The following is a 57,671-nucleotide window of genomic DNA, read 5'->3' on the forward strand; positions in this document are numbered from 1 at the left end:
CCACCTCCGTTGGGCAGCATCACCGGTCACCGGCCACGGATCAACCCGCCACCCCGAGCGGTTACCGCATCAACCTTTCCGGACGCGGCACTAGTTCATCCGATGACTTCCCGGACAAACCGGGCGGTCGCGGGCTATCGTTTTCAGTCAACCGTTCAGCTGATGGTTCCGACTTTTGTTCATATTTTTCCTGCCGAGCATGAGGGGCTCGGCATTTTTTCCTGCGTTTCCACCGAGTAACCGTATTGATACATGTGAAGTGAAAATGGCTCGGAATGGTGATAAATCGGCCGAGAGCCGCTAACCTCCGACCGTTAGCCACGGAATTGAACCGGGAGAGAGCGTTGAGATTCATCAGAGCGACCGCGCTGGTTGCGGCAGGACTGGCGGCCACGAGCCTCAGTCTTACCGCGTGCTCGTCCGATGACAGTGCTGATTCCAGCATCGTCACCACGAATGCGGGCGAGCCGCAGAACCCGTTGGTACCCAGTAATACCAACGAGAACATGGGCGGACGAGTTGTCGACCGTTTGTTCGCCGGGCTGAAGTACTACGACGCCAACGGCGAAGCCCACGACGAGATGGCCGAGAAGATCGAGACGACCGATCGCAAGTCGTACAAGATCACCATCAAGCCGAACTGGAAGTTCACCGACGGCACCACGGTGACGTCGAAGTCCTTCGTCGACGCGTGGAACTACGGCGCACTGGCCGACAACGCGCAGCTGCAGAGCTACGCGTACAGCCCCATTGCCGGGTTCGACGAAGTCAGCGCCGAGAAGCCGACGGCCAAGACGATGTCGGGCCTGAAGGTCGTCGACGATCGCACCTTCACCGTCGACCTCAAGGCACCCTCGATCGACTTCGAGAGCGCCCTGGGTTACACGCCGTTCTATCCGCTGCCCGAGGCGGCATTCAAGGATATGAAGGCGTTCGGTGAGAAGCCGATCGGCAACGGCCCCTACGCATTCCAGACGTGGGAACACAACGTCAAGATCGATCTGACGCCCAACCCGGATTACCCCGGTAACCGCAAGCCCAAGAACAAGGGCATCAGTTTCGTGATGTACCAGTCCTACGACACCGCGTACGCGGATCTGCAGGCCGGTAACCTCGACGCGCTGGACACCATTCCCGACAGTGCGCTCACCAGCTACAAGAGCGATCTGGGCGACCGCGCGATCACCAAGCCGACCGCGCAGAACCAGCACATCGGTATCCAGACCAACGTGCCGCACTTCGCCGGCGAAGAAGGCATTCTGCGGCGCAAGGCCATCTCGATGGCCATCAACCGCCCGCAGATCGCGGACAAGATCTTCAACGGTCTGCGCAACCCGGCCAAGGACTTCACCGCGTCCACGCTGCCGGGCTTCAACGCCAAGCTGCCGGGTTCGGAATGGCTGGACTACAACCCCGAAGAAGCCAAGAAGCTGTGGGCACAGGCCGACGCGATCTCGCCGTGGGCGGGGAGCAAGTACTCGATCACCTACAACAGCGACGGCGGCCACCAGGCCTGGGTCGAGGCTGTGGCCAACAGTGTGAAGAACACGCTGGGTATCGACGCGGTCGCCAACCCGATGCCCACGTTCAAGAACATCCGTGACGCGGTCACCGACGAAACCATCGGCACCGCTTTCCGTTACGGCTGGCAGGGTGACTACCCGACGATGATGCAGTTCCTCGGATCGCAGTACTACAGCTACTCCGAGACCAACAACGTCAACTTCAACAACCCTGAGGTCGACCGTCTCTTCGACGCCGCGCTGGCCGCGCCGACGAACGAGGCTTCCTACAAGCTGATCGAGCAGGCTCAGACGATCATGCTGAAGGAAATGGTCGACATCCCGGTGTTCGACTATGTCGCCGCCGCGGGTATCTCCGACAAGGTCAGCAAGGCCGAGCTCGGCTGGAACGGCTTGTTCGACTTCGAGAACATCGAGAAGTAGAACTCGACAGTGGGCCGAGTCACGCGAATGTGACTCGGCCCCTTTCGTTTTCGGAGGAAATGATGGCTTGGTACATTCTTCGGCGTCTGCTCCAGATGATCCCGGTATTCCTGGGCGCGACGCTACTCATCTACGCGATGGTATTTCTGATTCCGGGTGACCCGATCAAGGCGCTGGCGGGCGAGAAACAGCTCACGCCGGCGGCCGAGGCGGTGCTGCGTGCGCGCTACCACCTCGATCAACCTTTCATCATGCAATATCTGCATTACCTGAAAGGCATTCTCACACTGGACTTCGGCACCTCGTTCTCGGGGCGCCCGGTGCGTGACGAACTCGTGCGCGCGTTCCCGATCACCATCAAGCTCGCGTTTCTCGCGGTGCTGATCGAGGGCTTCTTCGGGATCGTGTTCGGTCTGATCGCGGGATTGCGCAAGGGCAAGCTGTTCGATTCGACCATGCTGATCGCGAGTTTGGTGATCATCGCGATGCCGGTGTTCGTGGTCGGCTATCTCGCGCAGTTCCTGCTCGGTGTGAAGTGGGGGATCGCCCCGGTCACCGTCACGGGCAAAGCCAGTCTGGGTGAGCTGATCGTACCCGCGTTCGTGTTGGGTTCGCTGTCTTTCGCGTATGTCTTGCGATTGACCCGAAACTCGGTGGCGGAGAACAAGTCCGCCGATTTCGTGCGCACCGCCACCGCGAAGGGTCTCAGCCGCCGCCGGGTGGTGAACGTGCACATTCTGCGCAACTCGATGATCCCGGTGGTCACCTTCCTCGGCGCCGATTTCGGCTCGCTGATGGCGGGCGCGATCGTCACCGAGGGCATCTTCAACATTCCCGGCGTCGGCGGCACCATGTACCAGGCGATCATCCGCGGCGAACCGCCCACGGTGGTGTCGTTCGTGACGGTGTTGGTGGTGCTGTTCCTGCTGATGAACCTGCTCATCGACCTGCTCTACGCCGCGCTGGACCCGAGGATTCGTTATGCATGACAAACAACAGCATTTCGTAGCCGCCGCCGACGAGGTGGAGGTGCTGGCCACCGACCGGGTGGTGGACAAGGGCACGCCGACCAGCATCTGGGGCGACGCGTGGCGCAGGCTGCGCCGCAACCCGGTGTTCCTGGTCTCGGTCGTGCTGATCACGTTCGTCATGCTCGTGGTGGTGTGGCCGTCGCTGTTCACCAGCCAGGACCCGCGCGCGTGTTTCGGCGAGTTCGGCATGGACGGCCCGCGTGAGGGTCACCCGTTCGGTTTCGACAAGCAGGGCTGTGATGTGTTCGCGCGCACCATCTATGGCGCGCGAGCGTCGGTGACGGTCGGCATCGGATCGGCCTTCCTGTTCCTGATCGTGGGCGGCCTGCTGGGCGCGATCTCCGGTTTCTACGGCGGCTTCCTCGACACGATCGTGTCGCGTATCGCCGAGATCTTCTACGCCATCCCGATGGTGCTGGCCGCGATCGTGCTGCTGCAGCTGCTGCGGCCCGCGGGGATCATGACCGTGATCGGAATCCTGGTCGCGTTCACCTGGCCGCAAGCCGCGCGTATCACCCGTGGTGCGGTGATCGAAGCCAAGAACGGTGAATATGTCACCGCGGCAAAGGCATTGGGCGTATCTCGGATCGGCACACTGATGCGGCACGTGCTGCCCAACTCGGCGAGTCCGCTGATCGTGGTCGCCACGATCTGGCTCGGTGTCTTCATCGTCACCGAGGCGACGCTGTCGTTCCTGGGCGTCGGTCTACCGCCCGACATCGTGGCGTGGGGCGCCGACATCAGTCGCGCCAAGAACGAGATCCGAACCTCGCCGATCCTGTTCTATCCGGCGACCGCGCTGGCCATCACGGTGCTGAGCTTCATCCTGCTCGGTGACGCGGTGCGCGACGCGCTCGATCCGAAGGAGCGCACCCGATGACTGTCGACAAATCCGTACCGTTGCTCGAAATCCGTGACCTGGACGTCAGTTTCACCTCCGACGGCAAGAACGTGCCCGCCGTGTGCGGCGTGAACCTGACCGTCTACCCGGGTCAGACCGTGGCGATCGTGGGCGAGTCCGGTTCGGGCAAATCCACGACCGCGCACGCGATCATCGACCTGCTGCCCGGCACCGGCAAGGTGACCGGCGGCTCGATCATGTTCGACGGCAAGGACCTGACCACGGCGTCGGAGAAGGAGATCGTCGCGGTTCGCGGCAACGGCATCGGCCTGGTTCCGCAGGACCCGATGTCGAACCTGAACCCGGTGTGGAAGATCGGCTTCCAGATCCGGGAAACGTTGGTGGCCAACGGTGTCTGCACCGGCGCCGAGGCCCGCAAACGGTCGGTGGAGTTGCTCGCCGAGGCGGGCATGTCCGATGTCGAACGTCGCGTGAACCAGTACCCGCACGAGTTCTCCGGCGGTATGCGTCAGCGTGCGCTGATCGCGATGGGGCTGTCGTGCAGGCCGAAACTGCTGATCGCCGACGAGCCGACCTCGGCGTTGGACGTGACTGTCCAGCGCCAGATCCTGGGGCATCTGGAAAAGCTCACCACCGAGCTGGGCACCGCGGTGCTGCTGATCACCCACGATCTGGGTCTGGCCGCCGAACGGGCCGAGCACCTGGTGGTGATGTATCGCGGCAAGGTGGTGGAATCCGGTCCGGCGCTGCAGATTCTGCGCGATCCGCAGCACGCGTACACCAAGAAGTTGGTGAATTCCGCACCGTCGCTCGCGGCTTCGCGGATGTCGTCGTCGCGGCAGCGGGCGCAGGTGCGCGCTGCGGCGGTCGAGGTCGCGGAGAAGGCGTCCGATGATCTGTCCGACACCGTGTTGGATGTGCGAAACCTGTCCAAGGCGTTCAAGATTCGCGGCAAGCGGCCGTGGCAGTCCACGGACTTCATCGCCGTGGACGACGTGAGTTTCACGGTCGAACGCGGCACCACCACCGCGATCGTGGGCGAATCGGGCTCGGGCAAGTCGACCATCGCGCAGATGGCGCTGGGCCTGCTCGAACCGACCTCGGGCAGCGTCTGCTTCGACGGCAAAGACGTGGCGAAGCTGGACAGCAAGGGCGCCTTCGCCTTCCGGCGCCGGGTACAGCCGATCTTCCAGAACCCCTACGGTTCACTGGATCCGATGTACTCGATCTTCCGCACGATCGAGGAACCGCTGCGGGTCCACAAGATCGGCACACCCGCCGAACGGGAAGCGACCGTGCGCGACCTGCTCGACAAGGTCTCGCTGCCCACCTCGGTGATGCGGCGCTACCCCAACGAGCTGTCGGGCGGTCAACGCCAACGCGTGGCGATCGCCCGCGCGCTGGCACTGTCCCCGGAAATGGTGGTCTGCGACGAGGCGGTCTCGGCCCTGGACGTCCTGGTCCAAGCCCAGATCCTGACCCTGCTCAACGACCTGCAAGCGGAGTTGGGCCTGACGTACCTGTTCATCACCCACGACCTGGCTGTTGTCCGGCAGATCGCGGACAATGTGCTGGTCATGCGTGAGGGCAAGGTGGTGGAAGCGGCTACGACGGACGAGGTGTTCGCGTCGCCGCGTGAGGAGTACACGCGGGCGTTGCTCGAGGCGATTCCTGGTCGGGAGTTGCTCACGGGGTAGGTCGGGGCGCGCGTCACGGGGGAGGCGTGGCGCGCGCTCGGGGTGGATGTGACGGTGGGGCCCGCGCTGTCCGGGCGGTAACCTGCTTGCCGTGACTGATCCGCTGCAGCCCCTGGTCGACCTGCCCGGCGTGCGTGAAGCCGCCGACAAGGCGCGCGACGCGCTCGCGGCCGTGCACCGGCACAAGTCGAACCGGCGCGGCTGGGCGACCACCGCCGCCGAAGCCGCCGTGCGTGCGGCTCGTTCCTCCGCGGCCATCGAAGGCGCGAGCACCGAGCTGCCCGCCGACGGCCAGGTCACCGACCCGGTGTTGGCCGGCGCCTTGCGGGTGGGCCAGGCCCTCGACGGCGACGCCCTCAACAACCTCGTCGGCACCTGGCGACGTGCCCCCCTGCAGGCCCTGGCCCGCCTGCACCTGCTCGCCGCCGCCGACCTGGTCACCGACGAACAGGACCTGGGCCGCCCCCGCTCCGCCCCCGGCGTGGCCGAACGCCTCGACCTACTCGCGCAAACCATCCACACCAGCAAGGCCCCCGCCCCCGTGATCGCGGCCATCGTGCACGGCGAACTGCTGTCGCTACGCCCCTTCGGCACCGCCGACGGCGTCGTAGCCCGCGGCGCCTCCCGCCTGGTAGCGGTAGCCAGCGGCCTCGACCCCCACAGCCTCGGCGTCCCCGAAGTCTTCTGGCTGCGCCGCCACCCGGCCTACCTCGACGCCGCCGCGGGCTTCGGCCTCGGCACGATCGAGGGCGTCGGCGGCTGGGTCGTGTTCTGCTCCGGCGCGCTGGAAGACGGTGCCCGCGAAGCGAACTCGATCGCTGACTCAGCCGCGGGCTGAGATCCCGTCGTCGACGACGACCAACCGCACCGATCGACCGGGCCGAACCTGCGCCGCGACATCGACGTCGGCATCGACCACCACCCCGATCACCGGATAACCACCGGTCACCGGGTGGTCGGCCAGGAAGATCACCGGCTCGCCGCCGGGCGGGACCTGGATCGCGCCGCGGACCGTCCCTTCGCTGGGCAATTCGTCGTCACGGCAGCGTCGCAGGGTGCCGCCGGTCAGCCGCATACCGACGCGGTTGCTGCGGTCGGACGCGGTCCAGGTGGAGCCGTGCAGACCGGCGGGGTCGTGCAGCCAGTCGTCGCGCGGGCCGAGCACGACCCGCAACGTGACGGTCGAGTCGTCGCCAGCGGGGCCGGGTGCTTGATCTACCAGGGGGAACTCCGTCGGCGGGCGACCGATCGGCAGCACTGTTCCCGCGGTGAGCGCGGGTGGTCCGATTCCGGACAGCACATCGGTGCTGCGGGAGCCGAGCACCTCGGGCACATCGATACCGCCGCGTACGGCGAGGTAAGTGCGCAGTCCGACCGCGGGCATCGCCAGTCGTAGGGTCTGACCAGCGCTGAGCGTGATGACGGACCGGTGTCCGACCGGAGTGCCGTCAACAGTGGCGGGTGCCGCCGCGCCGGTCAGCGCCAACTCCAACGGTGCGGGAAGGTCCGCGCCCGCGCGCACGGCGAGGCCACCCAACGTGATTTCGATTCCGGCGGCCTCCTCAGGATTGGCGACCAGCCTGTTCGCCAGCCGCAGCGCCGCCCGGTCCGCGGCACCGGAACGGCCGACGCCGTTGGCGGCCAGTCCCGGTCGGCCCAGGTCTTGGACCAGGGCGAGCGCCCCGGTAGCAAGGACTTCGATATGCCGGTCGGATCGTTCATCGCGCCGCTCGGCGGCGACCTCGCCTGCCGGTCGCGTCGTCGACTTCCGCTTGCCCGCGTCAACGAATCGCACGACCGCGCCGGGCCGCAGCAGCGCGGGCGGGTCGCGCTCGGCATCCCACAGCACCACGTCGGTTCGCCCGATCAACTGCCAGCCACCCGGCGACGAACGCGGATAGATCCCGCTGAACTCCGCGGCCAGCCCGACCGAGCTGGCGGGCACGGAAGCGCGCGGCTCCGCTCGCCGTGGCACATACAGCCGCCGATCCCCTTCCGCGAGGTAGGCGAAGCCGGGCGCGAACCCGCCGAACGCGACCCGCCACGGCGTATTCGTGTGGGCGTGGATCACCTGCTCCGCCGAAAGTCCGGTCAGCGCGGCGACTTCGGCGAGGTCGGGTCCGTCGTAGTGCACCGGCACCTCGACCGTAGTGTCCGCGGTCGCGACCGCACCGACTTCGACGTCCAGGTCGAGCACGGCTCGACGCAGAACTTCGAGGTCGGCGCCGCGCCGCGTGGTGAGCAGGACCGTGCGGGCGGCCGGGACGACGTCGAGCACGTCGGCGAAGTCGGCCGCACGCACGGCGTCGGCGAGTGCGAGAACCTCGCGCAGCGACCCGACTTCGAGCAGCAGCCCGGCATCGGCGCACGGCAGCATTCTCATGTGAACAGTTTGCCCATCCCGAGAATCGCCTGGTAGCCCATGTACAGGCTCAGCAGCCAGGCGGTGACGCCGATCGCCAGCAACCACATCGGGTACTTGTAGCCGCCGAGCAGGTCGCGGCGGCGCGCGGCGATCCACAGCACGAGCGTGAAGCCGATCGGCAGGATCAACCCGTTGAACGCGCCGGCGAAGATGAGCAGGCCCTGCGGTGTCGTGCCGTTGGGCAGTACGAGGAAGACCGTCGCGGAGACAGCGATGAACCCGACGGTGAGCAGGTTGCGGGTGCGGTCGGAGGTCGCGGGTTTGGTCATGAACGACACCGAGGTGTAGGCGGCACCGATCACCGAGGTGATGGCCGCGGCCCAGAAGATGATGCCGAACAGGCGAAGGCCCACGTCACCGGCGGCGGCTTGGAACGCGTCGGCGGCCTGGTTCTTGCCGGTCAGCTGCACCCCGCCCGCCACGACTCCGAGAATCGCGAGGAACAGCAGGATCCGCATGAGGCCGGTGACCAGGATGCCGATCACCGAACTGCGGGTGATCGCGCCCGCGTTCTCGGGTCCGGTGAGTCCGGCGTCGACGATGCGGTGCGCGCCCGCGTAAGTGATGTAGCCGCCGACGGTGCCGCCGATCAGGGTGGTGATCACCAGGAAGTCGACCTTCTCGGGCGCGACCACGTTGACGAGCGCCGAGCCGAGCGGTGGGTCCGACACGATGGCGACGTAGATCATCAGCGCGATCATCAGCGCGCCGAGCACGATCACGATCCGGTCCAGCGCGACGCCCGCCCGTTTCACCAGGAAGATCGTGATCGCGATCAGGGCCGAGACCGCCCCGCCGATCTTGGGATCCAGGCCGAACATCGCGTTGGTGCCCAGGCCCGTGCCTGCCACGTTGCCGATGTTGAACACGAAGCCGCCGACGATCACCAGCGCGGCCAGCGCCCAGCCGACGCCTGGTGCGACCTTGTTGCCGAGGATGTGGGCGCGTTCGCCGGAGATGCCGATGACGCGCCAGACGTTGAGCTGCACGGCGATGTCGACCAGGATCGACACCACGATCGCGAAGGCGAAGGCAGCGCCGAGCTTGGCGGTGAACGACGCGGTCTGGGTGATGAAGCCGGGTCCGATGGCACTGGTGGCCATCAGGAACATGGCGCCGAGCACTGCTCCCCGGCTGGTCGCGCCACTCGCTGTTGATTTCAGGGCTGAGATTTTCGTTTCGCTCACTGGACTATCTCCCTGGTGTGACCGGCGGCACATCCGCGGGTCTCCCGTGTGAGCGTATGGATTGTTCAACAATCTGACAAGAGGAATGTGTAACGACCGTGGTAATCTTTGGTTCTCATGCACCTCGCCGATCCTGTGTCTGATGCCCTCGCCTCGCTTGGTCGCACCCGGCATTTCGTCAACCGGAGCACCACGGCCGAGCGGGTAGCCGACGTTGTCCGCGAAGAGGTCACCGAAGGGCGATTACGCCCCGGCGCGCGCCTGCCGGAACAGGGGCTGTGCACCGCACTCGGCGTGTCGCGCAACACTGTTCGCGAAGCGTTGAGCCAACTCGTGGCCGAGCGGGTGCTGGTGCGCGAACCCAATCGTGGAGTCTTCGTCGCGGTGCCGGGTCCCGCCGATGTTCGCGATGTCTACCGGGCTCGCAAACTCATCGAACCCGCGGCCGTCCGCCATGGTGAAGCGTTCACGCCGACCGGAGTGGCGATGGTGCGCAGCGCGGTGAACGAGGGACTGGCCGCCGCGGCCGTAGGGGAATGGGGCGGAGTCGCCACCGCGAACCAGCATTTTCACAAGGCCCTGGTCGCGCTGTCGGGCAGCCCTCGGCTGGAGCAGCAGATGGCGCTGCTGCTGGCGGAGATGCGGTTGGTGTTCCATCGCATGCCCGAGGTTCGCTCGTTCCATGAGCCGTATCTGGGTCGCAACGACCGGATCTGCGCGATGTTGGAAGCCGGCGAGCGCGAGACGGCGGCGGCGGAGGTCGCGGAGTATCTCGACGCCGCGCAAGCTCAGCTGCTGGCGGCTTACGCGCAGTTGTGAACTGCACGCGCAGTTGTGAGGGTGTGCAGTCGAATTCGCGATTCGGGTGTGCACACGAAACGGGCGGCGTTGTCGATTGCTCGACCTCACCGCCCGCGTAGCACGGAACACCGGGTTACCAGGCGTGCAGAGTGGGTTGTGTTCGGTGGCCTCGGCGTTAATCCCAGCCCCGCCGGTTCTTCCCCGCAACCTGTGCGAGGCTTCCGCCGACGTCGGCTCGGATTTCGCAGGCCCACAACCGTTTCGGCCTTGTCGCGGCGCGCTGCGCGTGGGTGCCTGGCGTCCGTGCTGGGAAGGTGGGATGGGAGGCGAAACCTTCTCTTCCGGCTCCGTCTTGGCCTTCCGTCCTTCCGTGACTCCATTCTTACACTGTGACCGCACTCACATCAAGGGTTTCGCAGGCATTACTGAATCCCGCAGAATTCGGCGTGTCACCCGGAGATTCGTGCTCGTTCCGGGTCAGCGCCGTTTGCGCAGCAGCCAGTAGCTGATCGTGCCCGCGACGATCGCGCTCAGTCCCACGGCGGCCGTCGCGGCGACCGTGGTGGTCGACGGTGTCTGGAATCGCGACCACAGCGACACCGGATTGGAGAAGGTGAGCACCGGCCAACCGTGCGTGGCGGCCTCCTTGCGCAACCCGCGGTCGGGGTTGACCGCGGTCGGATGGCCGACCACGCTCAGCATCGGCACGTCGGTCACCGAGTCGGAGTAGGCGTAGCACCGCGACAGGTCGTACCCCTGCTCGGCGGCCAGCTTTTCGATAGCGGTGACCTTGCCCTCGCCGTAGCAGTAGAACTCGATGTCGCCGGTGTACTTGCCGTCTTCGACCACCATCCGCGTCGCCTCGGTGTGCGAAGCGCCCAGCGCTTCCGCGATCGGCCCGACCATCTCCTCGCCGGAGGCGGAAACGATCACCACATCGTGCCCGCGAATCTTGTGATCGGCGATCAGATCCGCTGCCTCGGCATAGATCAACGGGTCGACCAGATCGTGCAATGTCTCGGCCACAATGCTTTTGACCTGTTCCACATCCCAGCCCGCGACCATGTTGGCCAGGTTTGCCCGCATTCGTTCCATCTGGTCGTGATCGGCACCGGAAAGCAGGAACAGAAAGTGTGCGTAGCTGCTCTCCAACACGGCCCTGCGGTTGAGCAGACCCTGCGCGTAGAAGGGTTTGCTGAACACGAACGCACTCGACTTCGCGATCACTGTTTTGTCCAGATCGAAGAACGCCGCGACCCGTCCGCCGGGCACCGGGGCACGGCCCGAAGTGCCCAGTGTCGGTTCCGTGGGCGAGGTCTGGTCGCGTTCTGGCGTCACGACAACAGAATAGGCACCCGCCGCGCGCGCCGCAGGATCGGCTGCCCGGACCATGGGAAAGGGTTTGCCGTGGGGACGCCGGATGCGGCGAATCGCCGAAGAATGTCGGCAAATGCTACTTGCGCCCGTCGCGGGGTGTGGGTGTAGTATTGCTGGCACCTGGACTTGTTCCAGGCGCGTTCAGCCCGACCCCCCGGGGCTGAACCCGACGGCCCCAGCCTCCTCCCCCCCGGCTGGGGCCGTCCTCTATTCCGGGCCAGAACGTAAAAGTTCTCCACACCCCCGAGTTATCCACAATCAGCGTTTTCGGGGTGTTGACAACTTCGGTATTCGGCCACGCTGAGTCGTATGAACCTCGCCCCGATTCGCGGCAACTCTCCACCTCCGGCGCGCACCGCACCACCTCTAGCGAGCACGGGCCTACCGATCGCGCCGGCTCTCGTACTCGTGCGAGACGAACGGTTACGCGCGGAGGTGCGCAGGGTCGCGGCGGCCGCCGAACGTGTCACCGATGAACGGGTGATGCCCGTCGGTCGGCACGCGTGGTCCGGGGCGGGGATGGTGATTCTCGATACCGACGCCGCTCTCGCTGCCGCGCTTGCCGGGTGTCCGCGGCGGGCGGGGATCGTGCTCGTCACCGAAGGTGAACCCGCCGTTCCTGATTGGCAGGCCGCCACCGCGGTCGGTGCGGAACGGGTCGTGGCGTTGCCGTCGGGTGCTGTCGCGCTGGTCGAACAGTTCGCCGAACATGCTGAATCCCGGACGGGTGAGGGGATCGTGATCGCCGTTGTCGGTGCGGGCGGTGGTGCGGGGGCCTCCACGCTCGCTGCCGCTACCGCGCTGCGTGGAGCTGCGCGTCGGGTTCGCCGTGACACGGTGCTGATCGACGGTGCCCCGCTCGATGGGGGAATCGATCTGGTGCTGGGAATGGAGAATGTGCCCGGCCTGCGTTGGCCGGACTTGGTCATCGAGGATGGTCGTGTCTCGGCTGCGGCTCTGCACAATGCGCTGCCTGCGGCGTCGCCCGGGTTGGCGGTGTTGTCGTGCGGGCGAGCGCGGCCTGCTATCCCGGGTCATGGGCGTTCGCCGGCCGCTTCGGGAGGTCACGCGCCGATCGGGCCGACCGCTTCGGGAGGTAACGCGCCGATGGGGCGGGCTGCCTCGGGTGGTCATGCGCCGATCGGGCGGGCTGAATCGGCGCGTCTTGCGATGGTTGAGCACCTGGGCGGCGAGTCACCCTTTGCGAATAGCTCCTGGGCGCAGGGGTATTCGCCCCAGTCGGCCTCGGTCGCCGGCCGCACGCGGATTGCGGATTCACTGACCGAACTTTCTCCGGCGGCGGTGCGTGCTGTCATCGAATCAGGCCGGGACGCAGGTGATCTCGTGGTCTGCGATGTGTCCTGCGAACGAGGGCCGGCGGCCGACGCGATGCTCGATGCCGCCGACTTGGTCGTGCTCATCGTCCCAGCCCGACTGCGCTCCATCGCCGCGGCGGAGGTCGTCTCGGCCTACCTCGGAGAACGAAACCCGAATCGCGGCTTGGTAGTTCGCGGTCCCGCACCCGGGGGACTGCGCGGCGCGGAAGTGGCCGAGCTGCTCGGTTTGCCGCTGCTGGCTGCCGTCCGCGGCCAAGCCGGCCTGGCATCCCGCCTCGAACGCGGCGGCTTGAGCGTGCGACGCCGGGGTCCGTTGCGCGACGCCGCCGACGCCGTTCTCGCGATGGTGGGAGCAGATGCCCCGTGAGTACGCGACGCCGTCTCGCCAAGGTAGGAGCGGATGCCCCGTGAGTATGCGATGCCATTTTCGCCATGGGTGGAGCAGACGCCCCGCAAGTGTGCGGTGCCGTGCTCGCCGTGGTCAGAGCCGATGCTCCGCGGTGGCGCGATGACTACTTTCGTCACCGTCGACTTGCTCGAACGGGTTCGTGAACGGCTCGCCGAACATCCCGGCGTGCCCGATGCGGCACAGCTGGCCGCCGCGATTCGCACCGAAGCGGGCGGAGTGCTCGCCGACACCGATCTGCTGCGGGCCTTGCGACTGCTACAAACCGAGATGACCGGGGCCGGACTGCTCGAACCGCTGCTGCACGACCCGCGAGTAGCGGACGTGCTTGTCACAGCGCCAGATTCGGTGTGGATCGATCGCGGGCACGGACTCGAGTTGACCGATGTTCGCTTCGCCGACGAAGCCGCGGTACGGCGCCTCGCCCAACGTCTGGCGCTGGCTGCCGGTCGCCGCCTCGACGATGCCCAACCCTGGGTCGACGGCAAACTCGCCGGCACCGAAGCGACTCTGGGGGATGCATTCGGCGTCCGACTACACGCGGTCCTGGCACCGGTCGCCCACGACGGCACCTGCCTCTCCCTGCGCATCCTCCGCCCGGCCACCCAGGGCTTGGACGCACTGGCCGCCGCCGGATCGATTCCACCGGACGCACGGCGCCTACTCGGCGACATCGTCCGCGCCCGCCTCGCATTCCTGGTCGTCGGCGGAACCGGTGCGGGCAAAACTACGATGCTGTCCGCATTGCTCGCCGCAGTCGACCCGGCCGAACGGATCATCTGCGTAGAAGACGCCGCCGAGCTCGCACCGGTCCATCCGCACGTAGTGCGCCTTGTCGCTCGAACAGCGAATGTCGAAGGCGTAGGCGCGGTTACGGTCCGTGACCTCGTCCGCCAGGCACTACGTATGCGACCCGACCGCATAGTCGTCGGCGAAGTCCGCGGCGCCGAAGTCGTCGACCTGCTGACCGCCCTCAACACCGGCCACGACGGCGGCGCGGGCACCGTGCACGCCAACTCACCACAGGAAGTACCCGCCCGCCTAGAAGCCCTCGCGGCCCTTGGCGGCATGGACCGCGCCGCACTACACAGCCAATTGGCCGCCGCCGTCCAGGTGGTTCTGCACGTCCACCGCCGATCCGACGGAACCCGAGCCCTGCGCGAAATCGGTGTACTGCAAAGAGATTCCGACGGAGTACACATCGCGCCGGCCTGGCGATCCGACAACCAGCCAGCTCCCGCCGCCCCCGAGCTGCGCAGGCTGCTGGAGGTGCGACTCGGATGATGAACGCGAAAATCGAAGTAGCGGTTGATGGTTGGTGCACCCGAAGAGCAGGTGTCTCGCTCGTGGCGGGAGGCCGCGCGCGGGGCGGACCGTTGAGTCGGACTGCGCGTATCCCGATTGAGGCGGCGGTAGGTGGTTGGTGCACCCGAAGTGCACGCATTTCGCTCGTGGCGGGAGGCCGCGCGCGGGGCGGACCGTTGAGTCGGACTGCACGTATCCCGACCGAGGTGGCGCTTGGTGGGTGGTTCAGCCGAGGTGAACGTATCTACTCGATGGAGGTGGACTGGTGGGCAGTGCGCTGCTGTGTTGTGCGGTCGCGGTGCTGGTGCTCCCCGTGGCTGGTGGGCAGCGGCGGTTCGCCCGATTGTTCGGCGCGGGCAGGAATCGTGCGCCGAGGCGGGTACCTGTGGAGTGGTGTGCAGGAATCGCGTTGGGGTGCACGGCGTTTGCGCTCGGGCCGGGGATCGGGGTGGCGGCGCTCATGTTGGGAGTCACTGTCGCGGTGCGGAGGCGGCGTAGTCGTGGCGACCGCGAGCGACGCCGCGAATGCGGGTACCTGTTGGCAGGCCTCGAAGCCGTGGTCGGCGAACTTCGCGTCGGCGCACACCCCAGCGCGGCCGCCGAATCCGCCGCAGGCGAGTCGCGCGGCGAGGCAGCACGGGTACTGGCGATCAGCGCAGGGCGTAGTCGACTCGGCGGCTCCGGTGCCGACGGCTGGATCCAACCGGATTCGATTGTCGCCGAAGAACTGTCGAGGATCGCCGCCGCCTGGCGAGTGGCCGAAGAGCACGGCCTGGCACTGGCCGAACTACTGTCCGCCGCCAGAACCGACCTACTCGGCCGCATCCGCTTCCGAGACCGCACCGAAGCCGCCCTGGCAGGCGCCCGAGCCTCGGCCACCGTCCTGGCCGGCCTCCCACTGGTAGGCATCGGCCTGGGCCAACTGATGGGCGCCGCACCCCTGACCATCCTGTTCACCACCCCGGCAGGCGAACTGTTACTCCCACTCGGTGCGGCCCTGGCCTGCTGCGGACTCCTGTGGACAGATGTCATCACCCGCAAGAGCACAGCCTGACCCCGCTTCACGTCACACATTCACCATCGCGGGAGCGGCCGATGGAGACGCGCTGCGTGACTCAGCGTCGGCCATCGCAGGGGCCGTCGCCGCATCGGCCGCTGGTATGGAGGCCTGTGGACAGGTGTGGGCGGGGTGTGGACAGGTGTGGATAGGTGCGGGCGGCGCGTGGATGGGTGCAGGCGGGGTGCGGACAGGTGGGGATGGGTGCGGGCGGCCCGCGGATGGGTGCGAGCGGCGCGTGGATGGTGCGGGCGGCGCGTGGATGGTGCGGGCGGCGCGTGGATGGGTGCGGGCAAGGCGTGGACAGGTGTGGATGGGCATGGATGGGTGCGGGCGGGGTGCGGACAGCTGTGGACGGGTGCGGGCGGGGTGTGGACAGGGTGTGGATGGGTGTGGATCGAACTTCGAGGAGGGAATTGCTGTGCGGGAGTTGATGAGTGGTCTTTCGCCGGAGGCGTTGTTGATCGCGGCGGTGGCGATGGTGTTGCTGCCCGGGCGGGTGGCGGTCAGTCGTCGGGTGCGCGCGCTCGGGTCGGTGCAGGTGAGTACGCCGGCGGTCGGGTTGGGGACTGCGAGAGTTGATCCGCTCGGGTCCGCTTCGGCGTTCGATCTGCTCGCCGCCTGTTTACGGGCGGGACTGCCGATGGCTGCGGCCGCGCGGGCGAGCGCCGTCACCGCCCCGCCGGTGCTGCGGGCCGCATTGTGCAGGGCCGCAGACCTTCTCGCGCTGGGTGCCGATGCCGCCACCGCGTGGGAACGGGCAGCCGCTGATGCGGTCGGATCGCCGGGTGCCGACGAGGTGGAGTCGCTGGCCAGGATGGCGCGCCGCTCGGCGCGGTCGGGTGCGTCGCTGGCCGCCGCGGTCGGCGAACTCGCCACTCAGCGCCGCGAAGCCGTGGAGGACGCGGCCGTCGCGCGCGCCGAACGGGCGGGCGTGTTGATCGGCGGACCGCTCGGCCTGTGTTTTCTGCCAGCCTTCGTCTGTCTCGGCATCGTCCCGGTCGTCATCGGCCTCGCGGACACGGTGCTCGGCGGCGGTGGGCTGCTATGACCGGCCTCGACGAGGCCACCGAATCTTCACCGCGCGGAAAAGCCGTGCGGTGCAACCAGAGAGGGGATCACGATGACGTTCGTTCGCACCGTAAGCACGGAGGCCCGCGTTCGCTTCCTGCGCCTGCTGATCGACGACGCAGGCATGAGTACGGCCGAATACGCAATTGGAACCATTGCCGCTGCGGCCTTCGGGGCCGTGCTCTACGGGGTGGTGACCGGGGACAGCATCGTCACCGCGCTGACCGGCATCATCGACAAGGCGCTGAACATGAACGTGTAAACAGCCGCACCACAACAACTCTCGGCGACGACGCGGGTGCGGTGACGGTCGAGGCCGCCATCGCCCTCGCCGCCCTGGTGTGCGCGGTGGCCCTCTGTATCGGTGCTCTACTCGCCGCATCCACCCAGGTCCGCTGCGTCGACGCCGCCCGCGAAACCGCCCGCCTCGCCGCCCGCGGCGACACCACCCACGCCCTCGCCGCAGGCAGAACAGTCGCCCCGCCAGGCGCAACCATCGACCTGCGCACCGAAGGAGACCGCGTAGTAGCCACCGTCACCGCCGACACGCCACTCCTACCCGGCCTCCGCTTACACGCCGAAGCGGTAGCCGCCACCGAACCAGGAGTCGGCCGGTGATCACAAGGCTCGCAGCAACCTTGCGTCGGCCCGATCGCCCACCACCTGCCGAGAGGCCGGACCCGCCGCTGACGATCGCGCTCAACCCCGGCTACCCGACCGAGCGCCCGGCCGCGCCGCACACCGAGCGCCAGGCCGCGCTGCACGCCGAGCGCCGGGCCGCGCTGCACGCCGAGCGCCGGGCCGCGCCGCACACCGAGCGCGAGGCACCGATCCGCCTGCACGAGCGCGAGGCACCGATCCGCCTGCACGAGCGCGAGGCACCGATCCGCCAGCACGAGTGCGGGGCGCCGATCCGCCGGCAGGCCGAGTGCGGGGCGCCGACCCGCCAGCGCGCGGCGCTGGCTCCGTGGGAGCGAGCGCATTGGTACTGGCGCATCCCGGCGCCAGCGCCGCCGACGTTCGCAGGTGCGCCGGAGCGGGGCATGGGGCAGGCGGGGAAGACGGCTCCGTCACTGAAGCCGTCGGGGTCTGCCCCCGCACGGCCATTCGGATCGGTTGGGCGCTGGCTCGCGTGGCGCGGGCTCGCGTGGCGCGGGCTCGCGGGGGATGCGGGTGCTGCCTCGGTGTTCGTGTGTGTGGTGTTGGCGGGGTTGATCGGTATGACGTTGGTGGTCGCGCAGGTGGGTGCGGTGGTGGTGGCGCGGCATCGCGCGCAGGGGGCCGCTGATCTGGCGGCGTTGGGCGCGGCGGTGGTGTTGGTCGAGGGTGCCGAGGCGGGGTGTGGGGAGGCCGGGGAGATCGCCGCGCGGATGGGTGCGCGGGTGCGACGGTGTGCGGTCGCGCAGTGGGATGTGGTGGTCGAGGTCGAGGCGAATGTGCCCGCGGGGGTATTCGGCGTGCGCACTGTGCGGGCATCGGCGCGGGCGGGACCGGTCGAAGAGAATGGGTGACGCGCAAGTGTTATCACTGGTCGGTGGTAGTTCCGTACCGAACCATTCCGGAATTTAAAGGAACCACGTTTGCACTATTTCATGCGCATTCTTTGATCTGATCGGGAAAAAAATGAAAGCAATAGCGCGATTGCCCACCCGCGCCCATTGGCAATGAGTCAGTTAATCGAAAAGTGGTCCTCTTTAATCGGAAGCGAGGTGTCCATGAGCATGTCTGCGCTGGTCAACACTAATTCGGACAGGTGACCAGCATTCTTCGAGCGAGGTATAGCCCCGGTCACACCCGGAACGCGCGAGCATCACGGATCAGCTACCGGGTTCGGCATGGACCCGCAGCTCGCTCAGCACGGCCGCGAGCAGGCGTGCGGCAGCGTCCTTGTCCAGGGGATTGTTGCCGTTGCCGCACTTGGGCGACTGCACGCACGAGGGGCACCCGTCCTGGCACGCACAGCTGCGGATCACGCTCAGCGTGGCGGCCAACCAGTCGCTGAGCTGGGCGAACCCGCGCTCGGCGAACCCGGCCCCACCGGGCTGCCCGTCGTAGACGAACACCGTCGGCGCCCCCGTATCGGGATGCTCGGCGATGGAGACACCGCCGATATCCCACCGGTCGCAGCCCGCGACCAGCGGCAACATCCCGATGGCGGCGTGCTCGGCCGCGTGCAAGGCGCCGGGCAGCTGTTCGTCGGTGATGTCCGCGGCGGCCAGCAGTCGGGGCGTGACGGTATAGAGGACGGCTTTGGTGTGCAGGGTGTGCGCGGGCAGGTCGAGTTCCACCTGGTCGAGCACCTCCCCGGTGACCAGCGTGCGCAGGTAGCCAACGACCTGATTGGTGACCGCGACCTGCACGGATGCGGTAAATACCTCACCGAACACCCGCTCCTCGATCACCCCTTCGACGGTGATCGAGGTGACCTGACGAGAGCTGGTAGTGAAGCCGGGATCCACCTCGTTGACGAACGCGACCCCACCTTCGAGGTCGAGCTCGTCGACCAGATAGGTCTCACCCTGATGCAGGTGCACCGCCCCGGAGTGCAGCGTCGCGGGCGCCCGTCCCGCGTCGGCGGTGCCGAGCAGCCGCCCGGTTTCGGCATCGACGATCGCGATCGGCGACCCGAGCCCACCGCGCACGTCGACGTCGTCGTGCGGGTGGGTGTGCGCGGTGACATGCCAGCGCGCCCCCGCCCCGCGAACGCTGGGCCGACGCCGGATCAAACCCTGTTCGGCCAGGTCAGCGAGCACTTCATCGGCCCGGAGTTCGCTCACTTCCATGTCGGTGAGCGGCAGTTCCATCGCCGCGCACAGCAGCTGCGGCCCGAGGATATAAGGGTTGTAGGGGTCGGTGATGGTGGCCTCGATCGGCCGGTCGAGCAGCGCTTCCGGGTGATGCACCAGGTACGTGTCGAGCGGGTCGTCGGTGGCCACGAGCACCACCAGTGACCCCTGTGATCGCCGCCCCGCCCGTCCCGCCTGCTGCCAGAACGAGGCCACGGTCCCCGGAAAACCCGCGATGACCACGGCATCCAACCCCGCGATATCGACTCCGAGCTCGAGCGCATTGGTACTGGCGGCACCGAGCAGAGTCCCCTCCGACAGCGACTGCTCCAGCTCCCGTCGGTCCTCGGCCAGATAGCCCGCCCGATACGCCGCGACCCGCTCCTGCAGCTCAGGCGCAGTTTCCGCGAGCACGCGACGAGTATCGAGCGCGATCAGTTCGGCACCGCGCCGCGAGCGAACAAAGGTCAGCGTCCGGGCACCCTCGGTCACCAGCGCCGCCATGATCTTGGCCGCCTCGCTGGTCGCGGTCCGCCGCACCGGCGCCCCGTTCTCCCCGGTCAACGACGCGCTCAGCGGCGGTTCCCACAGCGCGATCGTCCTGGCCCCGCGCGGCGACCCGTCCTCGGTGACCGCGACAACCGGCGACCCGACCAACCTGCTCGCCGAGGCCGCCGGATCGGCACTGGTGGCCGAGCACAGGATGAAAACCGGATCGGCACCGTAGAACCGGGCCAGCCGTCGCAACCGTCGCAGCACCAGCGCGACGTGCGAACCGAACACTCCTCTATATGCGTGGCATTCGTCGACCACCACATACCGCAGGTTCCGCAGCACCCGCGCCCACCGCTGGTGCGACCGCAGAATCCCCACGTGCAACATGTCGGGATTGGTGAAGATCCACCGCGCGTTGGCCCGCACCCACTGCCTGACCTCGGCGGGAGTATCGCCGTCGTAGCTGGCCGGATGGGCCTCACGCAGGGGATTGTCGTGAATCAGACTGCCGACCGCCCGCAACTGGTCGGCGCCCAGCGCCTTGGTGGGGGACAGGTAGATCGCGGTCGCGCGCGGGTCGTCGTGCAGCGCGGTGAGTACCGGCAATTGGTAGCCCAGCGACTTCCCGGACGCGGTCCCGGTGCTCACGACGACGTCGTCGCCGGCCCACGCGAGGTCGGCCGTCCGGGTCTGGTGTTCCCATGGCAGCGCTATCCCCTGCGCGTCCAGGGCTGTGACCAGCGACGATGCCGCCCATTTCGGCCAGTCGGTGGTCCGCGCGCGCTGGGCGGGCAGCTCGGCGACATGGGTCAGCGGGTCGCCGCCCGCGGCCGCGTCGGTCAGGACACGATTCAGCAACGATCGACCGTAGCTTTCGCTCGTATCGCGCGCTCGGACCTCCGTCCGGTCTGCCGGATTCATCCGGTCCTCCTCTCACGCGACACGAGAAGTGTGAAACGTGTGTGTGCGCCAACCACTACCTGGGATTTCGTAACCCAGTGGCGATCTGGGTCACAGCATGTTTGCTGGAAGCTCACTCGGTTATCAAGAAGCAAACAGACCGAAAGTACGGAAACACCTAATCTCTCCCTTACCTGCACATTCGCAAGATCATGAATTTTGCAAATAGTCGGTAACTCGACTGTTGAATTGCTCGGAGACATGGTTCACTGGGTCTCGGTCGCAAGCTTCTGTGTTCGAGGGACGGATCCAAGGTCCAAACCATCAGCAGGATCGTTGTTGCGAACGCCGTGCTCAGGATTTCCTTGCAGGGGGACCAACAGTACAGCGGTCGGAACGGGCCCGGCGGACGAACCCAGTTGTCCGCCGATTCCGGAGAAAGAGAAGGAAACAGAATGGCACAGGGAACTGTGAAGTGGTTCAACGCGGAGAAGGGGTTCGGCTTCATCGCGCCTGAGGACGGCTCAGCTGACGTCTTCGTCCACTACTCGGAGATCCAGGGCACGGGCTTCCGTACCCTCGAGGAAAACCAGAAGGTCGAGTTCGAGGTCGGCCAGGGCACCAAGGGCCCCCAGGCCACCGGCGTTCGCGCGCTCTCCTGAGCTGCGAAACACAACAACGTCTCGTCCCCCACCCCCGCATGCGGAGGTGGGGGACGAGCCATTTCCCGGGTAGCATCGCCCAGGTTGGCGTTGGCGCGTGTGCAGCTCTACCCCAAGTGCGCAGGGTATAAACGTCACTGATGGTGATGTCCGAACGTCACCATCAGCCCCAGCCGCGCACCGAGCGGACCTCCCGACGCGCGGATCAAGAAGGAAGGTGTTCGCCGGTGGCAACACGAGACCGCAGTTCAGCCGACCAGGGCCGACCCCTGCGTCGTCTCGTGATCGTCGAGTCACCGACCAAGGCCCGCAAGATTGCGCCCTATCTGGGTAAGAACTACACCGTCGAGGCCTCGGTAGGCCACATCCGCGACTTGCCGCGCGGTGCCGCCGACGTGCCCGCCAAGTACAAGGGTCAGCCGTGGGCGCGCCTCGGTGTCGACGTCGATCACGACTTCGAGCCGATCTACGTGGTGAACCCGGATAAGAAGGCCAAGGTCGCCGAGCTCAAGAGCTTGCTGGCCGACGCCGACGAGCTCTACCTCGCCACCGACCCCGACCGCGAGGGCGAGGCGATCGCCTGGCACCTGCTCGAAACGCTCAAGCCGAAGGTCCCGGTCCGCCGGATGGTCTTCCACGAGATCACCGAGCCGGCCATCCTCGCCGCCGCCGCCGACACGCGCGAACTCGACAACGATCTGGTCGACGCGCAGGAAACCCGCCGCATCCTGGACCGCCTCTACGGCTACGAGGTCTCCCCGGTGCTGTGGAAGAAGGTCATGCCGCGGCTGTCCGCCGGTCGCGTGCAGTCCGTGGCCACCCGCGTGATCGTGCAGCGCGAGCGTGAGCGCATCGCGTTCCGCTCCGCGGGGTACTGGGACATCGCCGCCAAGCTCGACGCCGGTCCCGACGAGAAGTCCGATTCGACCAACCCGCGCACGTTCGGCGCGCGCCTGGTGCAGGTCGCAGGCGATCGCGTCGCGTCCGGTCGTGACTTCGGGTCCGACGGTCAGCTCAAGTCGGCCACCGGCGTGGTCGTGCTCGACGAGGCGTACGCCCGTCGGCTGGCCGAGTCGCTGCAGGGTGCCGCGATGGAGGTCAGCTCGGCCGAGGCCAAGCCGTACACCCGCAAGCCGTACCCGCCGTTCATGACGTCCACGCTGCAGCAGGAAGCGGGCCGCAAGCTGCGGTTCACCTCCGAGCGCACGATGCGGGTGGCGCAGAAGCTGTACGAAAACGGCCACATCACCTACATGCGTACCGACTCCACGACGCTGTCGGAGTCGGCGATCGCGGCCGCGCGTTCGCAGGCGACCCAGCTCTACGGCGCGGAGTACGTCTCGCCGACGCCGCGTCAGTACACGCGCAAGGTGAAGAACGCGCAGGAGGCACACGAGGCGATCCGTCCCTCGGGCGACGTGTTCGCCACGCCCGGTCAGCTGGCGTCCAAGATCGACAACGACGAGTTCAAGCTCTACGAGATGATCTGGCAGCGCACCGTCGCCTCCCAGATGGTCGACGCGCGCGGCACCACGCTGACCCTGCGCATCACCGGCACCGCGGGCACCGGCGAGGAGTGCGTGTTCTCGGCCTCGGGCCGCACGCTGACCTTCGCGGGCTTCCTCAAGGCCTACGTCGAAAGTGTCGACGAGGAGGCGGGCGGCCAGTCCGACGACGCCGAATCCCGTTTGCCCGCACTGGAACAGGGCCAAAACGTCACCGCCGTCGAGCTGAACCCCGACGGCCACAGCACCAACCCGCCCGCCCGCTACACCGAAGCCTCGCTGATCAAGACGCTGGAAGACCTCGGCATCGGCCGTCCGTCGACCTACTCCTCGATCATCAAAACGATCCTCGATCGCGGGTATGTCTACAAGCGCGGCAGCGCGCTGGCCCCGGCGTGGGTGGCGTTCGCGGTGGTCGGTCTGCTCGAGGCGTACTTCGGACGACTGGTGGACTTCGACTTCACCGCCGCGATGGAAGACGACCTCGACGCGATCGCCGGTGGGCGCGAGCAGCGCGGAAACTGGTTGTCCAGCTTCTACTTCGGTGGCGATCACGGCGCCGAGGGGTCGGTCGCGCGGTCCGGTGGCCTGAAGAAGATGGTCTCCGTGCAGCTCGACGACATCGACGCGCGCGAAGTGAACTCGATCAAGATGTTCGTCGACGACGAGGGCCGCGATGTCGTGGTTCGCGTCGGTCGGTTCGGTCCGTATCTCGAGCGGATGATCGTCAATCCCGATGACCCGGAAGGGGATCGGATCTCGCAGCGGGCGAACCTGCCCGACGATCTGCCGCCCGACGAGCTCACCGAAGAGGTCGCCGAGAAGCTGTTCTCGACCCCGCAGGAGGGTCGCTCGCTGGGCATCGATCCGGTGTCCGGCAACGAAATCGTCGCCAAGGACGGACGTTTCGGCCCGTACGTCACCGAGGTGCTGCCCGAACCGCCCGCTCCCGACCCGGCCGCGCCGCCCGCGAAGAAGACCAAGAAGGCCGCGGAGGTCAAGCCGCGCACGGGTTCGCTGTTCAAGTCGATGGACCTGGCCGAGATCACCCTCGACGACGCGCTGATGCTGCTGTCGTTGCCCCGCGTGGTCGGCAACGACCCGACCTCGGGCGAGGAGATCACCGCGCAGAACGGTCGCTACGGCCCATACCTGAAGAAGGGCACCGACTCTCGTTCGTTGGCCACCGAGGAGCAGCTGTTCTCGGTCACGCTGGACGAGGCGCTGAAGCTCTACGCCGAGCCGAAGCGGCGCGGACGGCAGGCGGCGGCCGCGGCGCCGTTGCGTGAGCTGGGCAACGACTCCGCCACCGACAAGCCGATGGTGATCAAGGACGGTCGCTTCGGTCCGTATGTCACCGACGGTGAGACCAACGCGTCCCTGCGCAAGGGCGACGAGGTCGAGTCGATCACCGACGAGCGCGCGTCGGAACTGCTGGCCGATCGTCGGGCGCGTGGTCCGGTGAAGAAGGCGGCGAAGAAGACGACCGCGAAGAAGGCGGCCAAGAAGGCGCCGGCGAAGAAGACCGCGGCCAAGTCGACCGCGACCAAGACGGCCACCAAGACCGCGGCCAAGAAGACCACGGCGAAGAAGACGGCCGCCAAAAAGGCTCCGGCCAAGAAGGCTGCCGCGAAAGCCGCTGGGACAGAAGAGGATTGATCGCCTGGACCAGTCGTTCGGAAAACCTGTCGGACCGCGCGGCTAAGGTGTAGTTCGTGGCAGGTGTCTTCGATCGACTGGTCGGCCAGGACGTGGTCGAGACCGAACTGGCCGCTGCCGCGACGGCGGCGCGAGCCGGGGTGGTCACCGGTGCGATGACGCATTCGTGGTTGTTCACCGGGCCGCCGGGTTCGGGTCGTTCGGTGGCGGCGCTGTGCTTCGCGGCAGCGTTGCAGTGCACCGATCCCGACATCGTCGGCTGCGGAAAATGCCACGCCTGCACCACCACGATGGCCGGTACTCACGGTGATGTGCGACGCATCATCCCCGAGGGGCTGAGCATCAGCACCAAGGAGATGCGCGCGATCGTGCAGATCGCCGCGCGCCGCCCGAGCACCGGACGTTGGCAGGTCGTGGTCGTCGAAGACGCCGACCGCCTCACCGAGGGCGCGGCCAACGCACTGCTGAAAGTCGTCGAAGAACCACCGGACCGCACCGTGTTCCTGCTGTGCGCACCCACCGTCGACCCCGAGGACATCTCCGTCACCCTGCGCTCCCGCTGCAGGCACGTGCACCTGGTGACCCCGACCGTGCCCGCCATCGCCCAGGTCCTGCGCGACCGCGACCAGCTCGACGCGAAAACCGCCGACTGGGCGGCCTCGATCAGCGGCGGTCACGTCGGCCGGGCCCGCCGCCTGGCCACCGACGAAGACGCCCGCCAACGCCGCCAACGCGCCCTGGCCCTGGTCACCGCCACCGAGCGCCCCGGCGCCGCCTACCTGGCCGCCGACGAACTGGTGAAGTCCGCCGACGACGAAGCCAAACTCATGAGCGCCGACCGCGACGACCGCGAACGCGACGAACTGGCCACCGCCCTCGGCGCAGGCGGCACCGGCAAGGGCGCGGCATCGGCCACCCGAGGTTCGGCAGGCGTGCTCAAAGACCTCGAAAAACGCCAGAAATCCCGAGCCACCCGCACCGGCCGAGACGCCCTCGACCGCGCCCTCATCGACATCGCCGGCATGTACCGCGACGCCCTTGCCATGCGCTTCGCAGGCCGAGGCACCCCCATCACCCTCACTCACCCCGACATGACCGCCGAAATCACCGACCTGGCCACCAGCGTGCGCCCCGAAGGCCTACTCCGCAGCATCGACGCCGTCCTGGCCTGCCGCGAAGCCCTCGACACCAACGTCAAACCCCGCTTCGCGGTAGCCGCCATGACCGCCACCCTCATCACCGCCCGCACCACCTGACCACCCGTTTTCGCGTTCCGACCATTCTCGCGATAGACTCGCGTCGCCTAACGGCACGCCGCCTTAGCTCAGTCGGTAGAGCATTTCACTCGTAATGAAAAGGTCGCGAGTTCGATTCTCGCAGGCGGCTCCAGGTCAAAGGCCCTTTCCGGTTCTCCGGGGAGGGCCTTCGACGTTTCAGCGTCCCAACAGCTTGCCAACTCGCAGGTGGAGGGAGGGCCCGGAACTATCGGTCCGATCGCTGAGCGATCGGCGGTTACTGTGCATCGAATTCAGCCACGACGCCGCGAATGAGGTTGACCATCTCACGCAGCCAGTCAGCTGCTGCCGCATCGGAGCCCGCGTCGTCCAGCACCCAATTTCCGTCACAGGCCACCATCCATGAGAGGGTCCCCTCCGGCTGCTGGCTGGCGAGAAGCGCTTCGATCGCTTCCGCATCGAGTTCGACGCTGTTCCGGTTGAGCTCGACTCTCCATGCCAGGTCGGCCCGTACCTCATCCAATCCGTCGGAGTCTGCCACGTGACAAAGGAGAAATAGGCGTACGTGATCTGTCGCGGGGAGTGGTGGCCGACGCGCATGAGCACGGAACACTTCGAATGCCTCCGAGTCGGTCATCTACTCTCCAAGGTCATTGTCACGAACCGACTGCCGGGTGGTGTCACGGCCTGTGGCATGCAGTTCCAGAGCCGCCGTGTCAGACGAGTTTGTCACGGCTCTCCGGAGTGCCTTCGACGAATCTTCGAGCTGCCGCGACCAGGCACGCGATCGGGTGTCCCCACGCGATCGACTCGTAGCCCGATCAGGGGTGAGCTGACGAGTCCCAGCCAAACGCCACTTCGTTCACGCAGTGGCGCAGTCGGACATAGTCCCGAGTAGTTGAGCGCCCGCGACTTTGAGGGAGTGGTTGCTGGATTTCGCTATATGGAGTCAAGGCGCCTGCTGCGGCGCGTGCGCGCCACCGCCGCGCGTACGACGTGCCATCGCTACCTACGCACGCTCCGGTCGTGGGCGAGTCGGCACCTCGGCGGCGAACGCTCGTTCGAGCGAAGCGTCGCACGGGTGGGAGTTGGATAACGCCTCTCGTGTGGTGTGCAGTGGCACGTTCGGCCAGATCGAAGCGTGGTTAACCGCAGCCGAATCCGGCACGACCTACCGTGCTGATGCGCGACACCGTGGCACCAAAACCGAAAGACAGTGGCGCGGCCGTGAGAATCTGATGGCACTCCGTGGGCCGAGCTGTGTGCACATGTTCCTTGGCGGAACCCTGAAATCAGGGTGCGGTCCGATAGCGCTCCCTGGCAGCATGGCCGGATGCCAGATCTGCTGTGGGACGACGTCAAGAACTTCTTCGACCCCAACTTGATGGGTGCCCTGCCGGATCTGTGGGTGCCGGACGCCTCAGTCGAGGACTGGCAGGCGGTATTCGATCTAGTCCAGTCCACAGGATGGCAATGGGACTACAGGGAAGACGACACCATTCGACCTCTACCGCTTGCTACGGAGGTACTGCCACGCCCCGCAGATGCGGAGGAGTGCGTCCATCTGTATGTCCGGCCCGTCCCAGGTGTGCTGATGATCTTCCGTGTGATGTCCGCCACGGAGATCGTATTCGACGCGGACCTTCGCGAGCTGCAAGGTCAGGCGGGAGTGGACATCCTGTGCGACTTCGTGTGCGTGCTCGGCCGTCGACTGGGCAAACCAGTGTTCATGGGCGCCGAGGGCCAATTCGGTTACCCACTCCTCGGGTTCGACCCGGCAGCCGACCGCGTGGTGCTACTTGCAGATCCAGTGCTCCCCTAACTCGCCTTCCATGCACCAACCGGGATCAAGCGCGCGCATCCGGCCGGCGTGCCGTTTGCCCGGTCGCTCAGCTCAGGTTTGTGCAGTCCTTTGGTTGGATGGCAGGTTCTTGGGCAGCTTTGGGATGGGTTGTTGAGGAGTAGAAGTCCGGGAAAGATGAAGCTGGGTCCCCCGGAGATGAACAAAAAAAGAAGAGAGGCCGGTAACCCAGCTGAGTAGGTTTCAGTTTTAGGTGAGAAGCTTTGCCGAATTTCTCTCTACAACATCAAGAGCGCGAGCGCCACCCGGAGCGCCCCTCCGCTGCGCTCCGGGGCACCCGGGCGTCGCGCTCCGGTGTGCCTATCTATTATTTCCGCCAAGAACGGATCTATTCTGCCACCGATTCCGCGAGGTAACGATGGGCCATCCTATTGAGGTTCTCTTGTGACAAGTCTGTTTGATTCAGGGGCAGGTGATCATCTGAGCGGGGTACAAATGGTGGCCAAGTGTTTCGTGGAAATACGCTCTCGAAGTCGCCCCATGAGAACTCGGCGACGACCGATTGGCCGTCCAGTCGATTTTGTACGATGAAGAATTTGGATGCAACGTGTACGACGCCAGCCCATTCGGATGCGTACTTTGTGACTACATGATTCCTAACTCGTTCTCGGGACGGCTCATCTAGTATCGACCAGTGGAACAGAATTCTACGCTCTCGCTCTGATGCTGATGATTGCGAATCCAGGTCGGCAATGCAAGTCTCGACTTGGCGCTTACGGTGTTCAGTCAGGGCTACGTCGAACTCGCCCGAGTGAGCACCCTCCATTGAAGTTATCACCATCGTAGCGACGCGGAGATCGAAATTCGTGCAATAATCTTCAACTGCCCCCAGCTTGGCTATATTCGAATCCGCCCTGCGAATTGCTTCTGATAATAGAAGTGCAACGAAATACGTTGCTGGAGAATAGACGGGATTCTCATCGATTGGAATGTCGAGTAGTCGTGTAAATCTTATCGCCGCGCTGGTTGCCGATTCGGTTGAGAAGTTGACTGTAGTTGCAATTTTCCTACATTTATTCAGGGTAATTCTTCGGAGCGCATTATTGCGTAAAGCTAGCGTGAGTGGACTGTCATCCGCGAGCGCGCCGCTTTGGGCGACTCCTGCAAGCTCCGCTCCAACGATCGAATCACTAATGTCATCGTCCGGTATCGTGAATGACAGATAGCGGTCAAAGTAATCTCGTTCGCGGACCATTCGATAGTCGGTGAGATTCTGACGACCAATTCCGACGAGACTTCGCGTTGTGTCGTCGAGATGTGGAAATACATAATGGAGTATTCCATGTAGGGAGGTGACGATATGGTCAGGCGCTCCGGGTAGCTGTTCCTTGATTCGAATCTTCCAATCAATCGGATCACGCCCGGATGTACCTGTGTTCACTACCTTGCGGGTGAGGTCTGGCTTCCAGCGCTGGAATTGTGCATACAAGGAGGGGTAGGTTACTCTAAGATATGTAAGGTAAAGAAGGTCTTCGAAATTCACTTCTGCGGGCCCGATTGTTGTCAATACAACATCGAATTGATTTGTAAGCCGGTGGATGGCGCGCAAAGTCGCAAGATCGCCGTCGGGAACTAAATCTAAGAAGGTCCGGATACGACTGAGAGTAGAGGGGTCTTCTTGGTCGGCACCTACTCCGTGTCTACTAGCGATAGCGCCGATGAGGTCGTATATTTCTCGATCGCGGTGCGATTCCTGTAACGGTGGTACCTCGAATGGGTACTGGACGATCTTCTCCAGATACTGAAGTGCGCGAGAGTTGTCCTTATAAGCAAGTGGAGTGCGAGTGAGGACGTCGCACACCGTCTGCTGATCATAAGAGAGTAAATAGTGTATACCGGGAAAATTGCCCAGGAGTCTGACGGCCTTAAGTACGGTCAGCAACTCGTCGGCATGCAAACGATCCAAGTCGTCAACGATGACTAGGATGACGAGCTCCTCCTTTTGAAGGCGATCAGATAAATATCCGAATCGCTCATCAAAGGGTTTGGCATTGTCCGAAAGCGCTCCCCCGGCAGACCTCATTGCATTAGACGCCAAATCTCCTGCCACAGGTATAGTAGCTGCGGCGAGGTCCGCCCCGTAGCCGAGGGCGGACGAGAACAGTTCCTTTGCCTTCTTTCGAAGTGGTGGGGTAAAGGCAGATGCAATGGCGGCATAAAATTCTGCGATTACCGATGTAGGGTCGCCGGCTGCCCATGGTGTGAAATGAACTATCTCCCATGCGCTCGGTATGTGCTTCTCAATAAGATGCAGAAGCGAAGTTTTACCACCACCCCACGGGCCGGATAGTCCGAATACTGTGCTGGACGTCAGGTTAGCTTCCGAAATCCTCGCCGCTATATGAGCGGCAAACTTGTCCCGCCCGAGGCGGTCTTTCGATTCGTCTGTGATGGGGGCATCCGAGAAAAGTGCAGAATAAGTCATATGACTTCCCTTTGGTGTGCGTGCCTTCTGCTTGGGTGAAGTGTTGTTGAAATATGGCGCAGGGTTTGACGGATTGCCACATTTTGTGCAATGGCATGCATGTGCTGTCGACAGGGACCGGGCACACCGCCCACACGGTACGGGACTTGTGTGGCTAGCTGAGAATAAGGGACTGGTCGGTCGATTCGGTGGACAGAGGCTGCATACCGGGGCCGGGCCGGGCGCCACGGATCAGTGCTGGGTTCGCTGCCGCACCCCTGCGGGGCTTGCCACCCGTCTGATTGCGCGACGGTAGCTATCACGCTGAAGTTGTGGCGTGTTTGCTTTAGACACGCCGATGTGGTGTCAGAATCTTCCCGACTAATACCCAACCAATTCGGGCGTGGGAGGCCGTTGCCCAACGTGCGCTTGCGTTGTCATCTGGTGTCAAGCATAAATGTTAGACCGGGTCGAGCCCACTTTTGGGTCGTCCGCCGTGCGTTTTCATTGCCTGTGGTAGTGGGCGCTCACTGTAATGAAAAGGTCGCGAGTTCGATTCTCGCAGGCGGCTCCAGGTCAAAGGCCCTTTCCGGTTCTCCGGGGAGGGCCTTTTGCTGTGTTCATCTGCCGCCGAGCAGGTTCCAGACTGTTTCGCGTTCGTCGGCGATGTCGATGTCGGTTCCGGCGAGGGCGGTGAGAAGGTCGGGGAGGGGCCAGGTGGATAGGTGGGCGTAGCGGGCTGAGTAGATGCCTACGTGGGTTAGGGCGTAGGTGTTGGTGTGGTCGAAGAGGGCGTAGGCGATTACCTGGTAGAGGTCGTTGGCGGAGAGGGAGTCGGCTCGGGTGCCGGTGCGTGGGTTTTTGGGGCCGAGGTGGGTTTTGAGGTCTAGGAGTAGGCCTGCGCTGATGATGTCGGCGTCGGCGTTGCACAGGACCGAGGCGTCGAAGGTGGGGCCGGGGAAGGTGGGGGGTTTCAGGTGGGGGAGTAGGTGGTCGTCGGCTAGGCCGCGTAGTTCCCAGAGTTGGCGGATGGCGTCGGGTGGGGTGAGGGACAGCAGCGGGTCGGGGGCGAAGCGGCCGGTTCTGAGGAGGTGGTCCAGGGCGGAGTCGCGCAGCAGGCCGCGGCGGTAGACGTCGGTGCACAGGGCCAGGGCCCAGCAGGCTCGGCTGAGGGTGTCGACGTCGGTGGCGGTGGGGGCCACGGCGGCCTGGGCGGTTTCGATGACCGATTCGATGACCGCTGATTCCTCGGGGTAGCCGAAGAAGCCGAGTAGCGGCAGGACGGGGGCGTGGTCGGGGACCAGCAGGAAGCGGACGGCGAAGTCGAAGGCGGCGCCGAGGGTGGCGGGGTTGGCACCGCCGGTGTCGACGAGCAGGGGGCCCGCTTCGCGGCGGTATTCGGCCTGGACGGGCCTGGTGTTGGGGTACCGCTCGTGCAGGTATTTGCGCAGGGGTGAGGTCTTGTCGCGCAGTGCGGCGGACAGATTGGTGTAGACGTACACGGGCCCTCCGTCTCCGGATGAGTCGAGCGTGCTCTCGATAGTGCCACCTCGCGGTGGGTCGGCGATGCCGTGGGCGCTCAGCGAGTCGGGTTGCAAAGAAAACTGTGCACAGATATCTATGCAAAGAGTACTGTGCAACTATGGATGTACCACCCAGGGAGATCACCGACCCCGCCGCCCTGCGCGCGCTGGCCCACCCCCTCCGGCAGCGCATCCTGCGCGCACTCGCCGAAAAGGGCCCCGCGACCGCAACGGCCCTGGCGGCACAGCTGGCCGAGAACACCGGCGCGACCAGCTACCACCTGCGCCAACTCGCCGCGCACGGATTCATCGAGGAAGCACCGGAACTGGCCAGCGGAAAGGAGCGATGGTGGCGGTCGCCGCCGAAGGACCTGCGGTACCGCATGGACAAAGAGCAATCGCCGGAAATGCGCGAGCTGCTGGAAAGGCTTGTCGCCCAACACATCACCGATGATGTCGAGACATTCCAGCGGTTCCGCGCCGAACGCGCCGAGCTGGGTGATTGGGCCGACGCGATGCCGTTCTCGCGCGGCTCGATCTGCGTCACCCGCGAGGAGCTCGAAGAGTTCTGTGAGGACTACCTCGCCCTGCTCAAACGCTTCCAAGCCACCCATGCCGAGGGTCGACCGGGCACCCGCCGGGTGCTGACCAGGTTCATCGCCTTCCCGGCACCCGGAATGTCCACCAGCGAATAGGGATCCACCGATGTTGTATCGAATTCTGTTGTTCCTCAGCCTGATTGCTGCGGTCGTCGTCGGTGCACCGACAGCACACGCGAGCGCGACCACCGACATCACCATCACCCGCGGCGACGGTACGACCACCCCGGGCACCATCCATGCCCCCGAAGGCGCCTCGGGACGTCCCGGCGTCGTACTCGTCTACGGATCCGGCACATCACCCAGCACCAAATACGCCGAGCAGGCCGAAGCTTTCGCCCGCGCGGGCATCGTCGCACTGCGCTACGACAAACGCACCGAGCACTACACCGCGGCCCACCGCGACTACTCACTTCTCGCCGACGATGCGCTGTCCGCCGTTGCGGCACTGCGTAATCGGCCCGAGGTCGACCCGAACAACGTGGGAATCTGGGGACTTTCGGAAGGCGGCTGGGTTGCCCCGCTCGCCGCATCACGCAGCGCCGACATCGCCTTCCTGATCACCATCGGCGCCAACTCCGGCGCCCCCGCTCCCCAACAGTCCTGGGCGGACCAAACCAAACTCCGCGTCGGCGGTGTCCGCGGCTCCATGGTGGATACGTTGTTGCCCAACGGGATTCGACAGGTCGTGGGAGCCGGTCAGTTCGCCGAAGCCGACTACGACCAGCCGTCGGTGCTGGCACGCATCCAACAGCCGGTACTCGGAATCTGGGGCGACAAGGACCGCCTGACCCCACCCGGCGACAGCCTGCGCGGCTTCCAAGCGGCCTTCGACCAGGCGGGCAAGACGAACTACACCCTGCGAACCGTGCGAGACACTCAGCACAGCGGCTTCACCACAACAACAGGATTCGACAGGGGCGATCACCTGTCTCCCGAATACACCCAGCTCATGGGTGACTGGGTGAACGGCCTACCCGGCTCGGCTAGCGGGCAGGTGGATCAACCAGCAGTCCAACAACACTCGGTGACACCGCTGCAGCCACTGGCCTGGTGGGAATCCACCGCCGTGTTCCTGACCGTCCTGGTCGGAACACTGCTCGCCCTCGCCGGATTCACCCTCACCGGGTTCGTGAAATCCTGGCGTCTGCCCAGTCCCGGGCCCACGCGAATCCTGGTGGTAACAGGGGTAATCGGTGTCGTCGGCACCATCGCACAGATCCTGTCCATCGCTTCCAGCCGCGGAACATCGTTCGGCCCACTGATTTTCGGCCGCACGTTGCCCTGGCTGACTCTGCAAGTACTCGCCGTCTGCGCGGTGGTGGCCTTGGCGCTCGTCGTGGCCCGCAGCAGGCACACCCTTGCCGAGGCGACCACCGGCGCACGCCTGCGATGGGCTCTATTGATCTGCGGAGGAACAGGATTCGTACTCTGGGCCCTCTACTTCGGACTACTGCTCCCCTGACGAGAAAGACCCCCAACCATCTGGTCGGGGGTCTCTTTCGCGGCAACTCCTGAGCCGATCGCCATTGATCGATCTCAGGAGAACCGGCTCGGGTCAGAGTGCGGCGACGTTGCGGCGGGTGGCCCGAGAGTTCAGGGAGGTGCGCATGATCTGGTGCAGCACCGTATCGAACGCGACGGTGTCTTCGACATTGCTGAGGTGCCCGTGCGGCAGCACCACGAACTCGGCCAAATGACCGGTGCGACGCAGGGTTTCGACGATCGGGCGCGACATCCGTTGCGGCAGCAGACGATCCGCCGCGCTGGCGATCACCGTGGTCGGCACGGTCAGGTTCGCAGTGCCTTCGGACAGATCCATATCGGCCATCGCCGCGGCGTGTCGACCACGCGCGACCGGACGGCAGGACCGTATGATCCCGATCGCGAAGTCGACCTCGTCGGCGGTGGCTTCGGGCGTCAGGATCCGGTACCGGAACACCTGCTCGGTGAGCCAGCCACCGGGGATCGGCAGTGCCGTGAACAGCAGCGACTCGCTGACCGGCTGCGGGACGCGCACCGGCGAACCCATCACGGTGATCGGGTATTCGGCGACGGTGAGCTGCTTGTTCAGCATCGGCAGCAGATCGGTTTCGTGGCGGATCCCGCCGTTGGCGGTGTTGGCCAGCAGTACCGCGGACGCGCGTTCGGTGACCTGCTCGGGGTGATGCTTGGCCCAGGCCTGGATGGTGAGCCCGCCCATGCTGTGCCCGGCGAGCACGGCCTTCTCGCCCGGACGCAGCGTCGCGTCCAGGACGGCGGACAGGTCGTCGGCCAGGGTGTGTTCGCTGGGGGCGACGGTGCCGAGGGTGGATTCGCCGTGGCCGCGCTGGTCGTAACCGACCACGCGGTACTCGCCGGCGAAGGCGTTGATCTGCGCGTTCCAGTACTCGATGCTGCAGGCCCAGCCGTGGATGAGCACCAGCGTGGGGGCGGTTTCGGGGCCGTAGACGTGCACCCGGAGCTGGGCGCCGTCTTCGGTGATCACCGGAACGACCCGATGTGGGGTGGTGGGGGCGTTGAGTTTCGCGGTGGCGAAACTACGAGTCCGCAGTCCAGCACGGAACTGTGCGGTCAGGGCGCCGGTCTCGAGGTGGGAGACCATGGATCGCGCTGCCGCGAGCGTCATCATCGACTTCGCAAGCATGTCGGCACTCCTTTGTGTCGTAGGCCACCGTACCGTGCGAACTCGGGTGCTAGCTAGTGTTAGCGGGTCACGTTGTCCCACTTGTTGCGAAGTGCGCCAGTGTGCGTTCGGTCACTGTGAAATCGCCCGATATCGGCGGAAAATTACACACATCCGGTAACGATGTCGCCGGGCGAGTCGCGTGCTGGCGGTGGTGACCGGCCGCCGCTACCGTGAGGGGGTGGAGAGCGTGCGAGTCGAGGATCGTCCGGCTGTGCGGCGTCTGGCCGCGCCCGTAGTCGCCGCCGGTCTTGGCATCGGCGCGCTGGCGCTGCTGCATTTCCGCGATCCGCACGTCGAGGGTTCGTACGGCCTGTGCCCGTCGTTCGCGCTGCTGGGCGTCTACTGCCCCGGCTGCGGCGGTATGCGCGCGATGCACAACCTCACCGACGGCCGTTTCCTGGACTCGCTGCACAGCAATGTGCTCGCCCTGCCGCTGACCATCGCGTTCGCGGTGTTCGTCATCGACTGGATCGTGCGGGCTCGCCGCGGAAAAACCTGGCGCCTGCCCAGCCTGAGTCCGGTGGTCGTGTGGTCGTTCTTCGGCCTGCTCGCGGTTTACACGGTCCTGCGCAACACGCCGTGGGGCACCTGGCTCACCCCCGTGTAGTGGCCTGTCCGCCCAGCGGCGGCAACTGCGGCAGTGGCTTGGTGCCCAGCCAGATCGCGAACAGTCCACGCAACGGCGCCACGCTGTAATGACCGGCCAGGTCGACGAATTCCTCTGTGGTGATGGAGGAATGGCGGTACCGCGCGGTCCATTCGCGGATCAGTTCGAAGAACAGGTGGTCGCGCAGTTCCAGCCGCAGCGCGTGCAGGGCCAGCGCACCGCGCTTGTAGACGCGGTCGTCGAACATGTCCTTGGGGCCGGGATCGCCGATGATGATGTCCTGCGGCTGACGCGCCAGATTCGTGCGCGCCGCCCGCGCCAGCTGGTCCGCGGTCGGCCCGCCCGAGGCCTCCGACCAGATCCACTCCGCGTAACAGGCGAAACCCTCGTGCAGCCAGATGTCGCGCCAGTGCTTCAGCGTGAGACTGTTGCCGAACCACTGATGCGCGAGTTCATGTGCCACAAGACGTTCCGAGCCGCGCTTGCCGTCGCAGTGGTTGGCGCCGAAGATCGAAATGCCCTGCGCCTCGATCGGGATGTCGAGCTCGTCGTCGGTGACGACCACGGTGTAATCGTCGAACGGATACGGCCCGAACTTCTCGGTGAACAGCGCCATCATCTCGGGCTGACGGGCGAAATCATGGTCGAAATTCGTGCGAAGCCGCGGCGGGATGACCGCGTGCATGGGCACCGGTTCGCCCACCGCGCCGACCCGGAACTTGCGGTAGTTGCCGATCTGGATCGTGGCCAGGTAACTGGCCATCGGCTCGGCCATCTCGTACACCCAGGTGGTCTGGCTGGCCTTGGCCTGCTTGCCGACCAGCGCGCCGTTGGCCAGGGCGTAGAACGGACTGTCGGTGGTGATCGAAATCCGGTACGACGCTTTGGAACTGGGGTGATCGTCACACGGGAACCACGACGCCGCACCGTTGGGCTGACTGGCCACCAGCACGCCCTCGGTGAGCTCCTCCCACCCGACCTCGCCCCACGGCCCGCGCACCGGCTTCGGCGTGCCCGCGTAGTGGACGGTGATCTCGAGAACGCCACCGGCGGGGATCTTCTGCTGCGGGGTGACCGCGAGCTTGCCCTGTTGGTGCGTGAACTTGGCGGCCTTGGACCCGTTGACCAGGACCTTCGACACCGCCAAGGCCTGCGACATGTCGAGGGTGAACCGCGGCTGCACCGTGGTGGTGACCGCGATGATCACCGCGCGCCCCGCCAGCCGGTTGCTGGCAGGTTTGTAGCTCAGCTCCAATTCGTACCGGGACACGCGGTATCCGCGATTGCCGTTGTGCGGCAAGTAGTCATCGATGGGTTCGCTGTAGAAAGTGCTCCGCATCAGGCGGCTCCGCGCTGCCTCGACTCCCGCGGCGCGGCGGGATCGGTCCAGTGCGAGATGGGGTTGCCCCACCAGCGCGTCGACGGGGGGACGACGTCACCGCGCATCACCAGCGACGCGGGTCCGATGGTGGCGCCCGCGCCGATATGGGCGGCGGGCAGGGCCACGCAGTGCGGGCCGAGGGTGGCGCCGGCTTCCAGGGTCACGGTGTCCATGGACATGATGCGGTCGTGGAACAGGTGCGTTTGCACCACGCAGCCGCGTTCCACGGTCGCGCCGTCACCGAGTGTCACCAGGTCCGCCTCCGGTAGCCAATAGGACTCGCACCATACCCCGCGACCGATCTTGGCTCCGAGTCCGCGCAGCCACAAATTCATCACAGGAGTGCCCGTGGCGGCCCGCGCGAACCACGGCGCGGCCACGGTTTCCACGAACGCGTCGGAGACCTCGTTGCGCCACACGAACGAGCTCCACAGCGGGTACTCCACGGCGCGAATTCGCCCGACTATCAACCACTTCGCGGCCACGGCGATGATTCCGGCGAGTGCGCCCGCGGCCATCAGAACCAGCCCGGAAACCAGTGCTGCGACAAGGTAATCGGTGTGCTGGGCGATCCGCGCGAGCACCAGCAGCACGCCGAGACCGATGGCGAACGTCACCATCACGGGGATCAACCGGCAGGTCTCCACGAACGCCCGCGCCAGCTTCAACCGCAGTGGCGGGTCGAAAGTGCGTGAGGTGTCGCTGGATTCGGCTGCGCGACGCAACCGCACGGGCGGACTGCCCAGCCACGACGAGCCCGCCTTGGCCTTGTTCGGGGCAGCCGAAAGAACCGCAACCAGACCGTTTTTCGGCACGCGACGCCCCGGCGCGGTCATGCCCGAGTTGCCGAGGAAGGCGCGTTTGCCGACCTTCGATTCGCCGATGCGCAACCAGCCGCCGCCGAGTTCGTAACTGCCGATCATGGTGTCGTCGGCCAGGAACGCGCCGTCGGAGATCACGGTGAACTTGGGCAGCATCAGTACGGTCGACGCCTCGACGTTCTTGCCGATCTTCGCGCCCAGCAGTCGCAGCCAGACCGGGGTGAGCAGGCTGGCGTACAGCGGGAACAGGAAGGTGCGCGCGGAATCCAGGAGGCGTTCGGTGGCCCAGACCTGCCAGCCGGTGCGGCTGCGCACGGGGTGATAGCCCTCGCGCAAACCGATGCTGAGCAGGCGTACCGCGATCACCGTGGCCACCGCGTACACGGCGAGACTGAGCAGGGTGGCCACCGGCAGGATGGCGAAACCGCGCAGGGCGGCGGCGCCGATGGTGGTCTCCTTGCGGACCCACCAGGCGATGAACGTGCCGCCCACGGCGAGACCGAACACGGGCATCGCGCCCAACACCATCGACGACAGGCCGAACACGAGCAGCCAGTGCCGGGCGCGTTCGGGGGTGTGGTCGGGCCAGCGGCGCGGCGCCTTACCGGTCTTGGTGGCAGGCGAGCCCGCCCATTCCTGTTCACCCTTGACCTTGCCCGACACCGCCGAGCCGGGCGCGATCTCGGCGCGTTTGCCGATCTTGGTGCCGGGCAACAGGATCGAGCGGGCGCCGATCACCGCACCGTCACCGATGGTGATGCCGCCGATGTGCACGATGTCGCCGTCGACCCAGTAGCCCGACAGGTCCACTTCGGGTTCGACGCTGGCGCCGTCGCCGAGTTCGAGCATGCCGGTGACCGGGGGCAGGCTGTGCAGGTCGACGCCCTTGCCGATCTTGGCGCCCAGTGCCCGGGCGAACGGGACCATCAGCGGTGCGCCAGAAAGACTTTCGGCGCCACTGGCTTCCGAGAGGCGTACGGCGGCCCAGAGCCTCAGGTGCACTGAGGAGCCGCGCGGGTAGGAGCCGGGGCGAAGGCCGGCGAGCAGGATGCGGGCGCCGATCACGCAGATCGTCATCCGGCCGATCGGCGAGATGAACAGCACGAACGCCAACACGATCCACCACCACGACAGGCGCGGCAGCCACGGCAGCGAACCCGACCAGGCCGCGATGCCCGACACGATGGTGAGCCAGGTGACCCACTGCAGGCCGGTGAGGGTGGTCAGCGGGATCGTGGCAAGGACCTGGGTGACCTGCGCCCGCAACGGGGTCGGTTTCACCACGCGCACGTCGACCGCGGCCACTGGGGCGCTGCCGTCGAGGAGTTCGACCAGCGAACCCAGGCGCGGATGGTCGTAGAGATCGGCGACGGTGACGTGCGGGTACTTCTCCCGCAGCGCGCCGACGAGCTGGGCTGCCGACAGGGAGCCGCCGCCCAGATCGAAGAATTCCGCGTCCAGGTCGGTGGGTTGGGCGCCGAGGATCGCGTCCCACAGGCCCGCCACCCAGGCCGCGGTGCCGGACAGGCCCGTCTCGGGCTCGTCGGTCGAAGGCAGTGGCCACGGCAGGGCGTCGCGGTCGACTTTGCCGGAGGTGCGGGTCGGCAGGTCGGCGACGATCGCCAGGCGGGGGACCAGCGGGGCCGGAAGTTGTTCGGCCAGAATCTCTCTGGCCTTCTTCACGTCGAAATCGGGTCCGGCGCCGGTGAGGTAGCCGATCAGGATCTTGTTGCCCGCCTTGGTGGTTCGGATAGCGGCAGCCGCGCCGCTGACACCGGGTAGGTGCTGCAGTGCGTTGTCGAGTTCGCCGAGTTCGATGCGGCGGCCGCCGATCTTGATCTGATCGTCGGCGCGGCCGAGGAAGATCAGGCCGTCGCGGTCGTTGCGCACCAAATCGCCACTGCGATAAGCGCGTTCCCAACCCAGCGAGGGCAGGGGTGCGTACTTTTCGGCGTCCTTGGCGGGGTCGAGGTAGCGGGCCAGGCCGACGCCGCCGATCACGAGTTCGCCGGTTTCGCCTTCGGCTACCGGGTTGCCTTGCGGGTCAACAACAGTCAGGTCCCAGCCGTCGAGGGGAAGGCCGATTCGCACGGGCATCTCGCCGGTGAGCAGCGCGGCGCACGCGACGACGGTTGCCTCGGTCGGCCCGTAGGTATTCCACACTTCACGCTCGGGGCCCGCCAGGCGCTCGGCCAGCTCGGGCGGCACCGCTTCCCCACCAAAGATCAACAGCCGCACCGATTCCAGTGCTTGCGCGGGCCAGGTCGCGGCCAGCGTCGGCACCGTCGACACGATGCTGATCTCGCGGCGCATCAGCCACGGGCCCAGATCGGCGCCGGTGCGCACCAGGTCGCGCGGGGCGGGGACCAGGCAGGCGCCGTTGCGCCAGGCCAGCCACATTTCCTCGCAGGAGGCGTCGAAGGCCACCGACAGTCCGGCCAGTACGCGGTCGCCGGGGCCGATCGGGGCCTGCTGCAGGAACAGGCGCGCCTCGGCATCGACGAAGGCGGCGGCGTTGCGATGGGTTACCGCAACACCTTTCGGGGTTCCGGTGGAGCCGGAGGTGAAGATGATCCACGCGTCGTCGTCGGGGGACGGCAGGGTGTTCCAGTCGTGGTCGCCCATGGCCGTGGTCTGTGACTCGATGCCGTCGGCGGTCGCGATCGCGCTCACCTTCGCCTCGCCGAAGACCAGCTTGGCGCGTTCCTCCGGGTCGTCGGCGTCGACGGGCACGTAGGCCGCGCCGCAGTAGAGCACCGCCAGAATCGTCACGTACAGCGCCGCGCTACCCGACGGCATCCGCACGCCGACCCGGTCGCCCGGTCGCACGCCCGCCTCGGTCAGCTCGGCCATGCGGGCCTCGATCGTGGCGATCAGCTCCATGTACGTGAGCACGACCGCGCCGTCGTCGATCGCCGGTGCGTCCGGGTGTGCCAGCGCGGTGCTGGTCAGAATGTCGACCAGGGTGCGCGGCGGCGCGGCGAGATCGGCGCGCAACAGCGGGTCGCGAAGAACCGCCGGAACCTGTGGCTCGAGCATCGTGCTCAGTCCACCTCTCATCGGTTGACCCCCATCGGTGGTGTCTGTTGTTTCATGAGCGGGTTACCGGAGGGCAAACGGGATGGTCACCAGATGCCAACGGTACTCGCGGAGGGACTTGCTCGACGGCAGCGTGCGGCGTGCCGTCGGCGCTGATCACGACGGCGATTCCGGCAACTCGCCCAGCGCCGTGACCACCAGTCGGTGCAGCGTGCGCTGTTCTTGTTCGTCGAGGCCGTCCAGCACTCGGGCGGTGGCTTCGACGATCAGTTTGTCGGTGCGCTTGCACTGCTTGCGCCCCGCCTCGGTGATCCGCAGTCGGTACTTGCGGCGATCCTTGCCGTCGCGGGTGCGTTCGACCAGGTCGGCGCGTTCCAACGCATCGATCAGCCGCACGACTTCGCTGCGGTCGATGCCGAGCGCGTCGCCGACTTTCTTCTGCGTCAGGTCGGCGTTCTCCTCGATGAAGGTGAGCACCCAGTGATCGCGCAACGGCACGTCGATCTCGGCGTGCAGCGCCTTGGTGAGCCGTCCGAGCGCGTACACCGGGTAGCGCGGCAGGCCGCGGACGGAGTTCGTGTTCGTGGACATGAGAGAGGACTCTAGCAAATAGTGGAGCCGCTCAATCATCTCGGGTGTCCATCATGGGGTTTTCAGATGGTTGAGAAGTGGGCGTGACCAGGCAACTCGGGGCAATCGCGCGATCTCGAAAATTCTGATGATCCCGACGTGTCGACCGCCCACTTCCTGTGACTCACGCCTTGACGGTTGACAGGTCCCGCGATCGTCTGTCACTCTCGTTGCAGGTCACGAGTACCAGTGTTCAGCCCCGGCTTGCTGGTCGGCAACCCTCCTCCGCGGTGGGGTGCTCCGGGTGACGACCTGGCTGACGTCCGCATCGGACGCGGCAAGCGCGGGCCAACTCTTCGAGCGGGTCCCTGAACCGACGGGATTTCGTCATGACTGCTGTAATCGACCCCACCTGTGCCATCGCCGCCGTGTCCGGCGCTGACCTGCGCGTTCCGCTCGTGCAGGGCGGCACGAGCACCTACGCCAACTTCGACTACGCCGCCAGCGCGCCCGCGTTGAAGCAGGTCACCGACCGGATCTCGCAGCTGCTGCCGTTCTACGCCAGCGTGCACCGCGGTGCCGGGTACGCGTCGCGGATCTCCACCGAGTGCTACGAGGCCTCGCGCGGCTCGGTCGCCCGGTTCCTCGACGCCGACGACGACCAGGTCGTCGTCTTCACGCGCAACACCACCGATTCGCTGAACCTGCTGGCCGGGTGCGTGCCGGGGGAGACCGTGGTGCTCGATATCGAACATCACGCGAACTTCCTGCCGTGGACCGAGCACGGTCGCCGGGTCGTGCGCGCCGGTGCCACCGTCGAGGAGACGGTGCAGCGGGTGGTCGCCGAACTGTGCAGCAAGCCCGCCGCGCTGCTCGCGGTGACCGGCGCGTCCAATGTCACCGGTGAGGTGCTGCCGCTGGAACGTCTCGCGCGGATCGCGCATCTGTGTGGTGCGCGCATCCTCGTCGACGCCGCGCAGCTGGCGCCGCATCGTCGGATCTCGTTGCGCGAGACCGGCATCGACTATCTCGCCTTCTCCGGGCACAAGCTGTACGCGCCGTTCGGCTCGGGCGTGCTCGTGGGTCGACGTGACTGGCTGGACCAGGGCGAGCCGTACCTGGCCGGCGGTGGCGCGGTGCGCAATGTCGGTGTGTCCGAAGTGGAATGGGCCTGCGCACCCCAGCGGCACGAAGGCGGATCCCCGAATGTGTTGGGCGCGGCCGCCATCGCCGCCGCCTGCGACGCACTCGCCGCCATCGACCCCACCGAACTCGTTGCGCACGAACGCTTCCTGGCCGACCGCCTCCGCGACGGCCTGTCCACGATCCCCGGCGTCGACCTGGTCACCATCTGGTCCGACAGCCCCGACTGTGTGGGCATCGTCGCCTTCACCGTCGCCGACTACGCCCCCGGCCAGGTAGCCGCCTACCTCTCCGCCGAACACGCCATCGGCGTCCGCGACGGCCGCTTCTGCGCCCACCCCCTCCTGGCAAGCCTGGGCCTGGACGCCGCCCTGCGCGCCAGCATCGGCCTCGGCACCACCGCCGCCGACGTAGACCGCCTGATCGACGCCGTCACCACCCTGGTCGCCACCGGCCCCACCTGGACCTACGCCCCCACCGACGGCCACTGGAACCCCACCCCCGAAACCCGCCCCCTCACCGCGTCTTCCCCCGAAGGCGCGGCCCCCTGCTTGATCGGGTAACCGCCAACCCGGCGTAATCGACCACTTCGACGCTCAAAAGTCAGAAAACTGATTTCGACGAGGCGAATTGGTCGATTACGCCAGTTTCGGCGGCATCCCCGCATGGGAGATCGGCCCATCGCCCGCGCCGGGTACTCGGAGGAGCCAGGCCCCGTGGTGCCGTCCACGACGCTCGCGCCACCTCCGCCGCCCGTCATCGTCCCTGTGCCCACCACGACCGTTGACGTGCCTGCCCCACGTGTTGCGCCCGTCCCCGCACCCGAAGTACCCGCGCCGGCCAGCGCCTACTACCCGAATTGCAAGGCGGCCAAAGCAGCCGGCGCCGCGCCGCTGCACCGGGGCGACCCGGGGTACAGATCCAGCTTGGACCGAGACGGGGACGGCATCGCCTGCGAAAAATAGTCTCGTCGTTCTTCCGGCCTAGTCGGCGGTCGAGGTCGAGTGCACGACATCGCCCGGCTGGACGAGCTGGGAGATCGTGTCCGAAAAGGTGAATGAGTATTCGCCTCTGGATGATCGGTGGAATTCGATCCACTGGAGGGTTCCGTCGGCGATCACCTCGTCGCCCCGCCGGAGTTCCACGTGGTCGCCCTGACGGAAGTCGCCGATCGCATAGCCCGTCACGAACGGGTTCGGTTTGTAGCTGACAGGGAAGACGCCGGTTACGCGGAACTCGCTCATGGACTCTCAGGTGTCGAGGGGGGTGGGGCGGTGGTATTTGCCGTTGTAGTACAGCAACGGGGCGGCTGAGGGGGATTCTTCGGTTTGGTCGTGGACTCGGGTTACCAGGCCTACGGCGAGGGTGTGGTCGCCCAGGTCTATGAGTTTGTGGAGGGTGGTGCGCAGCCAGATGGGGGTGCCGTGCAGGACTGGTTCGCCGGTGGGGAGGGTGGTCCACAGGGAGCGGTCGGTGAAGCGGTCGGCGGCGGTGCGGGAGAAGCGGTGGGCCAGGTCGTGTTGGTGTTCGCCCAGGAAATGGATGACCACGGAGTCGGCGGCGCGCAGGGCGTCGATGCTCGACGAGGTGTGGGCGATGTTGAACGAGACCAGGGGTGGTTCCAGCGACAGGGAGGCGAAGGAGGTGGCGGTGAAGCCGACGGGGCCGGTGTCGGCGTCGAGGGTCACCACGGTGACGCCGGCCGGATAATGGCGCATGGAGGCCCGGTATTGCTCGGCGGTGATCCCGCTCAGATCGTCGGGAACTACCAGGCCGGTCTCGGAAGGTTGTACATCGCCCACCGCTTCAACTTACGCCCGCCCAACCCGCGTTCCTGCGCCCGCGTTGTCCGATTGGTCTGACTGGGTGGTCGCGGTCGCGGTAAAAACGCAGGGCACAGGCCCGGGACAATCGGGGCGTCGGGTTTTCGATCTGCCTGCGCTCAATGCCGCGCGACTTCAGTCCAGGTCGAGCGGCAAACCCGCCGTGATACGGACCAGTTCGCGGAAGTTGGTGCGGAACACCGTGTTCGGGTGACCACCCGCCGCCCAGACTTCGGAGTGGGCGGCCAGCGCCGTATCGACCCAGGTGGGAAGGTTGGTGGGATGGCCGAGTGGCGCGGTGCCGTCGATGGGTTGGCCGGTGATGCGTTCGACCAACGGCGTGGGGGCGGGGGTCAGGGTGCCTTCGAGGCGTTTGCCCGTGCGGGTGAGGTCGACGTGGTGGTGGTCGGCTACCAGGATCAGGACCGGGTCGTCGTCGAGCAGGAAGACCTGGGCGGTGAGAATCGCGGTGGGGTGCGCGCCCATGGCGCGGGCGGCCGCGGCCGCGGTGGGGGACGGCGTCTCGGGGCAGACGATGACGCCGTGGTGCCCGCGGGCGATGAGAGTTTCCGCGACCCGGCATGCGACCGGCGGCAATGACGACCTGCGCATGTCATCCAGAGTAGGTCGATTGCCGGAAATGTGCTGTGTTACTGGAGTTCTGGTGCAGCCTCGGGGGTGCGAGACCGAGGTGGACGGGCCGGGAGGCGATAATCACCCCATGAGTGAATGGAAGGCTTTCGCCGTCGAGATCGCCGACAACGTCGCGCAGGTGACGTTGACGGGGCCGGGTAAGGGCAATGCGATGGGCCCGGATTTCTGGCGGGAGTTGCCGGAGATCTTCGCCGAGCTCGACGCCGACGCGCAGGTGCGGGCGGTGGTGATCACGGGGTCGGGCAAGCATTTCTCGTACGGTCTCGATCTGGCGGCGACCGCGGGGACGCTGGCGCCGGTGTTGGCCGATGACGCGAAGGCCGCGCCTCGTGCGAAGTTTCTCGAGGAGATCCGGCGGATGCAGGCTTCGGTGACGGCGCTGGCCGAGTGCACCAAACCGGTGATCGCGGCGATCTCCGGGTGGTGCATCGGTGGTGGGCTCGACTTGATCGCGGCCGCGGATATTCGGCTGGCCAGCGCGGACGCGAAGTTCAGCTTGCGTGAGGCGAAGGTGGCGATCGTCGCCGACATCGGTTCGCTGCAGCGGCTGCCGGGGATCATCGGCGAGGGCAATCTGCGGGAGCTGGCGTTCACCGCCAAGGACATCGACGCGGCGCGGGCGCAGCGAATGGGTCTGGTGAACGAGGTGTTCGACGATCAGGAGGCCGTGTTGGCCGCCGCGCACGCGATGGCGCGCGAGATCGCGGGCAACCCGCCGCTGGTGGTGCAGGGCATCAAGGATGTGCTCGAGCAGCGGACCGGTCCGGCGGTGGCCGAGGGCCTGCGTTATGTGTCGACGTGGAACGCCGCGTTCCTGCCGTCGAAAGACCTCACCGAGGCGATCACGGCGGTGTTCCAGAAGCGCGCACCCGAGTTCAAGGGCGAGTAAAGGCAGTTCAAACGGTTGCCCCGGCGACCGGTCTACGCACATACTTGTATCGAACAACTAATTGTATGATGCAAGTAAAGGTGGCACATGAGCGAGATCGAGCAGGCGATCGACACGATCGCCTCGCAGCTCGTCCGGCTGCACCGCCTGCGGGACCGGTCGCTGGCGCAGATGAAGGACTCCTCCGGCATCGACCCGGCCGGTTTCGTGGTGCTGTTCCGGCTGGTGTGTGACGGCGCGATGCGCTCGGGGGCGCTGGCCGACGCCGTGCACTCGGACGCGTCGACGGTGAGCAGGCAGGTCGCGCAACTGGTCGACCGCGGGCTGGTCGAACGCACCGCCGATCCCGACGACGGCCGCGCGACGGTGCTGCAGGCCACCGCCGAGGGGCGCGAGGTCGCCGCCCGCATCCGCGCCCGCAGGCAGGACAGCATCGCGATCATCACCGACAGCTGGTCCGCGGCCGACCGCGCGAGTTTCGCCGGGCTGCTCACCCGCTTCGTGGACGACTACGACCACGCCCGCGCCACCCTGCTCGCCCGGCCATCGGCCATCACCGCTTCGGAGAACGACTCGTGACCACCACTGCCACCCCCGCGGTGGATTCCCCCGCCGGCTTCACCCATCGCCAGATCCTGACCATCCTGTCCGGGCTGATGCTCGGCATGCTGTTGGCCTCGCTGGACCAGACGATCGTGTCGACGTCGATCCGCACCATCGCCGACGATCTCGACGGCTATTCACTGCAGGCATGGGCCACCACGGCCTACCTGATCACCGCCACGATCAGTACTCCTCTCTACGGCAAACTTTCGGACATGTTCGGTCGAAAGCCGTTCTTCCTGGCCGCAATTGGGTTGTTCATCATCGGTTCACTGCTGTGTACGCTCGCGACTTCGATGTATCAGCTGGCCGCGTTCCGTGCGTTCCAGGGTCTCGGCGCGGGCGGTCTCATGTCGCTGGCGTTGGCCATCATGGGCGACATCATCGGACCCCGCGAACGGGCCCGCTACCAGGGCTATTTCCTTGCGGTGTTCGGTATTTCGAGTGTGCTCGGTCCCGTGCTCGGCGGCCTGCTGGCCGGGCAGGACACGATTCTTGGCATCACCGGCTGGCGCTGGGTGTTCCTGGTGAACGTGCCGCTGGGGCTGCTCGCGCTGGTGGTCGTCACGCGCGTGCTGCACCTGCCACGCAAGCCGCACGCGACCCATCGCATCGACTTCGCGGGCGCTGTGGTGCTCGCGGTCGGACTCGTTCCGCTGCTGATCGTGGCCGAGCAGGGTCGCGAATGGGGCTGGGGGAGTGCGGGTTCAATCATTTGCTATGCGATCGGCGCGATCGGTCTGGTCGCGTTCGTCGCGGTCGAGAAGTTCATGGGTGATGCGGCGCTGATCCCGCTGCGAGTCTTCGACAACGTGACTTTCGCACTGGGCGTGGTGATTTCGTTCGTCGTCGGCGCGGCCATGTTCGGCGGGATGTTGCTGCTGCCGCAGTACCTGCAGGTGGTGCGTGGCGCCGGGCCGACCGAGGCCGGACTGCAGATGCTGCCGATGGTGCTCGGGCTGATGATCGGGTCGATCCTGTCAGGGCGGCTGATCTCGAAAACCGGTCGCTACCGCGCCTTTCCGATCATCGGCGGGTTCATGCTCACGCTGGGCCTGTTCCTGCTGCACCTGCTGGATGCCGACAGCCCGCTGTGGTTGGCGATGTTGTTCATGGCGGTCACCGGTTTCGGCCTCGGCAATCTGATGCAACCGCTGACGCTGGCACTACAGAATGCGTTGCCGCCCAAGGACATGGGCGTGTCCACCGCCTCGGCGACCTTCTTCCGGCAGATCGGCGGCACGCTGGGCGCGGCGGTCTTCCTGTCGATCCTGTTCTCACTGCTGGCCCCGAACATCACCACGGAACTGCAGCAATCGGCGAAGGATCCCGCCTACCAGCAGGCAGTGATCGAGGGCGCGCGCAGCTCGAACCCAGCGGACGTCGCCTTGTCGAAGGGCCTTCTCGCACAGGACACTTCGGCCGCGGGCGACGTGCTGAAAGACAGCTCGATCATCCAGCAACTCGACCCGGAACTGGCCAAACCCTTCCAGGTCGGTTTCGCCGACTCGATGTCGACGGTGTTCCTCGTAGCCTCCGCCGTGGCACTGATCGCGCTGCTGCTGGTGCTGTTCTGGAAGGAAGTCCCGCTGCGCATGTCCAGCGGACTGCAAGCGACCAAGGGTGGGGATGACCAGACCTAGGGGTGGCTGGTACTGACAGCAAAACGGGAAGTCCGAAAACCCTTCGGACTTCCCGTTTTTCGTCGGAATCAGCTCAGTGGCCGGATTCCTTCAGACGAGCGAAGGACTCGTCGATGATCTTCTCGGCCTCGGCGCGGCCCAGCCACTCCGAACCCTCGACATACTTGCCGGGCTCGAGATCCTTGTAGCGCTCGAAGAAGTGCTTGATCGCCGACAGTTCGAACTCCGAGACGTCGCCCAGGTCCTGGATGTGGTCCCAGCGCGGGTCGCCCGCGGGGACACACAGCACCTTGTCGTCGCCGCCGGCCTCGTCGGTCATGCGGTACACGCCCACCGGGCGGGCCTCGACGATCACGCCGGGGAACACCGACTCGGGCAGCAGCACCAGCGCGTCCAGCGGGTCGCCGTCCTCGCCGAGGGTGTTCTCGATGAAGCCGTAGTCGGCCGGGTAGCCCATGGAGGTGTACAGGTACCGGTCGAGCTTGACCCGGCCGCTCTCGTGATCGACCTCGTACTTGTTCCGAGAACCCTTGGGAATCTCGATGGTGACGTCGAACTCCACGCCATCTCCTTGCTCGTTCGAGTGCTGGTCTGTGCCGAATCGCCAGATCGTTCTGGGGAACCGGTGCGCAACGAGGATAGTGTGGTGTGCTGGTACACCGGTGCGGCAGGCGGCTGTAGTCGCACAGTCGAGGCGTGTCGGGCGGCGTTTGAGGGAGACACGGTCGTGACAGACGGCAGTAATCCGGGATCGCGAGCGCAGGGGCGCCGCGGGTCTCGCTGGATCTGGTTATCGGCGGTGGTCATCGCGGTGCTGGTGATCGCGGGGGGATTCGCGGCGATCGCGAAGCCGTGGACGCCGGAATTCCGGCACGGCGGGCTCACCGTGACACCGCCGCCGGACACCGGTCAGGTGTTCCCCGAGGTGGCGCCTGCCAGGTCTGACGCGCCCGCGCCGACGGTCGCGGGAATCGCCGCGGCGCTGGCTCCGGTGATCGGAAACCCTGATCTGGGCGCGTTCGCCGGGCAGGTCACCGATCCGAGCAGCGGGACGACGCTGTGGAGTCAGGACCCGACCAAGCCGATGATTCCGTCCTCGACGGCGAAGATCATGCTGGTCGCGGCCGCGCTGCTGACCCTGCCCGACGATCAGCGGGTGGCCACCAAGGTCCTCGCCGGTGCGTCCGGCGAACTGGTGCTGGTCGCGGGCGGCGACCCGACGCTGACCACGCAGCCCGCGGGCGGCTACTTCACCGACGGTGCCCGGATCTCCGATCTGGCCGCGCAGGTGCGGGCGGCGGGCAAGCAGGCGAATGCGATCGTGGTCGACACGTCGCTGTACTCGGGCCCGACGATGGCGCCCGGCTGGGATCCGATCGACGTGCCCGAAGGCTCTATCGCGCCGATCGAACCGATCATGATCGACAGCGGTCGCGAAGTCTTCTCGATCGACTATTCCCCCCGCACCTCGACCCCCGCTCTGGAAGCCGGTCGCGCGCTGGCCGCTGAGCTGGGGATCGATCCCGGCGCCGTGCGAGTGGATCCGGCGAAGCAGACCGGCACCGAGATCGCGAAGGTCGAATCGGCGCCGCTGCAAGTTCGCCTGCACGACATGATGATTCATTCCGACAATGTGCTGGCCGAGACCATCGGGCGTGAGTTGGCGCTGGCATCGGGGCAGCCCGCCTCCTTCGCCGGGGCCGCTGCGGCGACGTCGGCGGCACTGTCGGCGGCCGGATTCGATGTCACCGGACTGCATTTGGCGGATAACAGCGGACTGTCGGTCGATGACCGCGTCACACCGAAGCTGCTCGAGGCGATCATCGCCACCGCCGCGAAGCCCACCGGCAGCGGCGCGGTGATACCCGCCGGAACGCAAGCCAGGCCCGAAAGTGACCCGCGCGCAGCAGCTCTCGCGCCACTGCTGGACAACCTGCCCGTCGCGGGCGCCACCGGCACCCTGGCACCGCGCTACGCCCGCTTCATCACCCAGAACCGGCAGGGCGCGGGCTGGGTACGCGCCAAGACCGGAACTCTGAGCGTGGCCAGCGCGTTGGTGGGATATGTGCTCGACCGCGACGGACGAGTGCTCACCTTCGCGCTGATGTCCAACGATCGGCCGCCGGAAGTCAGCAGGCCGGCCCTGGACGCGGTGGCGGGTGCCCTGCGCGACTGCGGATGCTCGTAGAGAACGGGTGGCGGATGACCGACAAGACCGAGCACAAGAGTTCCGGGTTCAGCGGGGCGGTGGATTGGCGGCTGGCCGCGCGTACCGGGGCGCTGCTGGCACCCTCCGGGCCGCGTACTTCGCGGGAGGCCGCGGAACAGGTCGTCGACGAGTTGGCGTCGGCGTCGGTGCTGGCGGAGTTGCCGGTGCGCGAGGTCAGCGGGCTGCTCGACGATCGGCCGGTGCCGCAGGCGCGCATCGTCGACCGGCCGGGATGGATTTCCGCCGCCGCCGACTCGATGGCCGTGCTCACCGGGACAGAGTCCACTGACGGGGGCAAGCTCGCGGGGAAACCGGCAGGGATTCAGGCCGGGACGATGCTGGCCTTCCTGTCGACCGCGATTCTGGGCCAGTACGACCCGTTCACCGGCGAAGACGGCACGCTGCTGCTGGTCGCGCCCAATATTCTCGGCGTCGAACAGGCGCTGGGCGTGGATCCCAGCGACTTTCGGCTGTGGGTGTGCCTGCACGAGGTGACGCACCGGGTGCAGTTCTCCTCGGCGCCCTGGTTGGCCGGGTACATGCGCACGAACGTGGACATTTTGAGCGAGGTCGGCGAGGAACCGATGAGCGAGATGCTCACGCGGTTGCTCGGTGAGGTGCGGGCCCGGCGCAACGGGGACAACGCTGACGACCCGAACAGTCGCGGGGTGGTCGGCTTGTTGCGCGCGGCGCAGGCCCCGCCGCAGCGGGAAGCTCTGGACCGGCTGCTGATGCTCGGGACGCTGCTCGAAGGGCACGCCGATCATGTGATGGACGCCGTCGGGCCCGCTGTCGTGCCGACTGTCGCCGACATTCGTTCCGCGTTCGATCGGCGCAGGCAGCGGCCGTCGAATCCGATCCAGCGGCTGATGCGGGCCCTGCTCGGGGTGGACGCGAAGGTCGCGCAGTACGTGCGGGGGAAGAAGTTCGTCGACGCGGTGGTCGAACGAGTCGGCGCCGCGGAGTTCAACACGGTGTGGACCGACGGGGACACTTTGCCGCGGCTGGACGAGATCGACGAACCGGACCGGTGGATTCGCCGAGTACTGGGGTAGGCGATCGGTAACCTGCGGAGATGAGATTGCCCGAGACAGCGGCGGTGCTCGCTGTGCGGCGGGGTGTGCGGGAGTGGGTGGTCGCGCACGGTGGGCGGCGACCGGTGGTGGTCGGGTTGTCCGGTGGGGCGGATTCGCTGGCTTTGGTGGCCGCGGCTGTTGTCGAGGCGGGTGCGGTGACGGCTGTGGTGGTCGATCACGGGTTGCAGGAAGGGTCTGCCGAGGTTGCCGTGCGGGCGGCTGCGCAGGCGCGTGCGTTGGGGTGTGTGGAGGCGGTGGTCGTGCCCGTTCAGGTGGGGCGCGAGGGTGGGGTCGAGGCGGCGGCTCGGGCGGCTCGGTATGCGGGGTTGGAGTCGGTGCGCGACGGGCGGCCGGTGTTGCTCGGGCACACCCTCGACGATCAGGCCGAGACTGTGCTGTTGGGGTTGGCGCGGGGGTCCGGTGGGCGGTCCATTCACGGGATGGTGGCGTGGAAAGCGCCGTGGGGGCGGCCGTTGCTGGGGGTGCGGCGGGCGCAGACCGTGCAGGTGTGTGCGGATCTGGGGATCGAACCGTGGGACGACCCGCACAACGCCGACCTGAAGTACACCCGCGTTCGGGTTCGCAACGAGCTGCTGCCGCTGCTGGAAGACGTGCTGGGCGGCGGCGTCGCCAAGGCTCTCGTTCGCACCGCCGACCAACTGCGCGAAGACGGCGCCGTGCTCGACGGCTATGCCGACACCTTGCTGCAGGCCGCCCGCACCACCGACTCGACTGATCCTGACTCGCGCGGCCTCGCGACCACCGATCAACCCGGCAGTGGCCCCCGCGACACCCATCGACCGACCCTGTCGATCGAGATCCTGGCCACTGCCCCCGCCGCCCTGCGTCGCCGAGCAGTCCGCTCCTGGCTGGCCGATCAGGGCGTCACCGGCCTCGTTAACTCCCATTTACAGGCAATCGACGAGCTGGTGAGCAACTGGCGAGGCCAAGGTGGCGTGGCCGTGGGGGGCGGCACGCGGGCCCACAGGTTGGTCGTGACGCGCGAACATGGCACGCTGGCGGTGCGAGCACAGCCGCGCATTTGATGCCACGAAGGGACACCCACTTCCGTGTACGGAGACGACATCGCATCGGTGCTGATCACCGAAGACGAGATCAAAGCCAAGATCGACGAATTGGCCGAGATCGTCGCCAAGCGGTACCCGCCCGATTCCCCCGAAGGTGACCTGCTGCTGATCTGCGTTCTCAAGGGCGCGATCTTCTTCATGACCGACTTCGCCAGAGCGCTGCCGATCCCCACCCAGCTGGAATTCATGGCCGTGTCGTCCTACGGCTCGTCCACCTCGTCCTCGGGCGTGGTGCGGATCATGAAGGACCTGGACAAGGACATCGCGGGCCGCAATGTCCTGATCGTCGAGGACATCATCGACTCGGGTCTGACCCTGTCGTGGCTCAAGCGCAACCTGTCCACCCGCAACCCGGCCTCGCTGGAAGTAGTGACCCTGCTCCGCAAGCCCGACGCGCTGCGCACCCCCGTCGACGTCGCGCACGTGGGCTTCGACATCCCCAACGAGTTCGTGGTCGGCTACGGCCTCGACTACGCCGAGCGCTACCGCGACCTGCCCTACATCGGCACGCTCAACCCGGCCGTGTATTCCTGAACATTCCCGACTGCCCCGCCCCCGTATCGTGTTGCGGGGGCGGGGTTTTCGCGTGTCAGCTGACGACGCGTTCGAGCGCTTTCAGGTCGGCTTCCAGTTCCCGGAACAGCACGTACGAGCCGACGAACGCGATGATGCCGCCGATACACAGCACGCGCACGGCGACGATCACCGACGGGATGTCGGCGGGCGGTAGGAAGGTCAGACTCGCCACCGCCAGCAGCGGCACCGACGCCGCCACGGCCAGATACCAGGTGCATCGGCGGCTCAGTGCGCGCAGCCAGACGCCGTCGTCGTCGCTGATCTCGCCGTGCCGCAGGAACACCGGATAGATGCAGCGCACGAGGTAGAAGGTGACGAGGAAGAACGGGTAGGCCACCGCGATCGCGCCGCAGACCAGCAGCGATGCCAGGAAATGCACCACGGCGCGCCCCGGGACGTCACCGGTGGACAGTTGCAGGGCCACCGGGAACGTCAGGCCGGCCAGCGCCCACAGCGAGAACGCGACGATCACCGCGCGGTCGCCCAGCCGCAGCGAGTCCTGTCTGGCGCGGCGCAGGGTGTCGGGATCGTAGCGGCGGCCTTTGCGCAGGCCACCGGGTACCCACAGGACGAATCGCGACAGATAGATCAGCACCGCGGCGCCCGCGGGGAAGAAGATCAGGTTCACGCCCGCGGTGATGACAATGAAGGTCTGCTGGGCGGTTTCGCCGAGGCGACTGACCACCAGGGTCTGGTTGTGCTGGATGTTGTACCAGGACGCGAGGCCGTTGGGGATGCCGATCGCCAATACCAACACCAGCAGCGGCCACTTCCGCCACACCATCCGCGCACTGTTGGGCGGCGGATCGACCAGATCGCGAGCACGCTCGTCCAAACACAGGTCGAACTGCTTGGCCAGCACGCCACCGTCGGCCCACCGTCGCGACCGATCCTGGTCCAGGCACGTGAGCAGGACTCGGCGCAGCGCCGCCGGACAGTTCGCGGGCACCCGGTCCAGCGCGTCCGCGTCCACCCCGCCGGTGCGTCGTTCGAGCATCGCTTCGAGGGTCGTCTCGTCGCCACGTCCCGCAGCTTCGGCGGTGCTGTCGTCGAACGGCTTCGCCCCCGTCAACAGCTCCCACAGCACCACGCCCAGCGAATAGATATCCGCGCGCGTATCCAGATCGCCCGCGGTACGGCCGAGGTCGGGGTGACAGGCCTCGAGCTGTTCGGGCGACATGTACGACAGCGAACCGCCGAAATACGCCACCGGACTCGTGCCGTCGATCGTGCGACTGAAGCTGATGTTGAAATCGGCGAGCTTGGGCACACCTTCCGCGGTGAGCAGCACATTCGCCGGTTTCACATCGCGATGCAGCACGCCGTGCGAGGACGCGTAATCCAGCGCCTCGGCCAGCCGTCGACCCAACCACGCCACCGTTTCCGGCCAGCTCAGCGCGGCGATCTCGGCGCGCACGCTCGAGTCGGTGGGGCGGATCTCGCCCTTCTCCTCCATGGCCGCGTCCACCGCGTCCAGTAGCAGTCGGCCGCTGCGGTCGGCGGGCGCGGTCGCGCGCACCCAGCGCAGCAGGCCCAGCAGCGTGCCGCCGGGCAGGAACTGCATGTAGAGCAGGCGAAGCCGCCGCGAACCCGAAGGCGCGGAGTCGGTATCGAGTAGCTGTTGGTCGAAGACTCGCACGATGTAGTCGTGATCGAGTTGGGCCAGGGTCTGCGGTTCGGTGCCACGATCGGCGGAGATCTTCACCGCGACCAGCCGCTGCATCGACCGCTGCCGAGCCAGGAACACCCGCGCGAACGCACCCGAACCCAACCCGGTGAGCAGTTCGAAATCGCCGATCCGCTGGCCGATCTCGATCCGATCCAGCGGTTCGAACGCACCCGGCGTCGTGGTGACCGTCGCGGCCGAGGTGGCGGTGGGGTCGAGCTGCCCCGTGTCGGCACCCACATTTGTAGACCGACGGGTACTCGCGTCGGGTGGTTCACCGCTGGTCGTGCTGTCGCCCAAATTCATTTCGCCACACCCGCCGCCATCGTCGGACAGCCGTACCGAAAATGATAACTTGCGCCTTTAGAGCTGATCACCCGATTATCGACGATTGTGCGACGGGGGCGAATCCGCAGATGAACGAAGACCTCACAGCCATAGCCTGGGAATCCATCGACGACGAGGGCGTGACCGACGCGCCGGTGAGCATGAGCACCGGCCGCCCGAGCGCCGATGAATACCCCATCAGCGGGCCCGCGGCGGCGTTGGCCGCGCGGGTGCGCGCGGGCACGATCATGCCCGCCGACGTCACCGCCGACGCGCTGGCGCGGATCGCCTCGGAGAACCGCAAGATCAACGCGTTCACGGTGGTGCGCGCCGACAAAGCCCGAGCGGAAGCGCGGGAACTGACCCTGCGCGTCGACCTGGACGAGTTGCCGTTGGCCGGCGTGCCGGTGGCGGTGAAACAGAACATCGCGGTCGCGGGCGAAGCCACTCGCGCGGGTTCGGCGGCCACCTCGACCGAACCCGCGGCCGTGGATCACCCGGTGGTGGCCAGATTGCGGGCCGCGGGCGCGATCGTGGTCGGGTTGACGGCCATGCCCGAAATGGGGCTGTGGGCCAGCACCGACGCCCCGGGCCGCGTGACCCGCAATCCGCGCGATGTCGGCCGGTCGACCGGCGGTTCCTCGGGTGGCGCGGCCGCGGCAGTGGCCGCCGGACTCGTCCCGATCGCCCATGGCAACGACGGGCTCGGCTCGATCAGGGTGCCCGCCGCAGCCTGCGGAGTGTTCGGTATCAAGCCGGGTAGACACGTGGTGCCCTCGCAGATCGGCGCGGACTCCTGGGGCGGTTTGGCCGAGAACGGCGTACTCGCCACCACGGTCTCGGACGCGGCGCTGGCACTATCGGTGCTGGCGGGCCGCTCCGACCTGGCCGAACTACGCAAACCGCAGCGACTACGCGTCGGACTCGCCGTGGCTCCGCCGTCGCGACTTGTCCGCATGGATCGGCATTGGACGGCGGCTGCGCGTACCGCGGGTGCGCGCGCGGCGGTGGCCGGGCACGAGGTGCAACCGGTCGAACTGCCCTATGGCGACGCGGCGCTGTTGATGTTGCTGCGCTGGCCGAGCGCCGGTCTGGGCGATGCCGAGGCGCTGGCGAATCCCGAATTGCTCGAGGATCGGACCAAGCGTCATCTGGCGTTGGGCGCGGTGATCCGGCGTCTGGGTTTGGTGCGACCGAGTCAGATCGACCGGACCGAAGCCAGGCTGCTCGAATTCTTCGAGAACTTCGATGTGGTGATCACCCCGACCCTGGCCGCGCGACCGCCCAAAGCCAGGCAGTGGAGTGGGCGCGGGTGGGCGGCGAATGTGGTGTCGTCGGTGCGCTACGCACCGTTCACCGGGCTGTGGAATCTGCTCGGCTGGCCCGCGGCGTCACTGCCGATGGGCACGCATCCCGAGGCGCACACGCCGTTGGCGGCGCAGTTGGCCGGTCCGCCGGGCAGCGAGGCCACTTTGCTCGGCCTCGCCGCCCAACTGGAACTGACGAATTAAACCGCGATCGGCTGCGGCTGCGGGGTGGGCTCGGAGAAACCGCCGTCCACGGCGCGACCGGCGAATTCCAGAATGGTCGGACGGGTGTCGTCGGCCCGCCACGCCACGGCCAGCTCACACGGGGTGAGACCGGCGACCGGACGCGCGGTCAGCCCGGGCCAGCGGTACATCGGCACATTGTTCTCGGCCAACAGGCACACACCGAGACCAAGGCTCACGGCCTCGAGCTTGTCTTCGGGGGTGGCCGCCTCGGCGCCGATCTTGGCCGCGCGACCGCCACGGGCGTCGTTGCCCAGCCAGAAGTCGCGCACCGCACCGGCTTCGGTGGGCAGCGCGACGAACGGCTCGTCGAGCAGGTCGGCGAAGTCGATGGTCTCCTGCTCCGCCAGCGGATGGGTGTCGGGCAGCAGCACCCAGCGCGGCTCGGTGCGCAGCACCTGCCAGCGATACCGGTTGGAGTCGGGCAGCGGCAGCCACACCAGCGACAGGTCGGCCTGACGACCGGCAAGCCCACTGGACGGGTCGTTCCACGACGCGGCGTGCAGGGCCAGACGGTGACCGCTGGCGCTTTCCAGGTCGTTGAGCAGCCCGCGACCCAGCGCGGACTGGATGCCGACGCGCAGCACCTCGCCTGCTTCCTGGAGGGACACGTTGGTCACCTCCCACAGCTCGAGGATCTTGCGGGCGCCGTCGAGCAGTTCCTTACCGGCGACGGTCAGGGCAACGCTGCGTTGGTTGCGGTCGAACAGGACCACGTCGAGCTGGCGTTCCAGCTGGCGGATCTGGCGCGACAGCGTCGGCTGAGCGATGTGCAGCCGCTGGGCGGCGTTGGTGAAATGCAGTTCCTCAGCGACGGCGACGAAATACCGCAGATCGCGCAAATGCGGGTCCATAGCACCTTGCTATCAGAATAAGTCGGGAAAATCCAGCCAAAATAGGCAAGGAAGTTCGCGGAAGTGGATCAAAACAGTCACCAGGTTGGTATCGCACAGCATATGGCCTGCCATGGTGAGCTGCATCATCGAGTTGCCTTTTTCCTACCGCGGCCGATTCCGGCCGGGTGTGGAGGCGCTGACCTGCGCGAATGCGGCTCGATTCACACGAATGGGCCGACTGTGGGTCATGTCCCGATGGCATGGTTCGGGAGGCGAGTGCGCCGCTGACCACTTACTCAGCGGGCTTGGAGCACCTTTAGTGAGGTTGATCACAAAAAGGTTTCGTTCAT

The 57,671-nt window shown here is 66.5% G+C and carries 48 protein-coding genes, 1 tRNA gene and 1 riboswitch; of the genes, 32 read left to right on the top strand and 17 right to left on the bottom strand.

Going from position 1 to position 57,671, the window contains the following annotated elements; genetic code table 11:
• The 6 genes from ACFWVD_RS06550 to ACFWVD_RS06575 form a co-directional block, all read left to right on the top strand.
• A partial coding sequence (locus tag ACFWVD_RS06550; RefSeq protein WP_379241004.1) for a hypothetical protein occupies nucleotides 1-240 on the top strand: 240 nt, incomplete at its 5' end.
• Nucleotides 241-344: 104 nt separating this feature from the next.
• The gene (locus ACFWVD_RS06555) at nucleotides 345-1,946 is read left to right on the top strand and encodes an ABC transporter substrate-binding protein (RefSeq protein ID WP_379241005.1); all 1,602 of its coding nucleotides are present in this window, start codon (nucleotides 345-347) and stop codon (nucleotides 1,944-1,946) included.
• Between the two features lie 62 nt (nucleotides 1,947-2,008).
• A complete protein-coding gene (locus ACFWVD_RS06560; RefSeq protein WP_379241006.1) occupies nucleotides 2,009-2,935 on the top strand; it encodes an ABC transporter permease in 927 nt (308 codons plus the stop codon).
• Nucleotides 2,928-3,857 carry an ABC transporter permease gene (locus ACFWVD_RS06565; protein ID WP_379241007.1) on the top strand — a complete coding sequence of 310 codons (930 nt, stop codon included), beginning with the start codon at nucleotides 2,928-2,930 and terminating at the stop codon, nucleotides 3,855-3,857. The genes ACFWVD_RS06560 and ACFWVD_RS06565 overlap by 8 nt, the downstream gene beginning before the upstream one ends.
• The gene (locus ACFWVD_RS06570) at nucleotides 3,854-5,536 is read left to right on the top strand and encodes an ABC transporter ATP-binding protein (RefSeq protein WP_379241008.1); all 1,683 of its coding nucleotides are present in this window, start codon (nucleotides 3,854-3,856) and stop codon (nucleotides 5,534-5,536) included. Before ACFWVD_RS06565 ends, ACFWVD_RS06570 begins: the two co-directional genes overlap by 4 nt.
• 91 nt (nucleotides 5,537-5,627) lie before the next feature.
• The gene (locus ACFWVD_RS06575) at nucleotides 5,628-6,374 is read left to right on the top strand and encodes an oxidoreductase (RefSeq protein WP_379241009.1); all 747 of its coding nucleotides are present in this window, start codon (nucleotides 5,628-5,630) and stop codon (nucleotides 6,372-6,374) included.
• Here the strand turns inward: ACFWVD_RS06575 and pxpB are convergent.
• Entirely contained in the window at nucleotides 6,360-7,919 is a 1,560-nt protein-coding gene (pxpB, locus tag ACFWVD_RS06580) for a 5-oxoprolinase subunit PxpB (RefSeq protein ID WP_379241011.1), read from the bottom strand. The two genes, ACFWVD_RS06575 and pxpB, sit on opposite strands and share 15 nt — an antisense overlap.
• The gene (locus ACFWVD_RS06585; protein WP_379241012.1) at nucleotides 7,916-9,181 is read right to left on the bottom strand and encodes an NRAMP family divalent metal transporter; all 1,266 of its coding nucleotides are present in this window, start codon (nucleotides 9,179-9,181) and stop codon (nucleotides 7,916-7,918) included. The genes pxpB and ACFWVD_RS06585 overlap by 4 nt, the downstream gene beginning before the upstream one ends.
• Nucleotides 9,182-9,265: 84 nt before the next feature.
• Between ACFWVD_RS06585 and ACFWVD_RS06590 the strand changes: the two genes are divergently transcribed.
• On the top strand, nucleotides 9,266-9,967 hold the full coding sequence (locus tag ACFWVD_RS06590; protein ID WP_379241535.1) for a GntR family transcriptional regulator: 702 nt from the start codon (nucleotides 9,266-9,268) through the stop codon (nucleotides 9,965-9,967).
• A 459-nt stretch (nucleotides 9,968-10,426) separates the two neighbouring features.
• Here ACFWVD_RS06590 and ACFWVD_RS06595 read toward each other — a convergent pair whose 3' ends face one another.
• Nucleotides 10,427-11,245, bottom strand: a complete 819-nt coding sequence (locus ACFWVD_RS06595) for an HAD-IB family hydrolase (RefSeq protein WP_379241536.1) — start codon at nucleotides 11,243-11,245, stop codon at nucleotides 10,427-10,429.
• Nucleotides 11,246-11,734: 489 nt separating this feature from the next.
• Between ACFWVD_RS06595 and ssd the strand changes: the two genes are divergently transcribed.
• From ssd to ACFWVD_RS06630, 7 genes are all read left to right on the top strand, one after another.
• Entirely contained in the window at nucleotides 11,735-13,030 is a 1,296-nt protein-coding gene (ssd, locus tag ACFWVD_RS06600; RefSeq protein ID WP_379241013.1) for a septum site-determining protein Ssd, read from the top strand.
• Between the two features lie 141 nt (nucleotides 13,031-13,171).
• Nucleotides 13,172-14,353 (top strand): TadA family conjugal transfer-associated ATPase, encoded by a 1,182-nt coding sequence (locus tag ACFWVD_RS06605; protein ID WP_379241014.1) that lies wholly within the window; start codon nucleotides 13,172-13,174, stop codon nucleotides 14,351-14,353.
• 481 nt (nucleotides 14,354-14,834) lie between these two features.
• Nucleotides 14,835-15,428, top strand: coding sequence for a type II secretion system F family protein (locus ACFWVD_RS06610; protein ID WP_379241015.1), 594 nt, complete (start codon nucleotides 14,835-14,837; stop codon nucleotides 15,426-15,428).
• A gap of 436 nt (nucleotides 15,429-15,864) precedes the next feature.
• Nucleotides 15,865-16,482: a type II secretion system F family protein gene (locus ACFWVD_RS06615; RefSeq protein WP_379241537.1), complete on the top strand. Its 618-nt coding sequence runs from the start codon at nucleotides 15,865-15,867 to the stop codon at nucleotides 16,480-16,482.
• Nucleotides 16,483-16,554: 72 nt separating this feature from the next.
• Nucleotides 16,555-16,764: a DUF4244 domain-containing protein gene (locus ACFWVD_RS06620; RefSeq protein ID WP_379241016.1), complete on the top strand. Its 210-nt coding sequence runs from the start codon at nucleotides 16,555-16,557 to the stop codon at nucleotides 16,762-16,764.
• A 41-nt stretch (nucleotides 16,765-16,805) separates the two neighbouring features.
• Nucleotides 16,806-17,120, top strand: coding sequence for a TadE family type IV pilus minor pilin (locus ACFWVD_RS06625; RefSeq protein ID WP_379241017.1), 315 nt, complete (start codon nucleotides 16,806-16,808; stop codon nucleotides 17,118-17,120).
• On the top strand, nucleotides 17,117-18,013 hold the full coding sequence (locus tag ACFWVD_RS06630; protein WP_379241018.1) for an Rv3654c family TadE-like protein: 897 nt from the start codon (nucleotides 17,117-17,119) through the stop codon (nucleotides 18,011-18,013). The genes ACFWVD_RS06625 and ACFWVD_RS06630 overlap by 4 nt, the downstream gene beginning before the upstream one ends.
• Before the next feature lie 306 nt (nucleotides 18,014-18,319).
• Here the strand turns inward: ACFWVD_RS06630 and ACFWVD_RS06635 are convergent, their stop codons facing one another.
• On the bottom strand, nucleotides 18,320-20,704 hold the full coding sequence (locus ACFWVD_RS06635) for a DEAD/DEAH box helicase (RefSeq protein ID WP_379241019.1): 2,385 nt from the start codon (nucleotides 20,702-20,704) through the stop codon (nucleotides 18,320-18,322).
• 434 nt (nucleotides 20,705-21,138) lie between these two features.
• On the opposite strand from ACFWVD_RS06635, the gene ACFWVD_RS06640 reads away from it, so the two are divergent.
• The 4 genes from ACFWVD_RS06640 (at nucleotide 21,139) to ACFWVD_RS06655 (ending at nucleotide 25,898) form a co-directional block, all read left to right on the top strand.
• Nucleotides 21,139-21,345, top strand: coding sequence for a cold-shock protein (locus ACFWVD_RS06640; RefSeq protein WP_019044597.1), 207 nt, complete (start codon nucleotides 21,139-21,141; stop codon nucleotides 21,343-21,345).
• 281 nt (nucleotides 21,346-21,626) lie between these two features.
• On the top strand, nucleotides 21,627-24,509 hold the full coding sequence (gene topA / locus ACFWVD_RS06645; protein ID WP_379241538.1) for a type I DNA topoisomerase: 2,883 nt from the start codon (nucleotides 21,627-21,629) through the stop codon (nucleotides 24,507-24,509).
• Nucleotides 24,510-24,565: 56 nt separating this feature from the next.
• A complete protein-coding gene (locus ACFWVD_RS06650) occupies nucleotides 24,566-25,765 on the top strand; it encodes a DNA polymerase III subunit delta' (RefSeq protein ID WP_379241020.1) in 1,200 nt (399 codons plus the stop codon).
• 57 nt (nucleotides 25,766-25,822) lie between these two features.
• Nucleotides 25,823-25,898, top strand: a tRNA-Thr gene (locus ACFWVD_RS06655).
• 123 nt (nucleotides 25,899-26,021) lie between these two features.
• Here the strand turns inward: ACFWVD_RS06655 and ACFWVD_RS06660 are convergent.
• A complete protein-coding gene (locus ACFWVD_RS06660; RefSeq protein ID WP_379241021.1) occupies nucleotides 26,022-26,285 on the bottom strand; it encodes a hypothetical protein in 264 nt (87 codons plus the stop codon).
• A 792-nt stretch (nucleotides 26,286-27,077) separates the two neighbouring features.
• Here ACFWVD_RS06660 and ACFWVD_RS06665 point away from each other — a divergent pair.
• The gene (locus ACFWVD_RS06665; RefSeq protein ID WP_379241022.1) at nucleotides 27,078-27,566 is read left to right on the top strand and encodes a hypothetical protein; all 489 of its coding nucleotides are present in this window, start codon (nucleotides 27,078-27,080) and stop codon (nucleotides 27,564-27,566) included.
• Between the two features lie 367 nt (nucleotides 27,567-27,933).
• Here the strand turns inward: ACFWVD_RS06665 and ACFWVD_RS06670 are convergent, their stop codons facing one another.
• Nucleotides 27,934-30,030, bottom strand: coding sequence for a P-loop NTPase fold protein (locus ACFWVD_RS06670; protein ID WP_379241023.1), 2,097 nt, complete (start codon nucleotides 30,028-30,030; stop codon nucleotides 27,934-27,936).
• A gap of 599 nt (nucleotides 30,031-30,629) precedes the next feature.
• Nucleotides 30,630-31,511, bottom strand: coding sequence for a hypothetical protein (locus ACFWVD_RS06675; protein ID WP_379241024.1), 882 nt, complete (start codon nucleotides 31,509-31,511; stop codon nucleotides 30,630-30,632).
• A gap of 140 nt (nucleotides 31,512-31,651) precedes the next feature.
• Between ACFWVD_RS06675 and ACFWVD_RS06680 the strand changes: the two genes are divergently transcribed.
• Both ACFWVD_RS06680 and ACFWVD_RS06685 read left to right on the top strand, forming a co-directional pair.
• The gene (locus ACFWVD_RS06680) at nucleotides 31,652-32,227 is read left to right on the top strand and encodes an ArsR/SmtB family transcription factor (RefSeq protein ID WP_379241025.1); all 576 of its coding nucleotides are present in this window, start codon (nucleotides 31,652-31,654) and stop codon (nucleotides 32,225-32,227) included.
• A gap of 10 nt (nucleotides 32,228-32,237) precedes the next feature.
• Nucleotides 32,238-33,596 carry an alpha/beta hydrolase family protein gene (locus ACFWVD_RS06685; protein WP_379241026.1) on the top strand — a complete coding sequence of 453 codons (1,359 nt, stop codon included), beginning with the start codon at nucleotides 32,238-32,240 and terminating at the stop codon, nucleotides 33,594-33,596.
• Nucleotides 33,597-33,689: 93 nt separating this feature from the next.
• Here the strand turns inward: ACFWVD_RS06685 and ACFWVD_RS06690 are convergent, their stop codons facing one another.
• Nucleotides 33,690-34,778 carry an alpha/beta fold hydrolase gene (locus ACFWVD_RS06690; protein ID WP_379241027.1) on the bottom strand — a complete coding sequence of 363 codons (1,089 nt, stop codon included), beginning with the start codon at nucleotides 34,776-34,778 and terminating at the stop codon, nucleotides 33,690-33,692.
• A 220-nt stretch (nucleotides 34,779-34,998) separates the two neighbouring features.
• On the opposite strand from ACFWVD_RS06690, the gene ACFWVD_RS06695 reads away from it, so the two are divergent.
• Nucleotides 34,999-35,427 (top strand): DUF2752 domain-containing protein, encoded by a 429-nt coding sequence (locus tag ACFWVD_RS06695; RefSeq protein ID WP_379241028.1) that lies wholly within the window; start codon nucleotides 34,999-35,001, stop codon nucleotides 35,425-35,427.
• Here ACFWVD_RS06695 and ACFWVD_RS06700 read toward each other — a convergent pair.
• From ACFWVD_RS06700 to ACFWVD_RS06710, 3 genes are all read right to left on the bottom strand, one after another.
• Nucleotides 35,414-36,766 (bottom strand): M1 family metallopeptidase, encoded by a 1,353-nt coding sequence (locus ACFWVD_RS06700; RefSeq protein ID WP_379241029.1) that lies wholly within the window; start codon nucleotides 36,764-36,766, stop codon nucleotides 35,414-35,416. The two genes, ACFWVD_RS06695 and ACFWVD_RS06700, sit on opposite strands and share 14 nt — an antisense overlap.
• Nucleotides 36,766-40,668, bottom strand: coding sequence for a Pls/PosA family non-ribosomal peptide synthetase (locus ACFWVD_RS06705; RefSeq protein WP_379241030.1), 3,903 nt, complete (start codon nucleotides 40,666-40,668; stop codon nucleotides 36,766-36,768). Before ACFWVD_RS06705 ends, ACFWVD_RS06700 begins: the two co-directional genes overlap by 1 nt.
• Nucleotides 40,669-40,824: 156 nt before the next feature.
• Nucleotides 40,825-41,259 carry a MarR family winged helix-turn-helix transcriptional regulator gene (locus ACFWVD_RS06710; protein ID WP_379241032.1) on the bottom strand — a complete coding sequence of 145 codons (435 nt, stop codon included), beginning with the start codon at nucleotides 41,257-41,259 and terminating at the stop codon, nucleotides 40,825-40,827.
• A 214-nt stretch (nucleotides 41,260-41,473) separates the two neighbouring features.
• Nucleotides 41,474-41,588, top strand: a riboswitch (SAM riboswitch).
• A 39-nt stretch (nucleotides 41,589-41,627) separates the two neighbouring features.
• Here ACFWVD_RS06710 and ACFWVD_RS06715 point away from each other — a divergent pair.
• Together ACFWVD_RS06715 and ACFWVD_RS06720 are read left to right on the top strand one after the other, a co-directional pair.
• Nucleotides 41,628-42,944 (top strand): aminotransferase class V-fold PLP-dependent enzyme, encoded by a 1,317-nt coding sequence (locus ACFWVD_RS06715; RefSeq protein ID WP_379241033.1) that lies wholly within the window; start codon nucleotides 41,628-41,630, stop codon nucleotides 42,942-42,944.
• A 102-nt stretch (nucleotides 42,945-43,046) separates the two neighbouring features.
• Entirely contained in the window at nucleotides 43,047-43,346 is a 300-nt protein-coding gene (locus ACFWVD_RS06720; protein ID WP_379241034.1) for an excalibur calcium-binding domain-containing protein, read from the top strand.
• Between the two features lie 18 nt (nucleotides 43,347-43,364).
• On the opposite strand, the gene ACFWVD_RS06725 is transcribed toward ACFWVD_RS06720, so the two are convergent.
• From ACFWVD_RS06725 to ACFWVD_RS06735, 3 genes are all read right to left on the bottom strand, one after another.
• A complete protein-coding gene (locus tag ACFWVD_RS06725; RefSeq protein ID WP_379241035.1) occupies nucleotides 43,365-43,625 on the bottom strand; it encodes a hypothetical protein in 261 nt (86 codons plus the stop codon).
• A 6-nt stretch (nucleotides 43,626-43,631) separates the two neighbouring features.
• Nucleotides 43,632-44,099 (bottom strand): flavin reductase family protein, encoded by a 468-nt coding sequence (locus tag ACFWVD_RS06730; RefSeq protein ID WP_379241539.1) that lies wholly within the window; start codon nucleotides 44,097-44,099, stop codon nucleotides 43,632-43,634.
• Between the two features lie 240 nt (nucleotides 44,100-44,339).
• Nucleotides 44,340-44,816, bottom strand: coding sequence for a YbaK/EbsC family protein (locus tag ACFWVD_RS06735; protein ID WP_379241036.1), 477 nt, complete (start codon nucleotides 44,814-44,816; stop codon nucleotides 44,340-44,342).
• 109 nt (nucleotides 44,817-44,925) lie between these two features.
• Between ACFWVD_RS06735 and ACFWVD_RS06740 the strand changes: the two genes are divergently transcribed.
• The 3 genes from ACFWVD_RS06740 to ACFWVD_RS06750 all read left to right on the top strand — a co-directional run bounded on the left by ACFWVD_RS06740 (nucleotide 44,926) and on the right by ACFWVD_RS06750 (nucleotide 47,993).
• Complete coding sequence (locus tag ACFWVD_RS06740; RefSeq protein ID WP_379241037.1) at nucleotides 44,926-45,747, top strand: crotonase/enoyl-CoA hydratase family protein; 822 nt, start codon at nucleotides 44,926-44,928, stop codon at nucleotides 45,745-45,747.
• An 87-nt stretch (nucleotides 45,748-45,834) separates the two neighbouring features.
• Complete coding sequence (locus tag ACFWVD_RS06745) at nucleotides 45,835-46,326, top strand: MarR family winged helix-turn-helix transcriptional regulator (protein ID WP_379241038.1); 492 nt, start codon at nucleotides 45,835-45,837, stop codon at nucleotides 46,324-46,326.
• Nucleotides 46,323-47,993, top strand: a complete 1,671-nt coding sequence (locus tag ACFWVD_RS06750) for a DHA2 family efflux MFS transporter permease subunit (protein WP_379241039.1) — start codon at nucleotides 46,323-46,325, stop codon at nucleotides 47,991-47,993. Before ACFWVD_RS06745 ends, ACFWVD_RS06750 begins: the two co-directional genes overlap by 4 nt.
• Before the next feature lie 73 nt (nucleotides 47,994-48,066).
• Here the strand turns inward: ACFWVD_RS06750 and ACFWVD_RS06755 are convergent, their stop codons facing one another.
• A complete protein-coding gene (locus ACFWVD_RS06755; RefSeq protein WP_266297542.1) occupies nucleotides 48,067-48,555 on the bottom strand; it encodes an inorganic diphosphatase in 489 nt (162 codons plus the stop codon).
• A gap of 165 nt (nucleotides 48,556-48,720) precedes the next feature.
• Between ACFWVD_RS06755 and ACFWVD_RS06760 the strand changes: the two genes are divergently transcribed.
• From ACFWVD_RS06760 to hpt, 4 genes are read left to right on the top strand one after another with little or no spacing between them, the layout of a single operon-like run.
• Nucleotides 48,721-50,181, top strand: coding sequence for a D-alanyl-D-alanine carboxypeptidase/D-alanyl-D-alanine-endopeptidase (locus tag ACFWVD_RS06760; RefSeq protein WP_379241041.1), 1,461 nt, complete (start codon nucleotides 48,721-48,723; stop codon nucleotides 50,179-50,181).
• 14 nt (nucleotides 50,182-50,195) lie between these two features.
• Nucleotides 50,196-51,257 carry a zinc-dependent metalloprotease gene (locus ACFWVD_RS06765; protein ID WP_379241042.1) on the top strand — a complete coding sequence of 354 codons (1,062 nt, stop codon included), beginning with the start codon at nucleotides 50,196-50,198 and terminating at the stop codon, nucleotides 51,255-51,257.
• Nucleotides 51,258-51,277: 20 nt separating this feature from the next.
• Nucleotides 51,278-52,324 (top strand): tRNA lysidine(34) synthetase TilS, encoded by a 1,047-nt coding sequence (gene tilS, locus ACFWVD_RS06770; RefSeq protein WP_379241043.1) that lies wholly within the window; start codon nucleotides 51,278-51,280, stop codon nucleotides 52,322-52,324.
• Between the two features lie 24 nt (nucleotides 52,325-52,348).
• Nucleotides 52,349-52,900, top strand: coding sequence for a hypoxanthine phosphoribosyltransferase (hpt, locus tag ACFWVD_RS06775; RefSeq protein ID WP_379241044.1), 552 nt, complete (start codon nucleotides 52,349-52,351; stop codon nucleotides 52,898-52,900).
• 55 nt (nucleotides 52,901-52,955) lie between these two features.
• Here the strand turns inward: hpt and ACFWVD_RS06780 are convergent, their stop codons facing one another.
• Complete coding sequence (locus tag ACFWVD_RS06780; protein ID WP_379241045.1) at nucleotides 52,956-54,914, bottom strand: serine/threonine-protein kinase; 1,959 nt, start codon at nucleotides 54,912-54,914, stop codon at nucleotides 52,956-52,958.
• A 110-nt stretch (nucleotides 54,915-55,024) separates the two neighbouring features.
• Between ACFWVD_RS06780 and ACFWVD_RS06785 the strand changes: the two genes are divergently transcribed.
• Nucleotides 55,025-56,446, top strand: a complete 1,422-nt coding sequence (locus tag ACFWVD_RS06785) for an amidase (RefSeq protein ID WP_379241046.1) — start codon at nucleotides 55,025-55,027, stop codon at nucleotides 56,444-56,446.
• Here the strand turns inward: ACFWVD_RS06785 and ACFWVD_RS06790 are convergent.
• On the bottom strand, nucleotides 56,443-57,339 hold the full coding sequence (locus ACFWVD_RS06790) for a LysR family transcriptional regulator (RefSeq protein WP_379241047.1): 897 nt from the start codon (nucleotides 57,337-57,339) through the stop codon (nucleotides 56,443-56,445). The two genes, ACFWVD_RS06785 and ACFWVD_RS06790, sit on opposite strands and share 4 nt — an antisense overlap.
• Nucleotides 57,340-57,671: the final 332 nt, after the last annotated feature.

Origin of the sequence: Nocardia sp. NPDC058666, from assembly GCF_042714895.1 — a bacterium.
GTDB lineage: Bacteria > Actinomycetota > Actinomycetes > Mycobacteriales > Mycobacteriaceae > Nocardia.

Coding starts and splice junctions, on each gene's coding strand:
- ACFWVD_RS06740 (WP_379241037.1), top strand. CDS start 44,926: ATGAGTGAATGGAAGGCTTTCGCCGTCGAGATCGCCGACAACGTCGCG.
- ACFWVD_RS06765 (WP_379241042.1), top strand. CDS start 50,196: ATGACCGACAAGACCGAGCACAAGAGTTCCGGGTTCAGCGGGGCGGTG.
- ACFWVD_RS06790 (WP_379241047.1), bottom strand. CDS start 57,339: ATGGACCCGCATTTGCGCGATCTGCGGTATTTCGTCGCCGTCGCTGAG.
- ACFWVD_RS06715 (WP_379241033.1), top strand. CDS start 41,628: ATGACTGCTGTAATCGACCCCACCTGTGCCATCGCCGCCGTGTCCGGC.
- ACFWVD_RS06780 (WP_379241045.1), bottom strand. CDS start 54,914: ATGAATTTGGGCGACAGCACGACCAGCGGTGAACCACCCGACGCGAGT.
- ACFWVD_RS06585 (WP_379241012.1), bottom strand. CDS start 9,181: ATGTGCCGCCGGTCACACCAGGGAGATAGTCCAGTGAGCGAAACGAAA.
- ACFWVD_RS06615 (WP_379241537.1), top strand. CDS start 15,865: ATGAGTGGTCTTTCGCCGGAGGCGTTGTTGATCGCGGCGGTGGCGATG.
- ACFWVD_RS06665 (WP_379241022.1), top strand. CDS start 27,078: ATGCCAGATCTGCTGTGGGACGACGTCAAGAACTTCTTCGACCCCAAC.
- ACFWVD_RS06710 (WP_379241032.1), bottom strand. CDS start 41,259: ATGTCCACGAACACGAACTCCGTCCGCGGCCTGCCGCGCTACCCGGTG.
- ACFWVD_RS06590 (WP_379241535.1), top strand. CDS start 9,266: ATGCACCTCGCCGATCCTGTGTCTGATGCCCTCGCCTCGCTTGGTCGC.
- ACFWVD_RS06735 (WP_379241036.1), bottom strand. CDS start 44,816: ATGCGCAGGTCGTCATTGCCGCCGGTCGCATGCCGGGTCGCGGAAACT.
- ACFWVD_RS06690 (WP_379241027.1), bottom strand. CDS start 34,778: ATGCTTGCGAAGTCGATGATGACGCTCGCGGCAGCGCGATCCATGGTC.
- ACFWVD_RS06570 (WP_379241008.1), top strand. CDS start 3,854: ATGACTGTCGACAAATCCGTACCGTTGCTCGAAATCCGTGACCTGGAC.
- ACFWVD_RS06705 (WP_379241030.1), bottom strand. CDS start 40,668: ATGCTCGAGCCACAGGTTCCGGCGGTTCTTCGCGACCCGCTGTTGCGC.
- ACFWVD_RS06745 (WP_379241038.1), top strand. CDS start 45,835: ATGAGCGAGATCGAGCAGGCGATCGACACGATCGCCTCGCAGCTCGTC.
- ACFWVD_RS06560 (WP_379241006.1), top strand. CDS start 2,009: ATGGCTTGGTACATTCTTCGGCGTCTGCTCCAGATGATCCCGGTATTC.
- ACFWVD_RS06565 (WP_379241007.1), top strand. CDS start 2,928: ATGCATGACAAACAACAGCATTTCGTAGCCGCCGCCGACGAGGTGGAG.
- ACFWVD_RS06730 (WP_379241539.1), bottom strand. CDS start 44,099: ATGCGCCATTATCCGGCCGGCGTCACCGTGGTGACCCTCGACGCCGAC.
- ACFWVD_RS06785 (WP_379241046.1), top strand. CDS start 55,025: ATGAACGAAGACCTCACAGCCATAGCCTGGGAATCCATCGACGACGAG.
- ACFWVD_RS06670 (WP_379241023.1), bottom strand. CDS start 30,030: ATGACTTATTCTGCACTTTTCTCGGATGCCCCCATCACAGACGAATCG.
- ACFWVD_RS06685 (WP_379241026.1), top strand. CDS start 32,238: ATGTTGTATCGAATTCTGTTGTTCCTCAGCCTGATTGCTGCGGTCGTC.
- ACFWVD_RS06700 (WP_379241029.1), bottom strand. CDS start 36,766: ATGCGGAGCACTTTCTACAGCGAACCCATCGATGACTACTTGCCGCAC.
- ACFWVD_RS06610 (WP_379241015.1), top strand. CDS start 14,835: ATGTTGGGAGTCACTGTCGCGGTGCGGAGGCGGCGTAGTCGTGGCGAC.
- tilS (WP_379241043.1), top strand. CDS start 51,278: ATGAGATTGCCCGAGACAGCGGCGGTGCTCGCTGTGCGGCGGGGTGTG.
- ACFWVD_RS06635 (WP_379241019.1), bottom strand. CDS start 20,704: ATGAATCCGGCAGACCGGACGGAGGTCCGAGCGCGCGATACGAGCGAA.
- ACFWVD_RS06680 (WP_379241025.1), top strand. CDS start 31,652: ATGGATGTACCACCCAGGGAGATCACCGACCCCGCCGCCCTGCGCGCG.
- ACFWVD_RS06605 (WP_379241014.1), top strand. CDS start 13,172: ATGACTACTTTCGTCACCGTCGACTTGCTCGAACGGGTTCGTGAACGG.
- ACFWVD_RS06620 (WP_379241016.1), top strand. CDS start 16,555: ATGACGTTCGTTCGCACCGTAAGCACGGAGGCCCGCGTTCGCTTCCTG.
- ACFWVD_RS06640 (WP_019044597.1), top strand. CDS start 21,139: ATGGCACAGGGAACTGTGAAGTGGTTCAACGCGGAGAAGGGGTTCGGC.
- pxpB (WP_379241011.1), bottom strand. CDS start 7,919: ATGAGAATGCTGCCGTGCGCCGATGCCGGGCTGCTGCTCGAAGTCGGG.
- ACFWVD_RS06720 (WP_379241034.1), top strand. CDS start 43,047: ATGGGAGATCGGCCCATCGCCCGCGCCGGGTACTCGGAGGAGCCAGGC.
- ACFWVD_RS06725 (WP_379241035.1), bottom strand. CDS start 43,625: ATGAGCGAGTTCCGCGTAACCGGCGTCTTCCCTGTCAGCTACAAACCG.